Consider the following 52,060-nt stretch of genomic DNA (forward strand, 5'->3'; position numbering starts at 1 on the left):
CGCTTTTCGGGATAGCAGGCATGGGCACTACTCCTTTATCGCGAATAGCCAAGCTTCAGTTGCCTCGGGACAGTAGGGCTTGGGAAAACGTCGTAGACTGGGGCGGCACCGAGGGTTCGGGATGCCGCCCTTTTTTTCGCCCAGGCATGAAAAAGGCGCCTCGCGGGCGCCGGATCGGTCGAGCTTGGATTGTTGTCGCGGGGTCAGGCCGGGAGCGCGACAGGCTCCGCCGGGTGGTTCAGCGCATAGTGCTGTTGCGGGGTCAGCCGCCGGAGAGCGCACCGACGCCACGGGTCGTATCCGCCTTCCTGACAGGCCCGGCCGACGAACTCACTGCACCACCAATCCCGCTCGTCGCCGGACCAATCCCGATGCAGCCCGAGGCCGATCACGCCGAGCCAGTCATAGGGCTTGCCGAGCTGCGTCCGCGCCCACGCCTCCGCCTTCCGTCCATCGCCGGGATAGCTGACCACCTCTGCCGCACTGGCGTGGCCCAGCCGCTCAGCCATGGCGCAGGCGGTGACGCCAGCCGGGGCCGCAGCGCCGATCAGCGAGCCGTCGGCGCACACAAGGTCGCAGTGGCTCCACTCGCCCCAAGTCGCGGCCCGGATCAGCCAGGAGCCGGGATGGGAGCGCCTGGTGTAAAGGACACGGATCATGCGGCTTCCTCCCCATAGATGACCGGCCAGCCGGCGGAGAAGTCGTAGGCGGCAGGGTCCGGGCTTTCGAGCATGGCGGCCTTGTGCGCCTCGGCCGCCCCGAAGATGGCTTGGTCGCTGGCCGCCGCCGCGTAGAAGACCGCCGTCGCGATGGCCGGGGTCATCTCGACAAAGGCGCCCGACATCGTCTTCCACATGATCCCGGCCGGCAGCGAGGCGCCCATCAGGAACATGCCCATGTGCTGGGACCGGCTCAGCGTGTCGGAGTGGAACCAGCAGGGGGAGCCGTCCACCATGACGCGGAAGCCGCCGCCGGAGGTGCGCCGGTCGCGCTCTGCCTTGATGCGCTCCCAGGTGGCGGCTTTCGCCGCTTCGACCTCGGCTTGCGGAAGATCGACCATCCGATAGGTGACGGTCACGGCATCGGCGCCGATGGTCCATTCCTCCATCGGCAGGCGCTCGGCGCGCTTGCCGGCGACGGTCGGGGGCTCGTCGATCAGCGGGAGGACGGTCCAGTCCGGGCACATGGCGGCCCAGTCGGCAGGCGTCCAGTGATCCCAGATCAGCGCCGGCCATTGGATGGCGGCGTCTTCTGCTCCATAGACGATGCCAACCGGCGCAACGACTTCTTGGATGACTACGCCGCCCATCACGATGGCGGCGGGGCGTTGGATAGGCATTGTACGCTCCATCAGCAGGGCGGGGCCGAAGGCGCCGTGAAGCCGCCCGCGTATCGCGGGTCACTCCAAAAGCGCACGTCGTTCGCAAGAAAGTTGAAGTCCAGCGCCGTGTTCGTCGAGTTGCCGAAGATGTAGAATGGCGCTGCGGTAATTGCGCTCCAAGTAGGCGTCCCCGACGCCACTACAGATCCGTTGATTGTGACCGCGCAGAAGCCGGTAAGGCCGTTTCTTCCGGCGCCCAGATAAACCCATGTATTGTACGGCACATTGCCCGCAGCGGTTATTCCCACGGCTGGCGTTGCGGTGCCCCATTGTTGCAATTGGAGGTTTGGCCCAATCGACAGCAGTGGACACCCGGCACTTAGCCCACCGCCAAGGCCCATGATGTTATTGTACGCCTGACTTCCGCTCTGTACGAACTTGTACCACCCACCTATCGAAAAGTGACCTTGCGGGCTCGACATCTGAACATTTGACGTCGTTCTGACGTAGTTGACCACACCGGAGCCGGCGGCAAAGACCACGGAAGCATTGTAGTTGGACCACCTGAAGTCGGGAGCGTAGCGGTAGGCCACCCCTGCCCATGTGAGCGCATTGCCCATGTCGTCGGTCGCCGGCTGCGTGCCGGTGGCGCCGCCGGTGCCGCGCAGGAAAAACTGACGCTGCGCCGGAGCGCTCTCCAGCTCGCACGTCGGCCCAGCCCCCGCCATCATGCCGCCGCCGAAGAGGTCGCATAGGCGCGGGTCTTGCCACTCCGGCGATCCAGGCAGGATCAGGCCGGGCTTGCGATGGATGATCCCAGCCATGATCAGTACCCCACGATGCCAGTGACGTGGATTTCGGTGGTCGATACCACGATGCCGACCAGATGGTCCGTCTTGCTGGCTGTCGTGGACCACGTTGGCGTGGTCGAGAGCGGGAACTTGAAGTAGCTGCCGAGACCAATGGTCCGGCCGCCAGTAGCGTCCTGCTTGGCGATGATATGCACCTCCATGCCGATCATGGCGGAGGTGATGGTGGGGTTTGCGAAGGTCGTTGCGCCGCCGAGAGTGACGGCGAAGACATTGCCGGCCGTCAGGTCAATGGTGATCGTGCTGTTCCAGTTCACGGACACGTACTTGCCCGTGACTGGCACCACCAAGGCATTGCCTACCGCCGGCAGAGCAACACCACTCGCCCGGCTGTACGCCACGCACCTCCAGTTGCTGCCGCCCAGGCTCTCGAACTCTGCCGTATCGCCCGCCGCCGTGGTGATGTTGGCCGCGCCGGGCAGGATCAGGCTGGTGGCGTTGTGGGTCAGGGTCAGCGCGCCAGAGAAGGTGACGTGGCGACGCGCGCCGGACTGCGCCGTGCCGAGCGCCGTGATGGTCGTGGTGCCGGTTACCCTGACCGCGTTGCCTGCTGCCGCGCCAATGTCCGTGGTGGACGCAGACGCCACCGTCACGGCGGTTTCGTTGATTGCGCCGGTAGCGTCTCCGCCGCTGATGCCGCCAGCCGGGCCGGTTAGCCCCCGCGTCCCCGTTAGAGACACTGTCCAGGCGGCGAACGTCCCGCTTCCAAAGGCGTCCGATACCGAAACCGCCAGAGCGCCGGTGGTCGCATCATAGGAGGTGACCGAGCCGACCATGTACTTGGTCACGTCCGCCGTCACAGCGATGGTGACCGGTTGGCCGGCGGCGAACGCCTTATTGGCTGCGACCGTTAGGCTCTTCGCCCCGGTCCCGATGGCGAGCGAGGTCGTGGAGGCGGACGTGACCGCCTGCCCTGCCGTCGACAGGATGCCGGCGTTGTCGGCCAGCAGCTGCGTCATGAAGGCGGAGAACTCGTTGAAATAGTCCTGCCCCTTCTTCGCCAGCAGGGCGTTGAGAAGATCGGTCGTGCTCATGCAACAAGCTCCCTCACCGCGACCGAGGTCGCGAAGCGTTGGAAATAGGGGTTGGAGGTCGGGCCGTTCTCGATGGGGATCCCGTAGATGCTGGTCCGGTACAGCGTCGGCAGATCGGCCGCCGGGAACAGCACCACCAGCACGTCACGGCTCTTGCCGACGATGCGCTTCAGGTCGTCCAGGGCAGACAGAGCTTCCGCCTGCGGGATGTTCTCCAGCGACAGCCGCAGCACCCGGTACTTCTGCCGGCGGATGACGAAGAACGAGGCTTCCGTCTCCACCAACTCCGACGGGTCGGCCCATTCATTCGACCAGCCGTAGCTGAAGTTCACCTCGGGCTGGTAGCCGATCCCGGTGAAGATGCGCCCGACCTGGATGTTTCCGGCCTCGGCCGAGGAGGTGAAGGTGTAGCGGACATACCGGGCGGTCAGCGTGCCGCCGAAGTCGAACAAGCTGAACGGGCGGTAATCGGCGAACCCGGTCAGGATCGGATAGCCGCCGAGCGATGTTCCGAACCGGTCGGATCCGAAGCCCGCGACTGGCGGCCATGCCTCCACCGCACTGTCGTAGAGGTGGGTGGAGAAATCGGCGGCATTGCTCACCTCGCATCGGATCGTGCCGTTGGCGTCCTGGTTATGGTTGACCACCGCCCCATGCGTCATGTCTTCAGCCGAGCCGTGGTCGAAAGTCAGGCTCTCCGATGCGTAGCCGGTCGCCCGCCACACCCGGCCGGGGCGCGGGTCCTGCACCCGGTTTGCCGGCAGAGCCGCGGACGACGCCGTCACCGTGGCCGTGTCAGCCTTGTTCCAATAGAGGAAGATCGCGTTGTCGGATGCCATGTCACCCCCACAAGGTCAGGGTCACGCGACCGGTGTCGCGCGTGTTCTCTTCAATGCCGATGACGCGGTAGGCTTGGTCGATGACGTGCAGGTCAGACGAAATCCACACCTGATCCCCAAGCTCGATGCTGAACGGCTGCGTCTCGATCCGGAGCGTCAGAACCTCGCGCCGCGTGCTGTAGAGGCCGGAGAGGCGGGTTGCCTCTGTCTGCGCGTCGGCTACGGTCAGCAAGCAGGTTTCCACCTCCAGCGGCTTGCTGAGGGGGTGGAGCGTCTGGACCGCCGCAACGTCCACCGGAGCGGTGGAGCGGTATTCCTCCGCGAAGAATGCCCGCATTGCCGCTGTGGCCGCGCCGGCAAGGTCGCTCTCCTGCAACACCCCCACCCAGGACCGGGCGGCCTTGACGATCAGCCGGTAGGGCGGGATTGCCTCCGGATTGACCGTCAGTGCCCCCTTTTCCAGATCGGCGTCCTCCAGGTAGAGGGCGAGCGCGCTATCGCCGGCGGATGTCGCCGTCGGAGCCTCCAGCCGGCCCACCACCACCTTGCCGTTGGACCCGGTGTAGAAGCCGCCGACGCTGCCGAGCAGCGCGTCCAGCACCTCCGCCCCGGTTGTCCGGTCGGCGGCGTAATAGCCGACGGTCGCGCCGTTCTTGGTGTTGAGCGCCGTGAAGGACGCCGCGTCGATCTGGCCGGAGGTGAACCCAAGCCGGCCGGTCAGCAGCGCCTTGCAGATGTCCGCCGCCGTGGTGGCGTTGGAGCCGAAGGCGCCCCGGCAGTCCACCGTGATCTGCCGCGCCGGGGTGGAGCCCAATCGGATCCGACCGTTGGCGAGGTCGGCATAGTAGTTCCCGGCCGGCGGTGGGTTGCTGGCGGACGCCGTCAGCGGCACGCCGCCGTCATAGACTGCCTGGACCGAGTGCAGGCCGGTCACCGGCGACAGGTCGTACCAGAGGTTTGCCGGATCGACCGGCACCGGAGCGGCGCGCAGAACCTGCCCGAGGACGGTCGGCTTGACCTTACCCTTGAGGTCGGCCCCGCCGTTGAAGCCACCAGCCCCGCTGTAGGTCGCGCTCTCGATGTCCTTGTCGATCTGCGCCTGCAGGTCGGACAGCGGGATCTGAACCGAGCCCAGCCCGAAGGCATTCTCCCCGGTGCATTGGCCGTCCCACAGCACGCTGTAGGCGGCATAGGAGGTTGAGCCGCGGGGGCCTTGCAGGACGCGGGCTTGCGCCCCATCCCACCCCCATGCCTTCCACAGCGGGTAGTTCGCCGCCTTCCAGTCGCTGTCGACGGCGATCTCGATCCCGTTGCCGTAGGCCGGTAGGGACTTCCCCCCGATCCGGCCATCGGCGAACATCTCCCGCTTCACCGCCAAGGCGACCTGAACCCGGCCGTCGTATTCCCTGTTGGGGGCGGTCGGGTCGTTGGCGGCCAAGGCGATGTCACGGGTGGAGAGGTATTGAGGATGGAGCGCCCCCGTGCTGTCGCGCGGGAACAACTCCACCAGGTACTGCAGGTCCTGGGAGACGCTGAGGGTCGTGGCCATGGCTTATTGTCCGTAGGTGCCGGTTCGGCGCGGGCGCGCGTCACGGTCTGCCGCTTCCGTCCGGAGCTTGGACAGTTCGGCCGCTTGCTTCTTGTTCACGGTTTTCAGTTCGCTGTTCTCGTAGACGAGCGCCTTCAGCAGGTCGACGGCATCATCCAGGCGGCGCTCCATGCCCCTGAAGTCGACCGTCACCCCGCCGGAGCCGCCGGACTGTCCGCGGAACGGCACGACGTTGCCGCCCCACCGGTCGTTCGCAGCCCAGGATCGGGCGATGTCCATGCTGACGGAGTGCGGATAGACCCGCTCGCCGCCCGCCATCTGGACAAGCTCCCTGCCCTGCTCGCCCACCCAGGCCATGCCCGGAGGAGCGCTGTCCGTGCCCACCGCATAGCCGGGGATGCCGTGGCTCTTGGCATACCCGCGCATGGCGTTCTCGTATGCGTCCTTCTTTCCGTACGCAGCGATCCAGCTATTCACCTCGTTCGGATCGCCGTTGCCGCCGTACCCCACCGAGCGCAGCACCCCCATCCAGTCGGCGGCGGGGATGTTGAGGTTGGCGATGTCGCTGGAGGCCGAGTAGCGCAGCGGGTTGTTCTGCCAGCCCAGCTTGTAGTCCGCAGCCGACAAGATTTGCTGCATGACCGCAGGGCCTTGGCTCTGCGCCCATTGAGCGATGGCCGGGAAGTTGGACGAGTTCAGACCGGAGATGACCGAGTTGATGTCGGCCTGCGCCGGCTGCTGGGTCGCCTTCAGCATGTCCTGCTGGAGGGTGATCAGCGTGTCCAGCCGGTTGACCTGCTGCGCCGCAAGCGTCACCTGTCGCGACGCCACGCTCTCCACGCCCGTCAAGCCTTCGCTGACGTGGTTGAAGATGCTGACGTAGCCTTCGGACGAGGCGTGGAAGCCACGGGCCAGACCAAGCACCGTGTCCTTCATCGCCACGGCCTGAGTGCCAGCATCGACATCCCCGGCGGCCGCCTTGGCCGTCAGGTCGTCAAACTGGCGCATCGCCTCCTTCAGCTTGGCTTCCGGCGACAGGGTCGAGTAGTCGCTCACAAGGAGAGACGACACGGCGTTGCCGGCGGACTTCTGGAGGTTTTCCCATGCCGTTTTGGTGGACTGCGCTGCGCTCCGCTGCTCGTTGAGCCCGGCGATGCTCTCGCTGATGTTCGACTGCAGGATTTGGCCCCACAGCGTCTGGAACTGCGTCGCCTGCTCTGTCGCCGCCGCCGCCGCCGTGATGGAGCCCGCCATGGTGGCGATGTTGCCGCCGAAGGTCTGCACCACGTCCGTCAGCTGGTCCGCGGTCAGCGTCTTCAGCAGCCCCACCAGCGAGGCGTTGAAGAGTTGCTGCGCCCGCGTTGCCGGCTCACCAACCGCCGCCAGCGACTTGCTGTTGGCGGTCAGGGCGTCGAGGAAGCCGGTGATCTGGTTGACGTAGCCACGACCGGACGCCTCGGCGATCTGCTGGTCGAGGGACTTGTTCAGGTTGGCCGCGAGACGAGCCTTGGTCTCCTTCTCGATCTGGTCCACATAGGTGACCATCGCGGGGTTGAGTTGGGCATAGGCCTCCCGCGCTGCCTGGAACTGCCCGGTGAGAGCGGCCACGTCCGTCTGAACCTGGGTGAAGTCCGGCGGGTTGCGAAGCTGGTCCAGGTAGGCCTTGAGTTGGTCAGTGGCGAGCGCCTTATAGGCCCCGTCGATGCCCAGCTTCTGCGCCCTCGCCAGTTCCTCGAACATCGGGGCGAAGCTCTCGGCCGTGGCCTTCTTCGCCGCGTCCGTCACCCCGCCCAGCGTCTTGACCATCTCCCGCAACGCCGTGTTGCCGGCGTCGATGGAGGCGCCCAAGCCGATGTCCTTGGCAGCCTCTTCCCAGTCCTTCGCCTTGGACGCCTTCAGCGCGGCGAGGGTGTTGGTCCCGCCGTCCTTCAGGCCGCCTTGGTCAAGCAGCGTGTACCGCAGCAGCCCGGCGATGTCCTCGCCGAACTCCTTGTAAGGCACGCTGCCACCGACGTAGAGGCCGTTCTTGGCCGTGCTGCCGATGCCGAAGTCCTTCACCAGCGAGCCGCCGCCCATGGCCGCGATGGAGTAGATACCGGACAGGGCAGTGCCCAGCGCCTGGCCGGCGGCCGGATCGCCGTCGTTGTCGGTCAGGATGTTGCCGTAAGTCGCCGTTTTGCCGTTGCTGGCAATCGTCACGTCAGCCGAGGCCGTCTTGCCGACGGTAGCCTTCTGCGTGCCGATCATGCCCATGATCGCGCCGGCAATGGCGCCGATGGCCGTCCCGATGCCGGGGACGATGGAGCCTGCCAGGGCCATCGAGGCGACCGCGCCGGCCGCAGCGCCGGAGATGCCGCCCACCGCCTTGCTGTTCGTCTGCGTGCCGAGATAGCCGCCAACGAGGCCGCCCGCGCCCGCGCCTGCGCCTGCAGCCCCGAGGTAGGCGGAGAGGCCCGTGCCGGCCGGGACGTAGCCCGCCGCCCCGGACAGCGTCGGACCTTGAGCAACCGACCCGATGCCAAGGCTTTCCGCCCCCCACAGGTCGATGGACGACATGATGCTGCTGGTCCACGAGTTCGGCACCAGCTTCGAGCCCAGCGACAGGGCTTGGCCGCCCATCCCGCCCATGCCGCCGTTCTGGTTGGCGGCTGTGTAGGTCTGGCCGTTCAGGGTGATGGTCTGGCCGCCAGACGTTGGGGCCTGGATGCCGAACAGCGAGGGCACCGCCCCGACGATCTGCTGAGTGATCGGCAGGACGATGTTCGCCTTGATCGCCTCGATGGCGATCCGCTTGAACAGGTCTCGGAAGCTGTCAACGATGCTGGTCTGCTTGTCCCGAAGGACAATCGCGTCGTAGAGCGTTTCGCTCCAGTCCTTCGCGATGTCCTCGGCAACGCGAGTGATTTCCTCCTGGTACGCCTTGATGGCCTGCGTGTCGGCGATCTGCTCCTGAAGCCCGATCCACTTCCGGGCGGCGTCCGAGGTCGTGTCGCCCCACTCCTTCACGGCGTCGCGCTGGATCTGAATGGACTTCAGCGCCCTGTCCCGCACGCTGGCCGACTGCCCCATGAGGGACAGTTCCTGCTTAGCGTAGGCAAGCTGCTCCTCCGCCCCCTTGATCATCTTCTCGTCGGCCGCGACACGCTTCCACCGCTCGGCTTCCTTGACCTTCGCCGCGATGGCCTTCCCCTCTTCCGTCGAGGCGGTTGTGTGGGCTTTCGCCAGTTCGGCGGCGACGCGGGTTTGGGTGTTGGCCTCAGCCTGCTTGGAAGCGCTCATGCCGGCTATTTCGGCAAGGCGCTTCTGGGCCGCAACATCGCGGTCCAGTTCGTCTACGACCTTCTTCCGCGTCTTTTCGAGGGTCTCCGCGGCGCTCGCCGCCTTCTTGGAGGCCTTTTCGTCCTCCTCCATGGCGTCGATGCGCTTCTGCTCCGCGACCCACTCGTTGATCAATGCCTTGGTGCCGGCGTCGATCTCGGTTTGACCGGCCTTCCTTGCGCGGGTCAGCGCCTCGGTCTCCAGGCGAGCGCGCAGCTTGCCGGCATTGCTCAGATCCTCATTGTCAGCGAGGAGTTTGGTCGCGGCGATCTGCTGGCGAAGGCTTTCCCGACTGTCTTCAAGCGCGTCGCGGTTCCGCTTCAGCGCGCCCGATCCCTGCTCGGTCGCTACGCGCACCTCTCGCGCACCGTCGTTGTATTGCCCGAGAGTGCCGCGCAGCACCTCAATTTCCTGCCGAAGCTCCTTCACCTTTCCGGAGTTCCACAGGTAGTTGATGGCTATGCCGGCCGCTGCCGCCGCATCGGTCGTCCCCATCATGCCGGCTTCGAGCGCCTTCAGTTCGGCGTCGGCCTTCGTGAGCCTCTTCTGGGCGGCATCGACCGCAGCTCTGCCCTCAGCCTCAAGGGCCGCGCGAACGCCCTCCGAGGCGCCTTTCATCTCCTCGCTGGCGCGCTTTGCGAATTCCAAGGCCTTCGCGTAGTTGGTGAAGGACGTTGAGGTGAGTTCGGCCTCGTCGCCGCTGCTGGACAGCACGCCGGCCAAGATGCCGCCGACATTGACGACGGCACCGATAGCCGCGCCCATCGGCCCAAGCGACCCGAGCAGCTGGCCGAGTTGCATGCCGGCCGCCGTTGCCACGTTGCCGCCATAGGCGACTTGGTTGGCGAAGTCCTGCACCTGGAAGCCAACCTGACCGATGGTCGCGTTGAAGTTGCGGCCAGATGCCGCAGCCGCTTCCTGGGCGCGGGCCGCCCGCACTGTGGCCGCGGTGCCGGCGGCCATGGCCTGGCCTTGCTGTTGCGCAGCCTGGGCCGCAGCCTTCTGCTGCTCCGTCAGCGCAGCGAGGAGGCGCTGGGCGCGCTCCATCTGCGGGCCGCCTCGCTCGATGACCCCGTTGAGATACTCCTTGGTCTGTGCCAGCCGGTTCTCGGCAGCAATGGCCGGGGCGTACTTCGCCTCGATGGCGGCCAAGCGCCGCTCTTGATTGCTCAGCCCGGCGGCCATCCGTTCCGTCGAGGCGACGGCAGCGTCTTGCGCCTTCGACAGCCGATCCTGTGCGCGCGATGCCGTTTCAGTCGCCTGAGCAACTCGCTCCGCCGCCTTCGCGGCCTGCTCGCTCTGCGCGCCGAACTTCTCGGCGGCCTTTGCCGCGCTCTCCTGGGCCTTCTGGACGCGCTCCGCCGCCCGGTTCACCGCGTCCTGCGCCTTCTGGAGGCGCTCGGAGGCAGCCGTGAGCACGTCGGATGCCGCCGCGGCGTTCTTGTTGGCGGCCTTCACCTTCTCCGACGCAGCTTCGAACTCCTTGGCCCCGGCGACCGCGCCGCGGGCGTCGTAGACAAGGGCCGTGGTTGCGGTTTCTTGGGTCATGCGGCGCTCCAATGCGAAAAGGCGCCGCGGACTGGCCGGGCGCCTTCTGTTTTTCCGTAGCTACGTTTAATGTGGACAGCGCCATTTTATGGCGTTACATTAATTCGCATGAAGATCGTCTACGACCCTCCCAAGCGCGCCTCCAACCTCGACAAGCACGGGTTGGACTTCGCCGACCTGGAGGACGGGGCCTTCTTTGAAGACGCCGTGGTGATCCCATCCCGCGATGGCCGCTTCAAGGCCGTTGGCTGGCTTGGCGCCATCATGGTGGTCGTCGTGGTGTTCAAGCCGCTGGGAACGCAAGCGCTCTCCGTCATCAGCATGCGCCCCGCGAACCGCAAGGAAAGGACGCTCCTGCCATGACCGACGACCGGAAGCCCTCGCCCGAGTTCCAGCCCGGCCGTGGATACAGCAAGGAGGACTGGGACGAGGTGTCCGACAACCCGGAACTGACGGAGGAGGAGATGCGGCAAGCCCGGCCCTTCGCCGAAGTGTTTCCGGAGTTGGCCGCCAGCATCAAGCGGCGCCCAGGTCGCCCGCCCGCCGAGAACCCGAAGCTGCAGGTCACCATACGGCTGGACGCCGAGGTGGTGGAGCACTTCAAAGCTGGCGGGCCGGGCTGGCAGTCCAGGATCAACGAAGTGCTGCGAAAGTCGGCGGGGCTCTGACCGCCATCAGCGCTTACCCTTCGCCGCCTCCTGCCGCAGGAACCCGAACAGCAGCTTCGCCGTGGAGGCCGGTTCCGCCTTCTTGGGCGCCTCCTCCACCGCCGGTTCCTCTTCCGGCGCGACGCCGTTCAGCATGTTCTGCAACTCGATCATGCCATCAAGGGCCAGTTCGATCTGGGGAATGGAGGCCCCGAGCACCACGTCGGGCGGCCATTTCAGCCACCCGCAGCCGCGCCGAAACAGCAGCTCGTGGTACTCGTCCTGGGTCATTCGTCGTCCGGGTCGTTTCCCTTCGACTTTCCCTCGTCCTCCGCGGTCGCCTCCTCGATGGGCCGGCCGCCGTTGGCGAGGATCGAGACGAACTCGACCAGGGGCAGCATCAGGCTGCTGATGCCGGCGGACCACACCTTATCGCGCAGGCCCTTGGTCTCGGCCTCGGTCTTGAGGCCCAGGCCGTGCTGGATGACGGTGACGAAGGCGTCCAGATCGGAGGCCAGGAGCTTCTGGTGCGCCGCCTGGAAGCCACCGAAGGCGCGGGAAATGCGCGTCGCGGCGCCCAGCGTCGGCACCAGGGTCTTTTCGTCGTCGCCGAAGGTGATGGTGACTTCGCCGGTCGTGATCTTGGACATGTCGGGATCCTTGCGTGTTGGGGTGTCGGGGTGTCGGGAAATGAGCGGCGCCGCCCCGACAGCAGCGCCGCTCGCCCACGCGCGTGGGATGGGGTTACGGCGTGCCCGCGACGGCTTCGCCGACGAAGACTTCCGAGTTGATTTCCAGGCCGATGGTGGTCTTCACCGTGTCGGCCGAACCGCCGGGGGCGATGGTCGCGGAGGTGACCAGGGCGCGGAAGAACGCGCGGGTCGGCTTCGAGCCGGTGTTGCCGGTGTCGTCGCCCAACACGACCTTGATCGGGTAGTCGCCCTGCTTGTCGGCGGCGGCGAGCTGCGCCGCGATCTGGCCGTCATCACTGCCGTCGCGGGCGCAGGTGATGGACAGGCTGCCGTTGTCCAGGGTGGTCTTGTATTTCCGACGCAGGCCGTCGCCAACCGGCGTGAAGTTGCCGGTCTCCCAGCGGGTGCCGAACTCGGGGATGCTCTCGGCGAGGCCGATCTCTTCCCAGTCGGTCAGGGCGTCCCAGGCCGCCAGGGTGGCCGCCGTCGCGGTCTTGGGGCCGATGTAGATCTTCGCGCCGATGGCGGCGGTCAGCTCGCTCATGATGATGCTCCTCAGACGGTGTAGTGACAGGTGAAGGGGATGGAGACCGACACGCGCCAGAACAGGCCGTCGTCGTCGCCCTTTTCGCCGCCCCCGAGTTCGGGAGCGCCGGTTTCGACCCCGCCGAAGCGGGTGACGCGGAAGAGTTCGCCCAGGGACCGGGCCAGACGCCGCGCCTCGTCGTCTCCGGTGCCGACCGGCACGAAGACGTGAGCGAAGATCACGCCATCGTCGCGCGCGGCCCGCTTGCCCACGGAGCCGATGACCGAGCAGTCGGAGCCGGCGGCCAGGATCTCCAGATGCACCCACGTGTCTTCCGGCGCGGGGTCGTACCGGTCGCGGTTGCCGGGCTCGGCAGGACGGAAGACGCCGCCGTTCTGGTAGGTCACAGGCGTGTCGGTCCATTCCGCCTCCAGCTTTCGCCGGATGGCGGTGTGCGCGTCTGGCGCTGCCATGGGGGCCTCTTATTCGGATCGAAGGATCAGGGCCGGATAGGTCATCTGCTGGCCGGCGGCGGTGTCCTTGCGCGTCGCCAGATGCTTCCGGCCGGCGCGATAGGCCGAACTTTGCCGGTTCTGCTTCGCCAGCCTCAGTTGCGACCGGCCCTTGAGCACATAGCCGCCCTGGAGCGTGATGAAGTCGACAGAGGCGTAGACGCCAGGGAACTGGCGGAAAACCTCCTGCCTTAGGCGCTCAACGATGCCGGCCGGAAGTCTCGCCATCGCCTTGCCCGTGCGCCAATGGTTGGCGTTGACGGTCATCTCCAGCTTGCGGTGGTAGGGCTTGTCGTTGGTGACGACGATCTCGCCCGTGTTCGGCACGCCCTCGGCCGGGACCTGCTTGCCGCCGGCCATGACGAACCACGCATCCTTGTAGGCTCCGCTGTCGACCGGCGAGAGTTCCTGCGCCCGCCGGAGCGCGAAGGCCGCCACCTCCGCCAGCCGGTGGAATTCGTAGCGGATCACGCCGCCGAACTTCACGCTGTCCTCGGAAGCCCCCTTCCGGCCGTCCACGAAGGTGACGACCTGCGGCGGCGTCTTGGATTGCGCCAAGTGCTCGACCAAGCCCTTGCGGGCGATCTCTGCGTGCCGCTTCTGAGCCTCGGGGGGCTTCAGCCGCGCGACGGCCACGTTGATGACGCGCTCGAATGCGGCGGTCGACCGTGCCATGATCCCGCTCCAATTTTCGAGAGGTAACGATGTACGAAAAGATGCTTCAACCAGCCGCCCACGCACGCCTATCGGTTGACATCTTTGTCATGAGCGCCAGCGAGATCGCGGCTGTGAAAGCGGCGGCCTTCAAGGTTGCCACTGCCGAAAACTGCAATGTGCAGGTGGACGAAAGCGACCGGGACAAGGTGCGCGTCATCTTCACCTCTCACCCCTCGCAGTGGCCCTGAGCCTACCCCCTCACCCACACCACGAAGCCAACCAGCGTCTCGGCGTCATACAGCGGCTCCGCCCCCTGCACTGCCCCGCCGTCGAGGAAGTCGCCCTTCTTCGGAGGCCCCGGCCAGCCGGCGGCGGCGATGTCGCGCTGTGCGATCCGCACCTTGCGATCCCCCTGCACCACCAACCCGACCAGTTCGGTGGGCTGGTAGAAGCGCGCCTTGCCGTAGACGGTGCATTCCGCGAAAGCGACGGTCGTGCCGATGCGGCGTTTCAGCGACATTTGCCGGCCGGCCCGGCGGAGGCTGTCGGCGAAGCGGTCGGCGGCGGTCATCCGATCACCATCGTGCGGTAGGCGTCCAGGCGGTCAGCGATGTCCGCCGGCAGTCCGCCGCGCATCACGACCTTGTCCGGATCGGTCCAGCTCATGCGCTCGACGTCCGGGTTCTCGTAGGACCGCAGCATCGGATCCCGGCACCGGGCAAAGTAGCCCAGCTTGACGACGTCGATACAGCAGCGCTCGACATCGGGCGGGGTGGCGCTGTAGCCCGCGGTATAGGTGACCGCCACCCGCCCCGCCGGCCAGCCGATGGAGCAGCCGGAGCCGTCCAGGCGTAGCAGGAAGCCGGCGCCGGGGCTCTCCACCTCATAGGCGGCCGGGTCCAGCGTCTCGCCGTTCAGCAGGACGGACGCGACCGACACGACCGGCGTGCGCTCCAGGATCAGCCGCTCCCGCCATCGGGCGATGCGATAGGTCTCCGTCGCGGCTGCGGCGGCGAAGGATCGGCCGCAGAACGTCTCGATGGTCGCGCTCGCCTGCTCGATCAGCGTCGTCAGGAGCGTGTCGTCCGCGTCCGGGCTCTGCAGCTCGGCTTTCACCTTGGCGAGCGTGGTCAGCATGTCGGGAACTCCGAAATGGGGCGGCGCAGAGCCGCCCCGTCAGGGTCAGGCGACCGGATAGACCGCCGGATGGCCCTTCACGACCACGGCGGAGATGCCGGTGCCGGTGCCGTGGGTGCCGGAGAAGTCGGCCAGCAGCTTCAGGTACCGCTTGCCGCCGACGTAGCCGATCTTCGTCACGTCCGAGGCGGCCTTGGCCGCCGTCAGCGCCTTGACGATGCCGTTACTGACCGACGCCACGCCCAGCAGGTCCGACGCAGCGACGGCGGCGTAGGTCGTGTCGTCGTCGCTGTGGGTCAGCACGAACTCGATCTTGTTCGAGGTCGTGAAGGTGATGCCGCCGGCGCCGATCGACAGGATGATGGCGGCGGCATTGAAGCCGGCGAGGTCGATGGCGGCGGGGGTGTTGTCCGCCGTGTAGACGTTCGGCGCGATCGCTTCCACGACCGCGACGTTGCTGTGCATATCGCGCATGGGTGGCCCTCCTAGGCCGGGAAGAAGGAGCGCGGCGAGGGCTGGCCTCGCCGCAGCAGGATCAGGCGACCTTCAGGAACTTGATGGCCTCGTAGTTCTGCACGCCGCCAGCCACACGCTTGGTCGTGTAGAACAGGACGTTCGGCTTGCTGGTGTACGGGTCGCGCAGCACGCGGACGCCAACCCGATCCAGGATCAGGTAGCCGCGCTTGAAGTCGCCGAACGCGATCGGGAACTTGTTGGCGGCGATCGCCGGCATGTTGTCGTCGGTCTGCACCGGCTTGCCCAGGATCGTCGGCAGTTCGGCGGCGGCGGTCGGGGCCGCCCACAGGTAGTTGCCGTCGGCGTCCTTGAACTTGCGGACCGTGCCCATGACCGCGTCGGACATCAGCCACGCCGCGCCGTTCCGGTAGCCGGCCTTCAGCGCGTAGTAGAGGTCGATCAGGGCGTCGGCGCCGTTGTGGGTGGCGTCCGTCAGGCCGCCGGACACGCCCGACGCGATGAAGCCGATCTTGCCCCAGGCATAGTTGGCGTTCGCCACCGTGTCGTAGGCCAGCAGGCCCTTGGGCTTCTTGTTGCCATCACCGGCAACGAAGGCCGCGCCCTCCTGCTCGGAGAAGGCGATCGACACCTCGTCGGCCAGCCAGGCCTCGATATCCATGTCGCCGTCGTCCAGCATGGTCTGGGTCGCCACCGGCTGGGCATACAGCTCCATGGCGTTGAATTCCAGGCCACCCAGGCGCGGCGTGCTGGTCTCGGGGCGGGCGTCGTTCTCGCCGACCCAGCCTGCGGAGGCGCCGCCCATGTTCACCAGCTTCTTGTAGGTCGGCGCGCCCATCCGGCGGACGGTCGCCAGCGAGCGCATCGCCGACATGGTGCCGAGCACGCGATCGATGCCGGCTTCCATCTCCTCCGGCACCACATAGCCGCCGTCCGGATCGCTCTGGGTGGTGAGCTTGGCCTTCACCTCCAGCTCGCGCAGGTTGGCTTCGGTGCCCTTGCGGAAGAAGCGGCCGAAGGCGTCCTTGTGCTCGGCCTTGGCCGGGTCGGCCTTGCCGGCGCCGCCGAGCTGGCCGGCGGCCATCTTGATGTTCAGGTCGTCCAGCGCCTTCTGCAGGCCGGTGATCTCGGTGTTGATGCGGTCGACCTTTTCGGCCTGCACGACATCGCCCATGCCCTTGCGGATGTCGGCGATCTGCTTGTCATTCTCGGCCTTGAACGCCTCGAAGGCGGTCTTGATGCCGGCGACCAGGGCGACGGGATCGTTGGCGTCCGCGCGCACGGCCGCGATGCCGCGGAACCGCGACATGGAAACGTGGTTCATTTGGGCCTCTCAGGGCTTGATGGTGGAAAGAAGGTCCGCCAGGGAGGCGGTCAGCAAGCCAGCGCGCGGCGTGGCAGAACCGGCAGCGTCGTGCGTACCGGAGGCTTCGCGCAGCATGGAACGCCGCTCGGACCGCGGCACCCCCTGCTTGGCGAGAAGAGCGTCAATGCGGCGCCGGGCCGCGATCTCGGGCCGGAGCGAGGCGGACGCGGCGGGCTCCGGCATGTCGTCCACGCCGTCGGCGAAGCCTTTGGCGACCGCGTCACCGGCGCCCAGCCACGTCTCGGCGTCCATCATGGCCGCCACATCCTCGCGCTTCTGGCCGGTCCTGGCGGCGTAGATGTCGGCCATGGCCGCATCGAAGGGCTCCAGAACGTCCGCCGACGCCCGCATGTCGTGACGGTTGCCGATCGCGACCGCCCAGGCGTTGTGGATCATCAGGAACGACCCGGCGCCCATGCGGATCTCGTCGCCGGCCATGGCGATCACGGAGGCAGCCGAGGCGGCGTAGCCCATGACCTTCACCGTCACCTTCGCGGGGTGCTCGCGGAGCAGGTTGAAGATCGCCAGCCCCTCGAAGAAGTCGCCGCCGGGCGAATTGACGTTGACCGTCACGTCATGCTTGCCGATCGCCCGCAGGGCGCCGGCCATCCGCTTCGCCGTCCAGCCGCCGCCGGTCCAGGCATCCTCGCCGATCACGTCGTAGAGGCTAATTGTCGACGGGTCATCAGCCTCCGCCGCCATCGGGCCACCTGACCAGCGGGCGAGCGCGTCGCTTGGTGCATCCCAGGACAGGCCGTCCGGCCGGTCGAATGCCTTCACCTCAGGCAGGCTGCGCAGGCTCATTGCCCGATCCTCCTTCGCTTGCCGGGGGCGTCTTGCGGCCATATCCGGGCTGCAGTTTCGATGCGTCGCCGCTCTGGCGTGGCAGCTCGGACAGGCCGCGGACCTCGTCCACCATCATCCAGGGGTCATGCCCGCCGGCGCCGAGGGCCTTGGCGAAGAACTCGGCCTGATCCTTCGGCGTGCCGCGGAGCAGGGCCTTCTCGTTGAACTTGGCGTAGTAGCCGTCGCGCTCGCCCTCGGTGAGCAGCACGCGGCTAACCTCCTCCTCCCAGGCCTTGAACCAGGGGGCGAGGCCGTACTGGATGAAGAAGAGGCCAAGCTGCGCGATACCGCTGCCCCAGGACGTCTCGTCCATCATCAGCAGCGGGCGGGGCACGTCGAACGCCCGGGCCACCTCCTCGATCTGATGGCGGCGGTTCTCCAAGTGCTGGCTCTCGACGGAGGTCTGGGCCAGCTTCTCAGCTTTCAGCCCCTCCTCGAAGACCGGCCACCCCTGCGCACTCTCGGCGCCCCGGTATTCCTCCATCTGCTCCTTGAGCCGGTCGATCGCGTCCTTCGACAGCCGGCCGGTGGTCGTCAGATAGCCGCCCAGCATCATGCCGTTCTTGAACAGCTTGGACGCCGCCTGCTCGGCCCGGAGCGCGAGGCCGATCGCTTCGCGCGCCAGCTTCACCCGGCTGACGCCCTCCAGGCCGTCCAGGGACACGTCGCGCAGATGGAACATCTCCGCCGCCGGGATGGTCATCACGCCGCCGTCGCGCCGGGTGTAGCGGTATTCCACCGACCAATCGTCGTTCTGCCTCACCTCCACGCGGGACGGCTCCAGGGGGAACAGCCGGACGATCCGGCCGCGGGAGCGGACCGGGTAGGCGTAGGCGCTGCCGTGGAGGAGCGCCCGCGCCTGCATGGTCGACTTGAAGGTGAACGGCGTCTGCCAGTCGTTCGGCGCCTGCATCAGGATCCGATAGAGCGGATGGTCTGTCGCCTTCTCCACCGCCTCGCCGGCCTTGAAGAGCTGCAGCGGCAGCATCCCGATCGTCTTGGAGATGACCGAGACACAGCGCAGCACCGCGGCGTTCCGCAAGGCCGTGTCGGCGTTCACCACCGCACCGGATTGCGTTTCGCCGCCGGCGCCGCGCATGAAGTCCTTCAACGCCGGATCATCCAGGCTGTCAAAGACCTGCGCCATCACCCCCATCGCGTGGGCGACAGCATCGGCGTCGCGGGCTTTCTGCCCACGCCCGAACAAGCCGAAGAGTGCCATGTCGCCTCACACAAAAAGGATGCCGCGCGCCTCGTAGACCGAAGGCCCTTTGGCCTCCGGGTTCCGCTCCATCAGCTTCGCCGCGTCGAAGGTCGCCATCAGCGGGTCGATCTTCGCGTAGCCGCTCGCCTGCTTCGTCACGAGGAAGGCGTTCTTGGTCGGCTCCACCCGGGCGTTGCCGACGCACCAGTTCATGAGCGGCTGCCCGCCATGGACGAAGGAGCCGTCGATCAGCTTGCGCTCCAGGCCCTTGATGGCGCCGGTCAGGACGTATCCCTGCCCGATGCCGGCGACCTGCTTGCTGTCCTCGGTCACGCCGATCTCTGCGAGCGCGTCCACGATGCCGGCAAGGCCGATGGTGTCGACGCCGACGCAGGCCAGCAGCCCGGCCTCGTTGATCCGGGCGACCACCTCCACCACCCCGTCAAGATCCTCGGGATAGTCGCGGATAACCGTCATGTCGCCGCTGGCCTTGAACCCCTCGTAGGTCGTGACGTTCTCCTTGCGCCGCTCCAGCGCCTTGGGGTGAGCCCAGGCGTGCGCCCAATGGAGCCAGCGGCGGGTTTCCTTCTCGCGACCGATCACGGCCAAGCCGAGCAGGTCGTCCGCGCCGCCGCCGTCGATGCCCACCGTCACCACCTCGGATCGCTCCAGGAGGCGGTCCAGGGTCAAGCCCGGCTCGGCCGCACCTTCCCAATAGTCCGCGCCGGCCCACCGGTCGGACCGGAGGTTCAGGCCGATCTCGACGTTCAGGTGCTTGGCGAGGAAGCCCCGCAGCGACTCCTCGCCGGAGTTCTCGGCCTTGCCGAACTCTCGCTCCAGGAACTCCTCATCCACCGACGCGCCGATGTTCGGGTTCGTGATGTAGAAGTTGGCCCGTTGCAGATAGGCCTTCCCCTCGACCATGCTCCCCGGGAACTCGTAGAGCACCGGGAGGAACTGCGGGTCGATGACCTTCCCGTCGCGCACGTCCCGGGCGTAGTTCAGCTTCTGCCGGAACACGCCGGCCGGGGGTTCGTCCGACTGCGTGGTCAGGTAGATCACCAGCCCCTCGGGCCGCGACGCCAAGCCGCCCATGGCCTCCCGGAACATGTTCTCGGCATTCGGCCGCTTGCCGAACAGCCATAGTTCATCCACCAGGACGATGATCGCCTTCTTGCCGCCCACGGTGTCGCTGTCGGCGGCCACGACCTTCAGCGTGGCGCCGGTCGTCTTGTGGGTGATGGTCCGGATGTGATCCTGGACGTGCAGCAGTTCCGACAGTTCCTCTGACGCCCGGACCATGTCAGCGGCGGGGCCGAAGGAGTTCTTCGCGATCTCGACCGTGGGCGCGAGGATGATGAACTCGCCCGACATCCGCCAATTGCGGATCAGGGCCGTCAGCATGATCCCCGCGGCGATGGTCGACTTCGAGTTCTTCTTGCTGACCAGCAGCAGCGTCTCACGGATGAGGCGCCGGCCGGTCGAATGGTCGTAGGCGCCGAACAGGGCGGACGCATAGTCCATCACCCAGGGGCGGCAGCAGTCGGCGATGGCTGGGCTGCCGGGCGCGTCCACGATCCTAAGGTCGCGGAACACATCCAGCGCGGCCTCGGCCTCCGCCGGGAACAGCGGGGCGAACGGGATCAGGCTCTCGCCCGCCAGGATGCGCCGCTCCCAGTCCGGGCAAGCAGTCGACCACTCCATGTCAGTTCAGCGCCGGACGGCCGCCGGGGGGCGGAGGCGGGGCGAACTTGCCGGTGGCGCGGCTCTTGGCGGCCTCGGCCTTCTGCTCCTTCTTGCCCATGCCCTGCTCCCCCATCTTCGGCTTCTGGTAGGGCAGCACGGCGACCGCCGCCGTCAGCCGCTCTTTGATTTCGACGTCGGGGCTGTTGACCACCGCCATCAGGAACTCTTCGGCGTTCTGGAACTCGGCGGACGCAGGGTCGAACCGCTCCAGAACGGCGGAAACCTCACGGATTTCCTTGCTTTTCGGTGCCTCAGTGCCGGCCGTCTTCTTCCGACCGGCGCCCGGGCGGAAGCCGCCGCGCGCCATCGCTCAGGCCCTCTCGTTTGATTTCAGCGAATTCATACGGGGGAGGATTATCCGCAAATGAGCCCGTACCGGTGTCAGCCCCCGGTTCGGCCCAGACTTTCGATCCCCCCTCCCCCATCAGGCAATCGCGCCGGGTCAAGGGGAAAATCGCGCCCCGATGTCGATTTCTGCGCCTCAGCCCCTTAGCCTGCGCGCCCTCACCTGGGCGGTCTTGGCGTTGTGGCAGGCGAGGCACATCAGCTCCACGTTGGCCGGGTCCAACTCGGCGCCGCCGTCCTTGCGCTCGCGCTTGTGGTCGCCGATCAGCCTGACGGGCGCGCCATCGTCCTCATGCGTCTTGCCGCACCGCTCGCACCGGCGGCCACGCTGACGGATCAGGGAGGACCGCAGCGCCCGCCACTCGGGGCTGGCGTAGAACCGTTCGGCCACTTTTGGCGCAGGCTTGGCCGTCCGCATGTCGAGCGAGCCGACCAGCGGCGGCAGGGAGCGGAGCTTGCCCATCGTCACCCCACCGGCTGCGGCACGTCGACCGTCCAGCCATCCATCGCACCCACGGCGATGCGCCCATCAGGCACGTCACCCATCAGAGGCCGGACGAAGCGGGAGGCGTCGGCGTAGCCCATGGCGATGGCGATCTCCTCGGCAGCGTCGGCAGCATCGGCGATGGCCTGGGAGAGGGGCTTATCGGTCATCATCACCACCACTCTCCAGCAATCAGGAGGGCAAGAGCGAGAGAGGCGCAGGCCCCCAAGGTGAGCAGTTCGGCCGTCATGGTCAGCCCTGCCCCGTCAGCTTGCCGCCGCGCCACGCCAGCAGCGTCTTGAGGATCTCCGAGCCAGCGTAGCCAGCACAGGTGCCGATGCCCGTGGCGGTGAGCGTGTCGGCGTTCATCTGCTGCGCGACAGCACCAGCAGCGATGGTGATGGCGCCCATGGTCGGCAGGTCCAGCACGACCATACGCACCAGCCCCTTCCATCCGCTGTGGCGGGCTTCACGAGACCAGCGCGCTACCATGCCGGCAGCAACGCCGATGGCGGTTGGAGCCAGGGACCGCGCCATCTGGGCGAGGTCGTGGGCAGTGGGATCGGCCATGGCGTGACTCCTCACAGGCCAGCAGCGCGGAGGACGGTCAGCACGTTGACCGGGTGTCCGTCGAGGAAGAAGCCGAGCGGCCCGCGCAGGGTGACGCGCGATCCGAGGATCTTCCGGGCTTGGTCGAGCTTGGTCGGGCAGCCGGCCTCGCCCTCGTCTTTCTTGGGTTTGGTCATCGGCAGCTCCAGAAACGCGGAAACCCCGCGCGGCGGGTGCCGGCGGGGTCCAACTGGGCGCGCTTCGCGCCTCTCCTCTGTCAAGTACACCGAGATTACTAACAAATCGTAAACGAATAGGGGGTAGAGCGTGAAAATCGCCTGACACATGGCGACCATGAGGGGTCATATGACGCCCGTCACCCCCCATGACGTGAGCGATGCGCGCTTGAGTTGCTCAGCCACAGCTTCCATCGCGGCGTCGAACCGGTCGGCTATCGCGTGCCCATGCTCCCACAGGCCAATGCTGGGCCAGTATTCCAGCGGGCAGTACAGCACCTCCACGCTCTCGGCCTTGTGTCCCACCACCTCGCGCCGTCCGCGCCCGCGGAACTCCTTCACCGGCACCATCTCGGCGACGCGCTCGGCCACCACCATGCGATAGGTGACCCGCTCGCCAGCGAACACCGCCTTGCCGTGGCGGTTGGCTTCCTCGAAGTCCTCGGGGCGGGGCGGCTCGGGGAAGGGCGTTGGCTGCACGACCGGCCGATCCGGCGGGCAGCCAAGCCGCGCATGCTCGATGACCAGCAGCCGGTCGGCCTCGGCCAGCGTCCACAGGGCGGCGATGACGGGCCCGACATCGCTGTGCCGCTCCCTGCCCAGCCCCTTGTGCTGGCCGCCGTCGACCCAGCAGCCGATTTCCGCATAGCGGAGCATGTCCGCGACACCATCGGTGCTCCAGGCGCAGGGCTCGTCGTCCCAGCCGGCGGCCTCGCCGATGACCCGCTGGTCCCGGATGGCCCACACGACCATGTCCCAGGCGCTCCCGCTGCGGGTGCGGGCGGTCACGGGCACCGGCGGACGGGTGGCGAAGGTGGCGGGTGCGGGCATTGCGGTCATTGTGCGGTCTCCCGGATGGCGAGTTCGCTGAACGCTTCCCAGGCGGCGTCCAAGACGATGAACCCCTCTTCGGTGTTGGGGGCAATCATGCCGGCGGAGAACAGGAGCCACTCGGCGATGCCCTGTCGGATCGTGTCGATGAGGCGCTTCACGCTTCGGCTCCTTCAGCTTGCAGGGCCGGAGCCCGGTCGAGATAGCGGCGGACGGTCGCGAAGCTGACCTTCACCCCCTCCGCCGTGAGAGTGTCGGCGATCTGCCGGAGCGAAAGCCCGGACGCCTTCAGGTCGGCCATCCGGGCGACGAGGCGGCGCTGCTGGTCCTGGCCGGTCAGCTCCTTCCGCTCGCGGTCCAGCGTCATGCCCAGCGGGGTCCGACCGCCGGTGCGCTTGCCGTCCCGCTTCATCTTCGCGGCGACGGCGGCGGTCCGCTCGGAGACCGCCTCCCCTTCCCGGTGCGCGAAGGCGGCCAGCACGGTGAACAGCAGCCGGCCGACCCCGGTGGAGGGATCCTCCGGCACGTCGGCGAACCGGATGGCCACACCCGCCTTGGCCAGCCGGGAGACGGCGGCCAGGGCGTCGGCGCTGTCGCGAAACATGCGGTCGACTTTGCTTGCGAATACTTGATCGCCCGCTTCGATGGCGGCCAGCAGGCGGCGACCCTCCGGCCGGTCGGCGAGGGGCGTCTTGCCCGACACGCCGGCTTCGGTGAACCAGTCGGTGACCTCCAGACCGGCCCGCCCGGCCATGGCCTCGATGACGGCCTTTTGCTGAGAAAGGCTATGCCCTTCAGAGGCTTGCTCGTCGGTCGAGACCCGGATGTATCCGTATGCAGCCATGCTGTATCAGCCCTGTTGTGTCATTGTGTCATTCGCCGCGTGTCGGCTGCGAAGATGAAACAAAACCGTTCGCAAAGTTTACGGCGTTTTTCTTTGAAGCAACGCCCAAGTATTCCCGCCACATCTTATGCCCCGCAATCCTTAACCACCTTTCCACTGCTCCGGAATAGTCACACTCCAGAACTCGCCACCCCTCCCCCGCTCGCGGATGCTTTGGAAACTTCTGCGGCGAGGATCGCGCGAGCAGGCTGTGTTGCACCGGCATTGTCTCAATGCGGTCCCTGAAGGCGGCAGCCTCGCGCCAGTCGTTGGCGTTCCGCCCCTGCTTCCTGGCGGCGAAGCTCCAGGCCATGCTATCGGCGGTCGCCAGCAGGTCGCGGACCAAGCCGGATTGCAGAGCCGTCGTCTTGATGCCGAAGCCATGCAGCTGAAGGTCCGGCCGCGCGCGTTTCACGGCCAGCAGCACCTCCTCGATGGCAACCGGATCGCCGTTGCGCTTGCAGACGCTGCCGACACCCACCCACATGCCGCGGGACAGGCGGTCGCCGTACATCTCGATGTGGCGGACGTAATCCTCCGGCGCGTAGCCCTGGAGCACCGGCATGATGTAGACCCCGCCCGTGTCGCAGGCGGTCAGCGCGTCGTAGCGCTCAACGGTGAGCTGCTGGTGCTCCTCGATGGTCTTGCCGGTGATCGCCAGCATGTGCGCCTCGCACATGTAGTCCTGCGCCACCGCGGCCAGCAGGTTGCCGTTGTGCGCCCACCGGCGGATTTCCGCGGCGTAAGCCTCGGGCGGATCGGGATAGCCGCCATGGGTCAGGATCGTCGAGAAAGCCCCGCTGTCCATGATCCAGTCGTTGACCGGGAACCGGCCCTTGCGCTTGCGCAGCCGGTTCACACTGACGAAAGCGGCCTGGACCTTGCCGGCATCGCACGGCTGGTGCATCCCGACGAAGAACCGCATTTCCTCCCCCATCACGCCACCTCCCCTTCGCGCCGCTCGCCGGGCATCCCCTTCAGCGCGATCCCGGCGTTCCGGAGCAGTTCCTGTACCGACGCCTGAGCCTCGGGTGTCGCGACATACGGCGCCTCCTCCGCCGGCTTCCCGGCCGGTCCGGTCAGGCGCGCATAGGCGATGGCCTGCAAGCGGTCGCGCTTCTGGCGCAGCGCCTTCTCCTCGTCGTCGAGGAACGGCGCCAGCTCCTCGAAACCGGGGAAGAACCGGAACCGGCGGGCAGCGCGCTTCAGGCTGGCCTTCGTGAAGACGCCGGCCGGGTATTCGTCCATCAGGGTCAGCAGGATGGAGACCTTGGCTTCGACATCAGCGGCGGTCAGCTTTGTGGACGAGGCGTTGGCGTTGCCGAGCGCCAGCAGCCAGCCCTTCATGGCGCCGGTCGACGCCTCGGAAAGCTGCACGGTCTCGACCCACACCAGCTGCTCGCGGGCCTCCTGCGCCATGTCCGGGGTGACGGTCGCCGGCAGCTTCCAGGCGCCGGGCTTCAGGTCGAAGCCGTGTTCTCCCATCACGCTGACCATCGGGGTCTCAGTGGCGGCTTTCAGCGAAGCGCTGAGCGGCCTCGGCCCATCCGTTGCCGTGGCGAGGGCGGGCGTCTGCGCGGTCGGTCGGTCGATGTGTCCCATTGGCGGCGGTTCCTTCGGGCAGGGGCTTGGTTCGGTTGGCGTGGGCTTCGGCGATGGCGCCTTCGAAGTAATCCAGGCCGCGTGGCGGTCCCTGGCCTCGGCGCCGGCGATTGCCCATCAGCCGTTCGACGGTGGGGAGAATGTCCAGATCGGGGGACCAGCCGGCCTTCAGCCAGACGATCACCCGGCCGTAGTCGCCGAACCAGCTGGGGCTTTGGTCCCATCCGGTGGAGGCGGCGATGCGCTCGCCAACGGCGACATGCTCGGCCTTCGGATCGACAGCCGCGGGTGCGGTGGCAGCAGCAGGATCCTTGATAGGTTCTATGGTAGGTTTGGGTGCAGATTTCGCACCCCTCACTGTCGTTTTCTGCACCAGTGCAGATTTCGCACCGGTGCAGATTTCGCACCCCTCATCAGAGCTATCGGGGGCAGACAGGGACGCGAGAGTAGGGACATCGATCCTATACTCGCGAGGCTTTCGCGCCCCTGCATCCGCTTCCCGAACCAGCACCAGCACCCCCGCCGACTCCAGACGGCGTAGGGCGTCCTGGGTGGTGCGCTCACTGATCCCGCAATCGGCGGCCACGCGCTTGACGGTCGGGAACACGCGGCTCCCGTCGTCGTCGGCGAAGTCGCACAGCCGCAGCAGCACCAGCTTCGCGGTGCCGTCGAGCCGAGCCGGCCAGACCATGGATTGCAGGGAGAAGCTCACGAACGGTTACTCCGCGGCCAGCAGATCGGACTGCGCATCCCGCGCCTCAGCGCGCCGGGCCATGCGCGCCAGCTTGTCGGCCATGTCGATCAGCGCCAGCGGCCGAGCCTTGCAGGACGGCTGCTCGATGACGGCCCGGTCCGCCTCCTGCAGGAGGATCTCGGCGGCAAGGCGCAGGCCGGGGGCGGTGTCGGTGGTCAAGTTCGTCTCCATGGAGGGAAGCCCCGGCCGAAGCTGGGGCGCGCCGTCGATCAGCGGATGGTTCCCATGAAGGGCTTGACCCCGGTGTCCGTCCCGATCCAGGCGACGGCTTCGGAGAAGGCCTGCAGTTCGATGTCGTCGGGCTGGTGCAGATCGAACCACATCAGCAGCTTGCCGCCGTCGATGCGGTACCGCAGAAACGCGGTGACCGGCCAAGCCTGCGTCTCCCCCTGGTACACCGGCAGGCCGAGCACGAACTCTTCGGGCACCACGAGGTTGCCCTTGCTGGTCACGCCCTGCGTCGTCTCGTTGTAGGTGAACTGCCGGGATCCGTCGCTGAGACGGGTCGCCGACACGAAGTCGACGGTGCGCTTCGCCTCCAGATGCTTCGCGATCTCCAGGATGTCGGCGCCGCTTGGCTGCCGGATGTCGAGCCGGTTTTCCTCCATGAACCGGACGAAATCGGCCTGCGCCATGGCCCGACCGTCGGCTTCACGCCACCGGCGCCACTGGAGCGACTTCGGCATGGAGTAGATCACGCGCCAGTCGGCCCAAGCCGGCTGCATGGTGGCGCTCTCGGTCGCCGGTCCGTGGTAGTTCAGCACGCCGACGATGGTGGCGGACTGCTGGTCGGCGAACACGACCGAGGCGTCCGTCTTGAAGCGGTTGAAGTAGGTCGCGAAGCTGGCGGCATCGTGAACCGTGACGGAGCCCTTGGCGCGCGAAGGGGCCGGCAGCAGAGCCTCCAGGCTCTCCAGCTTGGCGCCCTGCGGGATGATCGCGTAGGCGGTGCCGTTGTGCTCGGCGCGAGCGCCGCCCAGGCAGATGCCGGCGTCGATGACGGATTGCAGACCGGTGGTTTCGGTGGCGGCCATGGATCAGGCTCCCTTGTTCATGGTGGTGACGTTGGTCATGTCACGGAGCGGGAGCTTTTCCTGCCGCGGGTCGTCGCGGAGCAGGGAGCCGCCGGAGGTGACGAAGAAGACGCTATCCAGCATCGGCGCCGCCGGGATCTTGCTGGTGACCTTCGCCTGCATCAGGACGCTGCCGGCCCCGTTGGGCTTCATGCTGATGGTGATGGTGACGCTCCCGGCCTTGAGCGTTTCGGCAACGGCCATGCCGAGTTCGGTCAGGGCATCGGACGCGCGACCAAGGGCTTCGCCGCCGCCGATCTGCTCGAACACCTCGTTGAATGCCTTACTCATGTTCGGTATGCTCCTGTGGTTGATGTGAATTTCGGCCTTCTGGCCGTTCAGCCCCGCCGCGCCACGGCGGGGTTTTTCTTTGTGCGGTTCACGCCACCCCAGCCATGGCGGCCAGTTGATGCCCCGCACGGGCGGCGCGGGACCGGATGGTGTTGCGCGGGATGCCGGTGCGAGCGGAGATGGCGTCGCTGTCCTCGCCCTCGATCCGCAGCAGAACCAGCGCCTGCCGGAAGTCGGCGGGCAGCCGGTCGATCAGCGACAGCGCCTCGCGCAGTTCGGCGGCGACGGCCTGGACGGCGGGCGCAACGGGCTCGTGGCGGTCGGCGTCGAAGGCGACGTGCGGGACGATGGCCTCGCGCCGCACCTCGTTGATCCGCAGGCGCCGCATCATGACCGATGCCCAGGCGATGAGGTTGGTGCCGGGCTCGAAGCGGTCGCGGTTCTCCAGGCAGCGCACCAGGGTGTCCTGTAGGAGGTCGGCGGCGTCATCGGCGGAGCGGGCGAAGCGGCGGGCGATGGGGCGGAGCTGCGGCAGGAGGTCGATCAGGTCGGCTTCAAAAGTGGCGTCCATGGTCAGCCTCCCATGCAGAGGCTGGACGGCGCCGACATCATCACCGGCAGGCCGTAGATGCGGCCTTCCCGGTCGCTCGTCTCGGCGCGGCGGGAATTGGTCGGGAGCGCGACCCGAACGGCGGCGAAGGCGGACAGGAACAGGTCGTCACCGACGATGGTCGGCGTCGGCTCGTCGTCCTCTTCGACCTCTTCCGGCTCGGCCATGACGCTCTTGGCGGCGCGGCCATCCTTCAGCCTGATTTCCCACAGCTTGCGGGAGATCGTCATGGGAGAGGCGCCGCACCGCTCGGCCATCTCCTTCCTGGTGAGGCCGGCAGCGACCCACTCGCGGAGTTGGCTCACCGTCGCGAGCACCTGCCTCCCGCCGGGCGCAACAGCCGGCAAGCCCATCGCCTTTCGGTCGAGGCGCGCGAGCGACTTCGAAATGCCCAGCCGAACGCCGATCTGAGCGTCGTTCAGGCCTTCGGCGTGAAGATTGCGGGCTATCTCCCGGCGCTCTTCCCTGGTCATCACGCAGCCCTCCGCCATGCGAACCGGCGCTTGCGCGGCTTTTCCGTCCGACCGTCCGCCCCATGGAACGCCGCCTCGGCGAAGCCCTTGCCGAAGTGGACGGCCAGGGCGACCAGATCGGTCAGCGTCCAGCGGGCGGTGCCGTTCAGCTTGTCCATGCACTGGCGCGGGCTGAGGCGCAGGATGCCGGCCAAATGATGGGCGGGCTTCACCGGCGGCAGGCGGCGCCGCACGGCGCGGGTGATGTTGCAGAGGACGATCTTGAGCCCGGAGATACCGCGCAGCAGTGCGGCCTTCCCGCGCTGCCTACGGGTACCACTATTGCTCGTGTTGGGTTCAGAATGATCCCCATGAGAGACGCTTTCGAACAGCATCGGTCAGCCCTCCGCCCGGATATTCTGATGCTGGTGGCGACCGTCACCGCGACGCTGGAACTGCTGGGCCAGATGACGGCAAAAGAGCCGGAGGCTGAGGGGCTGATCCGTGTTGTCCGCGAAACCTGGGGCTGACCGATGATCACCGAACGATGCCCGCCGAATGGTCTCGCCCGAGCCGCTTGGTTCGTCCGAGAGGCTGCCGAGTGGGAGGATGCGGGAAATCTTGACCGTGCTGCCCACTGCCGCCGGGTCGCGGCCGATATCGAACAGACCGAATTCAGCAGCCGGCCGCTGCTCGCCCTGATGGGCAAGCCCGGTTGATGCGCGAAGGTGGAGGGCGTCCGTGCCGATTGCGCCATGGACGTGGGCGCAACTGGTGGGGTAGCAATGTCCTTGGGAAACGATCATATTCGTAACCTCTTGATGAAATCACGGACGCCGGCTGCCGATGGGGATTGGGGCCGGCGTTCGTTTGTCTGGGGGTTAGGTCTTCGCCCGCTCGCGGCGGACGGGGGAAAGGGCCGGCGCGGTGTTCGCCTCGGCGAGCATGCGGGCTGCAGCGCTGATGCTCCGGCTGGAGACGACCGTCTGGCGCAGGCTGTCGCGCAGGGCGGCCGCGCAGGCGTCCAGGCAGTTGTCGCAGGCCGACCAGTAGGTACCGGGCGCAGCAACCGCGCGCAGTTCCACGGCCAAGCCGCACGGGCAGCGGCAGGGCTTCACGACGCCCTCGCTTCGGCGGGGGCGCGGCGGGGCGCCGGCCGGCTGGCACGCTTCGCCTTGGCGATCTGCGCCAGAGCATCGAGCGAAAGCTTGATCCTCCGCCGCTTCGCAGCCGAAACGAGGTCCGCCCAATGATCGGCGGGAATGGAATTGCGATGCCGCCACACGGCGACATGCGTCGGGGGCACATCAAGGTCGGCGGCGAACTCGCGGACGGATGGCCACAGGTCGATGATGGCGGCGAATGTGTTCATGCTGATGAAATTACGCTACGTAATTTCGCTGGTCAACGTCGAAAATCACACGGCGTAATTCCTAGCGTGTTGAGCGATTTGTCGCAGTGCATTACACATCGTAATATGGATGAGACCCCTGCGGATCGGCTGAAAGAGGCGCGAGTTGCCCGAGGTTTCCGGACTGCAAAGCAGTTTTCGGACACCCACGGCATTCCTCAGCCGACCTATTCCACCCATGAGAGCGGGTCGCGGAAGCTCACCAGAGATGCAGCTTTAAGGTATGCATCCCTCCTCAACATCAGCGTAGAGTGGCTGCTGACCGGGAACGGTGAAGGGCCGCATATCCAGCCTGATGAGGCGGAGAACAAGGTCCATGTCGCCAGCATCCCGGTCTTGGGAGCGGTACAGGCAGGGCATTGGGTGGAAGCTGTGGAGTGGGATCGAGACGAGTGGTACGAGGTCGCAGTCCCTCCAGACCCGCGCTACCCTGACCAGCGGCGATATGGTCTCGCCGTCCGCGGCCCCTCGATGAACGAACTGTATCCCGACGGCAGTGTCGTAATCTGCATCAGCTTGTTCGAACTTGATCGGGAGCCCCGCAATGGGGAGCGCGTCGTCGTTCAGCGCCGCCGCTACGATGGATGCGTCGAAGCGACCGTGAAGGAATACCGGCAGTCCGACGACGGCAGCATCTGGCTATGGCCCAGGTCGACGCACCCCGCGTTCCAGCAGCCCGTGCCCTTCCCCGATCCCGGCGATGAGGAAGTCACGATCACCGGTTTGGTGGTGGGCAGCTACCGGGCTGAATAGGCCCAGGCAAAGGAATGCCCGCCACGGCAGGCCGGGCGGGCAGTTGGTGGGCAGAGAGGAAACGCTTCCCTCTCGGCAACAGGATAGAAGCTGAACCGTTCCGGGCAAAAAGAAGCCCGCCTCGGGGGCGAGGCGGGCTGAGGTGGTGCATTACCTTGGAGAGCGCGGATTAGGCGCCTCGATTGCCTCACGAAGCAACAAGTGCCTGGGACTGAGTCGTGTGGCACGTTGACGCTGCATCGACAAAAGAAAACCCGCTCCGCCAGGAGCGGGGCGGGCCAAGGCTTCGTACTCAAGGAGCAAAACCTTGAACGTGGCATTGGTCCCTTTGTTCCACAAGAAAGCCCGCCCGCCACCCGGCCGGCGGGCTTTCGTGCTATCGCGGACCGGTCAGGGCTGCGTATTGCTGATATAAAGCCGGTCGATCTCGCCATCTTTCAGCGTGGCCTTCGCCCGCACGGAAATATCCCTGCGGGCGGCCATGGCGGTGGCATAGACGTTGTTGGGAAGGGCGAAAGCCGGGTCGGTGATCCTGCCTGGATACCGGGAGTTCGGCTCGTCCAAGAACGCGACCTTGCACCCACCCGTCTCCATATCGAGTTCGGTGATGAGAACGTGATAGGTTCGCTCATCTCCGACTTCCAAGGGCTCATCAGCCATGATGGCGGCCTTCTCGGCGACCCCTACAGTAGCCATGCGGCGCCCGGCAGCGTCGCCAATCGTCAAGGTGGCGGCGGTTTCCCCGACAGGCGCGACCGCCTGTTTTACGGCAGGCTTCAGCGCATCCGCCATCTTATCGATGGTGGTGAGCAGGCGGTCGACAACGGGCTGGTCGCGATGCCCCAGCTCCTTGATTGCCGCCTCCAGCGCTCCCCTCAGATGACGCATCTCTTCTCGGTTGTTAACAGCCTTGGAGACAATATAGGTTATCAGAGACGCGAGGAGAGTGGCTAGGGTGGCCGAAATGAGCGGCTGCTCGGCCGCCCATTTGACCCAGGCCATAATCTCAAAGCACTTTGCCTCAGGCGCTCTGGTAATAACCCTGATAGCTAGCGCGTCTTTATGCTGAACGTACTTTTCGGTAACGGCGAAGTTAGCGGTTACGCCGACAATCCTTGATATGCCCTTCAAAGACTCGGCCAGTGCCGATAATTCAATCTCGTGGCGATCCGCGTCCATTCCATCGAAGCGGATTACAATCGGCTCGCCGATTGTATCTCGAAGCACGACCAATTCCTCACCCCTCCCCCGGTCTATTCATCACCCGCGCCTACTCCTTGGCCGTGAGCCTCAGGATCACCGCCGCCAGGATGTCGGCCGCCGCACCCACAGCTTCGGATGGCATGTCTGATCGCCCACTGGCCGCCTGTGTGACGCGCCCCATCATCGCCCGCACCTCTGCCTTCGGCCTGGCGCGCTTCTTTGCCCGGTCCAGGATCAACTGCTCGACCAGCAGTTCCAGGGCGGCAACGCGGGCGGGGAGGTTGTCAGTCATGATGAACTGAACTCCACAGGATACAGCGCACTTACAGCTTCGACAGGGTTCCCAAAGCGACCGGCGTCGGCTTCTCGCGGCCATCAAAGATCACATGAGCATCGGCCGCGGTGACTGCGTAGACGGTGCCGACCCCGAACGTCGCATGACGCACCCGCTCGCCAGCAACGAACGGCGAAATCGATGCGTATTGCACTTTGCTTGGGGGTGGCGCGCCGACTGACGCGGACCTGACAGCGGAGGCGTTCGCGATGGCAGGAATGCGGCCAATGGCGGCAACCAGCCTGTTGATTGCTTCAGATCGCAGCGCGTCCGGAGACGACGGAGACCCGCCTCCTCCGCAGATGGTTTGCATGTGGTCATTTGCCACGAAGTCAGCTCGCTGAACTCCGCCGAAGACGTTTTGAACTCGCGCGTTTGAGCACGATCTCCACTCCCTGGAGGCCCGGTCACGAACCACCTCATCAAAGGCTGGAGCGCCTTTGCTGGCGGCCTTGATCTCGAATGCGTAGGATAGCTGAACTCCTCCGCTAGAAACCTCGTATGCGTAAGACGCGTTTCGCGGCATCAAGAGGGCCGCAGCCAACAAGTTCACATCAGTCTGACTGTATGTAACAGTCTGTGTTTGCTGCTGGGCGGCCCTCTCATCCCATTGGAGTTTCTTAACAGTAATGTTAACAGGCGCTTGCCCTTCCTTAACGAAGGTCAGGCTCTGCGACAGTTCCCGCAGTTTTGGCATGACGTCTTCTTCAACAAGCCTATCGTCAAAGGTAATCTTTACAATCACCTCTCGGCCCGCGGCTTCTTTGGACGCAAACTGAGGAAATAGCTTGGCGACGGTCGTTTTAAGTTCGCCCGTCGAGAACTCAAGGTTCGGCAGCTCGGCTTGCAATGCCTTGAACTCTCGCGACCCTGGGCCGGCTGCTTCAGCGCGATCAAAAACTGCCTGGGCGAGATTGTGTGGCCTTGACCGAGAGCCGGGCGGCAGCTGCTTCCGCAGCAGTGCAATTGAGTGGTCATAGATGGCCCGCTGCTGATCAGGCTCCTTAAGCGATGGGAACTGCTCAATAGCATCGGTCACTACCCACTGTAGGCGCCCGCTCCTGTTTCCGTCTGCCGCGACGGCATCCGCCTCGTTGCGGAGCGCTACGAGTGCTTCCGGCGTCAGGACGGATGCGAAGCCTTCATAATCCAGCCTTTTGACAGCCTGGATCAGTTGCTCCGGTGACAATGGGTCTCGCATTTCGGCGCTTAGCAGGCGCGGCAGCTCGGCCTTGAATTGTGGGTTCTCATTGACCACTTCCGCGGCCCGTTTGGCCCCTGGGCCATAACCAGAGATTTCAGTTTGGATTGCCCGGTAGGCGCGTTGGTAGTCGCCCTTCGCAGCTAGCGTCCGCGCCTCCTCGCGCCTCTGCGCTTCGTATTTATCGGTGGCCGTAGCGCATCCGCTCAGCATAGCCACCAGCGCCGCAGAAGCGGCGACACCTTTTAACGTAAGCACTCTCACCCCCATCAGCGACGCGCGAGCGCTACCACTTTAGCGCAACCGTAGTATGCCAGGGCTCTGCTGCGGGGTCGCGTCATCTAAAATTACGCAACGTAATTTTCCTATTGACGGTCTTCAATTACGCAGCGTAATTTATCCCTCACCAGCCCAGCCATTCCCCGCGGCTGGCACCACTGCCGCCGGGCCTGCCCCCATGGGTCCGGCGGGTTTTCTCCCGACAGCGAGGACGCGCGACAGATGGACGAACTGGCCTACCTCAACCGCCACCGCGAAGTGACCGAGATGTACATCGGCCTCGCTCGCTTGAGCTTGCGCGAAGGCTTCCCGTCTGAGGCGGAGCGACGACTGGACGAATGCTGCCGGAAGCCTGACGCGCTGCGTGAAGAACGCATGGGGCCGGAACTGACCGCCAAAGCCAAGGCCGCTGGTCTGATCGCCTAACCCCGCCGCCCGGAGCAGTCCGGGCCGGCTTTCCCAAGGGCGTCTGAGCGCCCTTCGGCAAGCTGATGGAGAGACGCATGAGCAAGCACACTCCCGGTCCTTTCCGCTTCACCCCGTTTGTTGGGGGTGACGGCCGCACCGGCTACGCGATCCTTTCCGACAACCCCGAAGTTGGGCGCGGCTACGGCGTCATGTGGGTGGAAGAGGGCGAGTTCCCGAACGCGAAGCATGATGGGCCGCTGTTCGCCGCCGCGCCGGACCTGCTGTCCGCCCTGGTCACCTACCACAACGCGGCCATGGCGGGGCGCGACCCGGACAAGACGATGATGGACCGGGCCGCCGCCGCCCTCGCCAAGGCGGAGGCCTGACCGATGGACGCTCTGACCGAACAGCAAGCCAGCCTTATGGCAAGCATCCCCGGCGCGCTGGGCATGGATCCGACGCAGAAGGATTGGGCGCCCGTGATGTCGCGCCGCGTGTGGGATGTCGTGATCACGATCCCTGACGGGCTGGTCGAGACCCACCGCCGCTTTCTGCCGATCCTGCCGATTGGACCCGGCCTCATTGGCGTCGGCTTCGCCCGCCTGACCGAAGCTGGTCGCGCCGCCGTTGCGGCCCGCGGGGAGGCTTGACCGATGCGCCACTCCCGCACCCACCTGGAGCGCGCCGTCGAGGCCTTCAACGCCGACACCCCGCCCGGCAGCCCCGTCACCGTCCGGACCTTTTTCGGCCGCCGCGTCGAGACCGTCACCGCCAGCAAGGCGTCGCTGGTCGGCGATGCGGCCGGCGTCTGGCTCATGGGCGTCCGTGAGCGCTGCGACCTCACCCGCGTGGTGCCGGCATGAGCCGCTTTCTCCTCGTCACCGCCGCTGTCCTGACCGCCGAAGGTGCGCTGTGGGCCGCCGGCCGCATCATAGGAGCGCTGATATGAAATGGATCAACACCAGCCTGCCCCTGTCCTTCGGCGGGGAACACGACGGCGAAGACCTCGCCGTGCGGTTCAGCGGCATCTACCACGGGCCCTGCCGCGGTCGCCGTGAGGGTGGGCTGCAACTGGAGCCGGACGAGGCCGAGACCTTCGAGGTCTACATGGTCCAGATCGAGATCGGCGGACCGTCCGGCAGCGGCTGGATCAGCTTCCCGAACGCGCTGCTGACCGACCGGCTGATGGAGCAGCTGAAGCGCATCGGCATCGAGGAGGAGCGGGCCGCCCGTGAGCATGCGGCGGAGATGCGCGCCGAGATGGCGGCGGAGGATCGGCGGGAGCGGATGGCCGGCTTCGGCATGGCCGCGGAGTGAGCGATGCCGATCACACTCACCCCGGAGGAAGAGGCCGCCCTTGAAGCTCTTGAGGACGGCTGGAGGAAGGAGCTCGACGCATGAATGCCCTGCACACCGTCCCCGCCGAAATCGCCCCAGGCGTCTATGAGATCGACGCCGAGGCCTACCACGCCGGCCCCGGCGCATCGGTCTCCATGCTCCGCGCCTTCGCCGACAATCCGGCCCGGATGCGGTTCGGGATCCGAAAGGAGACCGCCGCCCAGCGCTTCGGCACCCTGATCCACTGCGCCGTGCTGGAGCCCGACACGCTGGACATCCGGTTCTGCGCCACCGACCTGGAGCGCTTCGACAGCCGCACCGCCGCCTACAAGGCCGAAGTGGAGCGCGCCGATGGCCGGGAACTGGTGAAGCGCGCCGAGCTCGACGAGGCCTGCCGCATCCGCGACGCCGCCCATGCTCACCCCATTGCCGGCGAACTACTGGCTCCGGCCGGGCTGCTGGTCGAGCGGTCGTTCTACTGGACCTGCCCGGAAACCGGCCTGCTGCTTCGCGGTCGCGCCGACGGGCTGCGCCCGGATATGCGGGTGATCGTCGACCTGAAGTCCACCACCGACGCCGGCCCGCGCGAGTTCAGCCGGTCCGCCGCCGAATACCGCTACCACTGGCAGGCCGCCCATTACTGCGATGGCGTGACCGCTGCCGCCGGGTGGGAGCCCGAGGCCTTCATCTTCATCGCCGTCGAGAAGACGGCTCCCTTTCTGGTCGGCGTCTACGAACTGGACGCCATCGACATGGACAAGGCGCGCGAACGCCTCTCCGACACCAAGGCCGCCTTTGCCGAGAGCCTGCGCAACGACGTCTGGCCCGGCCATTCCGCGAGCCTGGAACGCCTTGAACTGCCCGAGTGGGCGCACCGCTAAGGATCCCGCATCATGACCACCACGAACACCGCGGCCGCCCCCGGCCGCTCGCTGGCGGAGCTGCGCCAGGCCGGTCGCCAAGTCGCCAAGCAGGCCGGCGGCAGCACCGTCGCCGCCTTCTTCGACGCCAACAAGGAGACGCTGAAAGCCCTCCTCCCGGCGCACATGACGCCCGACCGCATGATGAAGATCGCGCTCGGCGCCCTGCGCACCACGCCGAAGCTGATGGACTGCACCATCGAGAGCCTGTTCGGCGCCGTCGTCGTCTGCGCCCAGATGGGCTTGGAGCCGAACACGCCGCAGGGGCACATCTACCTGATCCCGTTCGAGAACCGGCGGAAGGGCGCGACGGAAGTCCAGATCATCGTCGGGTACAAGGGCCTGATCGACCTCGCCCGCCGGTCCGGCCAGATCGAGAGCCTGTCGGCCCGCGTGGTCCATGAGCGCGACGCCTTCGACATCGACTACGGCACCGCCGACAGCATCACCCACAAGCCGTTCCTGGCCGGCGACCGCGGCAAGATCACCGGCTTCTATGCCGTGGCGAAGCTGAAGGGCGGCGGGGTGCAGTTCGAGTTCATGTCGGTGGCCGAGGTGAACGCGGTCCGCGACGGCTCGCAGGGCTACCAGACGGCCAAGCGCTTCAACAAGTCCAACACCCCCTGGATGACCAACTACGAGGAGATGGGCAAGAAGACGGTGATCCGCCGGCTGGCGAAGTACCTGCCCATGTCGATTGAGATGGCGAACGCGGTGGTGCTGGACGGTCGGGCCGAAGCCGGCGAGACGCAGGGCCTGGACCGCGTGCTGGACGGCGACTTTACGGTGGTCGGCAGCGACGAGGTGGCGCCCGAGCAGGAGCCGCAGGCCGAGCAGGCGGAGACGCCACACGACCCTGAGACCGGCGAGGTGGTCGAGGTCCAGCAGGCGGCGACGCAGACCGACAGCCTGCCGGCCGAGACGACCGACTGGCCGGCCAAGGTGGCGGAACTGAAGGCCGGCGCCAACGCCTGCGCCGACGTCCAGGCGTTCGTCGCCTTCAAGAAGGCCAACAAGGCGACCATCGATGCCATGCCCGACGACGTGCACGCCGATTGGTGCGACTTCGCCGAGGCGCGCGCGGGCGAACTGCGGGGGCCGAAGTGATGCGCCCCTCCCCCGCCGACGACACGCCCGCCATGCCCGCGCTGGAACTCGCCCTGATGCGGGCCGAGGCCGATGCGCACCGGGCTGGATTGGGCGCCTGACCCCACACAAGCGCGCATAGCGCAGGAGACCCGACATGGACCTTTCCACCATCCGCATCGACGCATCGCCGCTGACCAACACCATCCGCATCGGTCGCGTCGGAGCCAAGCCGGGCGTCTATTTGGACAAGCGTGACGCCACCGGGGAGTGCATCGGCGCGGTCATCGAGCATGTCATGCACGGTTGCCCCGACGGCGCCACGCTGAGTGTCACGGCCCCGGATGGCCGGCATTACGATCTGACCGTCAAGCCCGTCCAGTCCGCCACCCCCTCCGCCTGAGAGGCCGACACCATGGCAAAGTCCGATTACATTTGCTGCGACCGCTGCGACTGCAAGATCGTCTACGACCACGACGACAGGATCATGGAGGGGCTGGTCGCGCTTGGCCTGGATAAGGCGCCCGCCCTGTGCGAGACGTGCCGCGCCGCCACGGCTCCGGCCCCTGCGGCAGTGCCGATCTGGCAGCCGATTGAGACGGCGCCGGAGGATGGGACGCGCATCGATGTGTGGTCCAAGCTGGATGAGCGCGTCACGGGCGCAAAGTGGCACAAGGATGCGTGGCGCTATTGGGGCATCGACGGCTTCGAAAGCTGGGCCTGGGTGAAGGTCGATGGGGAGGTTACCCACTGGATGCCGCTCCCTCCCGCCCCCTCCGCCTCCCCTGCGGCCAGCACGGAGGCGCTGACTACCTGCGTCACCTGCCAGGGTTTCGGCTCGCGCGCCCATCCTGACGATCCGCACCCGCTGCCGTGCCCGGACTGTGATGGTTCCGGTTCTGTCGGCACGGAGGCGCTGACCGAGACGGCCAAGCGGATCGCGTGGGAGATGCGCTACCGGTTCTGCGTCAACTACGGCCATTGCGGCGATGCGGAGAGCATGTGGGGCGACATGATTTCGCCTGACCGCGACGCCTGCCTCGCAGCAGCCCGCGCCGCGCCCCCTGCGGCCGAGAGCGTGGACGAAGGCCGGCGCATCCTCGAAGAGATGACCGCGCTGTTCGAAATGGGCGACGAAGCGAACACCCCCGGCACGGACAGCTACACCATCCTGTGGCAGGCCCGTGAGTTCCTGCGCGGGCGCGGGCGCGGGGAGGGTTGAGGCGATGGCTGACCACAAGCGCCGCTTCCGCATCTTCCTGCAGCTGGTCTGCCGCCCGCACCCCTGGAGCTACGGCGGCTCCGCTTGGACGCGCTGGACCCGCCATTTCGTCGGCCCGCGTGAAGCATGGCACATCGCTGGCGTGCTGGCCGCCTGCCCTGATTATGAGGAGCCCACGCGATGACCGACACCCACACCACCGCCCTGTCGCCGGAGGAACTGGCGGAAGCCTGCATCGCCGACATGGACGGCTGCACCTACCGTGGTCGCGTTGACGCTATCGCCGCAGCGATCCGCCAGCACTCGGCAGACAAGGACCGGCAGATCGAGGTGCTGACGGCTGATAACGAATGGCTGCGCTCTGCCCACAAGGCTTCCTCGACCGGCCAGTTTTCCGCCACCGAACGGGCTGAAACCGCAGAGGCCGCGCTGTCCGCCTCGCTGGAGCGTGAGCGGGCGATGCGGGAGGCGCTGAGAAAGTGCATATCGCCGTACGCCGGGTACGCCATCCAGAACGATAGCCAAGCCGTGGACGTGATGAAGGGCTTCTACGCCCACATCCGCGAAGTTGACGGTATCGCCCGCGCCGCCCTCCAGCCCCAGGAGGCGACCGACTGGCGACCCGATGCAAGGCAAGCAATCATCGACGATGCCCGCGCTGCCGGGCTGCTTGATGGGGGAGCGACCGATGAGCGCTGAATACCGGGCCGAACAGCGCGACGACGGATGGATGATCGTCGTGCCGGATGGAGGTCCCGCGCTCTACAGGACCATCCAGTGCAGCGACAAGGACGCCGCAGCCGTCGCGCACGCCATGAACCGAGCCTTCGCCGCCGGCAAGCGCCGCCGGTCGGACGAAATCAACGCGCTACTGAGGGGTGACCATGACCGCTGACCTGTTGGAGCGCGCCCGCTCCGCCGTGACGGTGGAGGAGGAGTGCGACGCGCCGCGCATCCACGAACTGAAGGCCGACCCCACCCCGTTCAGCGACCTTGTGTCCGGTCGCAAGCGCGCTGAAGTCCGCCGGGACGACCGGGGATTTCAGGTCGGGGACAAGCTGTTCCTCTGTGAGTTCGACCGGAAGGCGCAGACCTACAGCGGCCGGCAGTGCTGCGCCAGGGTGACGCATATCCAGCGGGGCTACGGGCTACCGGAAGGGCTGGTCGTGCTGTCGGTGGACGTGCTTTCGACGCTCAACGTGGTTCCGGACGCCGCCAGCCCGGACGGCGGAGAGGTGGGGGAGAAGGCGAATGGGTGACAAGCTGCTTACCCTGGAGGAGTGGGCGGAGGCGGTCTATGGGAAGCACCGCCCCAACCTCGATACCCTGCGGCGCTGGGCGCGACAGGCTCGCATCTACCCGCTGCCTGAGAAGCACGGCCGGACCTACTTCGTCATTCCGACCGCTCGTCACATCGACCCGAACAAGCCAATCGTCAACCCGAAGAAGAGACCGCCGAGCGGTCCGTTGGTGGAGAGGATCCGTGGGAAGACGGCGTAGCACGAAAACCAAGGGGCTCCCGCCGAACCTCTACGAGCGCGCCGGCTACTTCGCATGGCGCGACCCGCGGGACGGCAAGGAGTACGGGCTAGGCCGCGACCGGCGCGCGGCCATCAGCCAAGCGATCGAGGCAAACCACGAGGTGGAAGGCACGCGCGGCAAGCGCTCGCTGGTTGACCGGTTGGTCACCGGCAAGGACAACAGCATGGGCGCGTGGTGCGACAACTACCTGAAGGTTCTTGAGGCCCGCGGATTGGCCGCCAACAGCATGAAGGTGTTTCGCTCGCGCCTGAGCACCGTCCGCGCCCGTTGGGCAGATCACCGGATCGACGCCATCACCACCCGCGACGTGGCGGAGTTCATCGACCAGTGGGACGGGCAGGGGAAAAAGAGCATGGCGGCGGCGATGCGCTCGTTTCTGCTCGACGTGTTCAAGGCGGCGCAGGCAAAGGGGTGGGTTCTGAGCAACCCGGTCGCCCCGACCCGCGCGCCAACGGTTGAAGTGATGCGCGCCCGCCTGACGCTTGAGGACTTCCGCAAAATCCACGCCGCCGCCTTGGCGCATCACCCCGCATGGGTGGCCCGAGCGATGGAGCTGGCGCTGGTTACCGGACAGCGCCGCGAGGACATCGGCCGATTGGGGCCGAAGGACGTGCGCGACGGAAAGCTGTGGGTAGAGCAGGGGAAGACGAAAGCCAAGGTCTGTATCCCGCTCGCACTGCGGCTGGAAGCGGTCGGCTGGACGGTCGGCGAAGTCATCGCCCGGTGTCAGGACAATGTGCTCAGCCGCCATTTCATCCACCACGCCACGACATGGGGAGCCGGGCGCGCCGGGGCGAAGGTGCCGCTGAACGCAATCACCAACGCCTTTGCTGACGCGCGCGAGCAATCCGGCATCACCTGGGAGAAGGGTAAGACCCCGCCGACCTTCCATGAACTGCGCTCGCTGGCCGCCCGACTGTACGCCGAGCAGGGCGCGGATGCGCAGGCCCTTCTCGGACACAAATCGCCAGAAATGACAGCGACGTACCGCGACAGCCGGGGAACGGAGTGGGTCGAGGTGAGGGCCGGATAGGGAACGCGCTGTCGGACGAATTTCGGGAATTTTCTGGATCGTGCCGAATTTCCCTTGATTTTCAATGCCGTTTTGCTCCGCCATATACGCCCCATATATTTTCGGGCACCGCCGCCCCCCATCGAATCTATACGCGGCTCCGGATCATCCTTGCAGGGTCGGACCACCCGCCAGCCGGCATCACGGCGGACGGGCGGTCCGGCCCTTTTCCGTTCGACCGGAGCCTTGACCCCATGCTCGACCTTCTGTTCCTGGCGCTCACCGTCGGCTTCTTCGCCGCGGCGGTTGCCTATGTCCACGCCTGCGACCGGCTTTAGGGGAGGCGGCGATGATCCTCGACTATGCGCTGGCCGGCCTCGTGACCGGCGGGCTGCTGGCCTATCTGGTCTATGCCCTGATCCACCCCGAACGGTTCTGAGGAGTCCCATCCCATGACCGTCAACGGCTGGATTCAAATCCTGGTCTTCCTCGCCCTGGTCGTCGTGGTGACGCGGCCCCTGGGCGGCTTCATGACGCGCGTCTTCACCGGCGAGCGCACGCTGCTCTCCCCCATCGTCGGACCCGTCGAGCGCGGGCTCTACCGGCTTGCCGGCGTCGATGAGCGCACCGAGCAGCATTGGGTCACCTACGCCGTGTCGATGCTGCTGTTCAGCGCCGCCGGCATGCTGCTGCTCTACGTCCTGCAACGGCTTCAGGCTGTCCTGCCGCTGAACCCGCAGGGCATGGCGGCGGTGCCGGCCGATCTTGCCTTCAACACGGCGGCCAGCTTCACCACCAACACCAACTGGCAGAATTACGGCGGCGAGACCACCATGGGCCATCTGGTCCAGATGGCCGGGCTGACCTTCCACAACTACGTCTCCGCCGCCACCGGCATCGCGCTGGCCGTGGCGCTGGTCCGCGGCTTCGCCCGCGCCTCCTCCCGCACCATCGGCAATTTCTGGGTCGATCTGACCCGCGCGACGCTCTACGTCCTGCTGCCGATCTGCCTCGTCTACGCCGTCTTCCTGGTGTGGCAGGGGGTGCCGCAGACGCTGGCAGGCTCCGTCGACGCCACCACGCTGGAGGGGGCGAAGCAGACCATCGCGCTCGGCCCCGTCGCCTCGCAGGAGGCGGTCAAGATGCTGGGCACCAACGGCGGCGGCTTCTTCAACGCCAACTCCGCCCACCCCTTCGAGAATCCCAACGCCCTGACCAACCTCGTCCAGATGCTGTCGATCTTCGCGCTGGGCGCCGGCCTGACCAACCTGTTCGGCCGCTTGGTCGGCGACGAGCGGCAGGGCTGGGCGATCCTGGCCGCCATGGGCCTGCTCTTCGTCGCCGGCGTCACGATCGCCTATTGGGCGGAGGCGCAGGGCAACCCGGCCTTCGCCGCGCTCGGCATCGACACCGCCGCCGGTAACATGGAGGGGAAGGAGACCCGCTTCGGCATCGCCGCCTCCGCCCTGTTCGCCGCCGTCACCACCGCCGCCTCCTGCGGTGCGGTGAACGCCATGCATGACAGCTTCATGCCCTTGGGCGGCATGGTGCCGATGATCAACATGATGCTGGGCGAGATCATCGTCGGCGGCGTCGGGGCCGGTCTCTACGGCATGCTGCTGTTCGCCATCGTGGCGCTGTTCGTCGCCGGGCTGATGGTCGGCCGCACGCCGGAATACCTGGGCAAGAAGCTGGAGGCGAAGGAGGTCAAGATGACCATGCTCGCCATCCTTTGCCTGCCGCTGATGATGCTGGGCTTCACCGCCGCCGCCGTGGTTCTCGACACCGGCACCGCGTCGATGGCGAATGCCGGCCCGCACGGCTTCTCGGAAGCGCTCTACGCCTATGTGTCGGGTGCCGCCAACAACGGCAGCGCCTTCGGCGGGCTCAGCGGCAACACGCCCTGGTACAACGTCACCATCGCCATCGCCATGCTGGTCGGCCGTTTCCTGGTCAACGTGCCGATGATGGCGATCGCCGGCTCGCTGGCCGCCAAGACGCGGGCCACGGCATCGGCCGGCACCTTCCCCACCCATGACGGGCTGTTCGTCGGGCTGCTGGTCGGCGTCATCCTGATCGTCGGCGGCCTCACCTTCTTCCCGGCTCTCGCCCTCGGCCCGGTGGTCGAACATCTGGCGATGAGCGCCGGCACCCTCTTCTGATCGGGAACGATCCCATGCAAGCCAAGAGCAAACGGTCCGGCCGCACACCTGCCAAAACGGCGGCAAGCACCCTGCTGGACCCCGCCATCCTGCTGCCGGCCATCGGCGGTTCCTTCGCCAAGCTCGCCCCGCGCCAGATGATCCGCAACCCGGTGATGTTCTGCGTGGAGGTGGTGGCCGCGCTGACCACCCTGCTGGTCCTGCGCGATGCGATGACCGGTGCCGGGGTGAGCGGCTTCGCCATCCAGATCGTCGTCTGGCTGTGGTTCACCCTGGTCTTCGCCAACTTCGCCGAAGCGGTGGCGGAGGGCCGCGGCAAGGCCCAGGCCGCCAGCCTGCGCAAGGCCCGCACCGAAACCAGCGCGAAGAAGCTGGAAAACGGCACCATCCGCAGCGTCCCCGCCACCGCTCTCAAGACCGGCGACCTCGTGCTGGTCGAGGCCGGCGACATCATCCCGTCCGACGGCGAGGTGGTGGAGGGCGTCGCCTCCGTCAACGAGGCCGCCATCACCGGTGAATCCGCCCCCGTCATCCGTGAAAGCGGCGGCGACCGTTCCGCCGTCACCGGCGGCACCCAGGTGATCTCCGACCACATCAAGGTCCGGATCACCGCCGCCCCCGGCTCCACCTTCCTCGACCGCATGATCTCGCTGGTGGAAGGCGCCCAGCGCCAGAAGACCCCCAACGAGATCGCGCTGAACATCCTGCTGGCCGGGCTGACCATCGTCTTCGTCATCGCGGTGGCGACGATCCCCAGCTTCGCCGCCTATGCCGGCGGGTCGGTCGGCGTGCTGGTTCTGGTTGCTCTGTTCGTCACGCTGATCCCCACCACCATCGGCGCGCTGCTGTCGGCCATCGGTATCGCCGGCATGGACCGTCTGGTCCGTTTCAACGTGCTCGCCATGTCCGGCCGCGCGGTGGAGGCGGCGGGCGACGTCGACACGCTGCTGCTCGACAAGACCGGCACCATCACGCTCGGCAACCGTCAGGCCGCGGAGTTCCTGCCGGTCGCCGGCGTCGGCGAGGAGGAGTTGGCCGACGCCGCCCAGCTTGCCTCGCTGGCCGACGAGACGCCGGAAGGCCGCTCCATCGTCGTGCTCGCCAAGCAGGAATACGGCATCCGCGCCCGCGCCATGGAGGAGATGCAGGCCACCTTCGTCCCCTTCACCGCCCAGACCCGCATCAGCGGCATCGATACCGGCGGCACAGTGATCCGCAAGGGCGCGGTGGACGCGGTGCTCGCCCATGTGAACGGGGCGCAGCGCGTGGCGGTCTCCGGCGGACGCGGCGTGACGACCCTGCATCCGGGGGCCGGCGCCGCCGAGCGCGAGATCCTCGCCCTTGCCGAGCGGGTCGCCAAGTCCGGCGGCACGCCGCTGGCGGTGGCGCGCGACGGCCGGCTGCTCGGCATCATCCACCTGAAGGACATCGTGAAGGGCGGCATCCGCGAACGCTTCGCCGCGCTGCGCCAGATGGGCATCCGCACGGTGATGATCACCGGCGACAATCCGATGACCGCCGCCGCCATCGCCGCGGAGGCAGGGGTGGACGATTTCCTCGCCCAGGCCACTCCCGAAGCGAAGCTGCAGCTGATCCGCGACGAGCAGGCGAAGGGCAAGCTGGTCGCCATGTGCGGCGACGGCACCAACGACGCCCCGGCGCTGGCCCAGGCCGATGTCGGCGTGGCGATGAACACCGGCACGGTGGCGGCGCGCGAAGCCGGCAACATGGTCGATCTCGACAGCGACCCGACCAAGCTGATCGAGATCGTGGAGATCGGCAAGCAGCTGCTGATGACCCGCGGCGCGCTGACCACCTTTTCCATCGCCAACGACGTGGCGAAGTATTTCGCCATCATCCCCGCCATGTTCCTCGCCTTCTACCCGCAGTTGCAGGCGCTGAACGTGATGGGGCTGCACAGCCCGGAAAGCGCCATCCTGTCGGCGATCATCTTCAACGCCCTCATCATCGTCGCGCTGATCCCGCTGGCCCTGCGCGGCGTGCGCTACCGCGCGGTGGGCGCCGCCGCGCTGCTCCGCCGCAACCTGCTGATCTACGGGCTGGGCGGGCTGGTGGTGCCCTTCGCCGGCATCAAGGCCATCGACCTGACCGTCACCGCCCTCGGGCTCGTGTGAGAGGACCCCACCCATGTTGAAGGACCTGCGTCCCGCCCTGGTCATGACCGCCGCCCTGGCGGTCGTCACCGGCATCGCCTACCCGCTGGCCGTCACCGGCATCGCGCAAAGCCTCTTCCCGCATCAGGCCAACGGCAGCCTGATCGAGCGGAACGGCACGGTGACCGGCTCCGAACTGATCGGCCAGAGTTTCGCCGCCGACCGCTATTTCCACCCTCGCCCCTCCGCCACTGCCGAGACGCCCTACAACGCCGCAAGCTCCGGCGGCTCCAACCTCGGCCCGACCAGCAAGGCGCTGGTCGAGCGCGTCCAGGCCGAGGCCGAGAGGCTGAAGGCGGAGAACCCCGACGTACCGGTCCCGGTGGAGCTGGTGACGACCTCCGGCAGCGGCCTCGACCCTGCCCTGTCGCCGGCCGCCGCCGATTTCCAGGTGCCGCGCGTCGCCAAGGCGCGCGGGATGTCGGAAGACGCCGTGCGCAAGCTGGTCGCCGACACCACCGCGCCGCGCCAACTGGGCATCATTGGCGAGCCGACCGTCAATGTGCTGGCGCTCAATCTAGCCTTGGACAGGGCCGCGGCGGCCCGTTAGAGATCCGGCGGAGCGGGGGAGACGGAACCGGATGACCGACGACCAGGGCGGGCGCGACCAGCGGCCATCGCCGGATGCACTGCTGCGGCAGGCGGAGCGGGAGGGGCGCGGGCGGCTGAAGATCTTCCTCGGCGCCGCCCCCGGCGTGGGAAAGACCTTCGCCATGCTGCTGACCGCCCAGGCCAAGCGGCGCGACGGCGCCGACCTCGTCGTCGGCGTGGTGGAGACGCACGGCCGCGCCGAGACCGAGGGTCTGGTCGCCGGTCTGGAGGTCGTCCCCCGCCGCACCGTCCGCCACAAGGGCCATGCGCTGGCCGAAATGGATCTGGACGCCATCCTCGCCCGCCGGCCGAAGATCGTGCTGGTGGACGAGCTGGCCCACACCAACGCCCCCGGCAGCCGCCACGCCAAGCGGTACCTCGACGTTCAGGAACTTCTGGACGCAGGCATCGACGTCTACAGCACGCTGAACATCCAGCATGTCGAAAGCCTGAACGACGTCGTCGCCAAGATCACGCGGGTCCGCGTGCGCGAGACGGTGCCCGATTCCGTCATCGACCGCGCCGACGACATCGAGGTCATCGACATCACGCCGGAGGACCTGATCCAGCGCCTGAAGGAAGGCAAGGTCTATGTCCCCCGCACGGCGGAACAGGCGATCCGCCATTACTTCTCCCCCGGCAACCTGACGGCGCTGCGCGAACTGGCGCTGCGCCGCACCGCCGACCGGGTGGACGACCAGCTTCTCACCCACATGCAGGCCCACGCCATCGCCGGTCCCTGGGCGGCGGGGGAGCGGCTGCTGGTCTGCATCGACCAGGACGCCGGCGGCGGCGCGCTGGTCCGCTACGCCCGCCGGCAAGCGGAACGTCTGCGTGCCCGCTGGGGCGCCATCCATGTCGAGACCAGCCGCGACCTCCGCCTGAGTGAGGCGGAGCGCGACCGCATCGCCGACACCCTGCGCCTCGTCGAACGCTTGGGGGGAGAGGCGATGACGATTCCCGGCCGCGATGTCGCCGACGCGGTGGTGGAGTATGCCCGCGCCAACAACATCACCCATCTCGTCATCGCCAAGTCCGGCCGTCCGCGCTGGTCGGAGTTGCTGCACGGATCGGTGGCGCACAGCCTGATCCGCCGGGCCGGCGACATCAGCGTCCACGTCATTGCCGCCGCAAAATCCGGCGACGCGGTGCCGCCCAAGACGGTGCGGACCGAAACGGACGGCCGATGGACCTTCGACGGCCTGCCCTATCTGGCGGCCACCGGCTATGTCGCGGCGGCGCTGGGGCTGGGCCATTTGCTGCATCTGGCGCTGGGGCTCAGCAACATCGCGCTGGTCTTCCTGACCGCCGTCCTCGCCAGCGCCGTCACCGGCGGGCTGGGTCCGTCGCTCTATGCCTGCGTCGCCAGCGTGCTGGCCTTCAACTATTTCTTCCTGCCGCCGCTCTACACCTTCACGATTTCCGATCCCGAGAACATCGTCGCCTTGCTGGTCTTCGCCGTCGTCGCGGCAATCGCCAGCAACCTGACCGCCCGCGTCCGCGCCCAGGCGCTGACCGCGCGCCAGCGTGCCAAGACCACCGAGGATCTCTACCGGTTCAGCCGCAAGCTGGCCGGCGTCGTCACCATGGACGATCTGCTGTGGGCCACCGCCTATCAGATCGCGGCGATGCTGAAGGCGCATGTCGTCCTGCTGATGCCCGACGGCGACAAACCGGGAGACCGCCTGACCGTCCGCGCCGGCTACCCGCCCGAGGATGTGCTGGAGGAGGCCGACCTCGCCGCCGCGATGTGGAGTTGGCAGAACAACAAGCCCGCCGGACGCGGCGCCGACACGCTGCCGGGCGCCCGCTGGCTGTTCCTGCCGATGCGGACCGGCCGCGGCCCGGTGGCACTGGTGGGAGTCGATACCGGCGGCGGCGAGCGTGGCCGGAAAAGCGGCCTGCTCTCTCCCGACCAGCGCCGGCTGCTCGACGCGCTCGGCGATCAGGCGGCGCTCGCCATCGAACGGGTGACGCTGGCCGAGGATGTCGACCGCGCCAAACTCGCGGCGGAGACCGAACGGCTGCGCTCCGCCCTGCTCACCTCGATCTCGCACGACCTGCGCACGCCGCTCGCCTCCATTCTGGGATCCGCCACCAGCCTGACCCGTTACGGCACCACGCTGGACGAGGCGGGAAGGCTCGATCTGGCGACCAACATCCAGGAGGAGGCGGAACGGCTGAACCGCTTCATCGCCAATCTGCTGGACATGACCCGCCTGGAATCGGGCGCCGTCCGTCCGCGCAGCGGCCCGGTCGACCTGTCGGAGATGGTCGGCAGCGCGCTGGAACGCACCGGCCGGATCCTTGCCGGGCACAGCGTGGAGGTCAACCTCGCCCCCGACCTGCCGATGGTGGAACTCGATCCTGTGCTGTTCGAACAGGTGCTGTTCAACCTGCTGGACAATGCCGCCAAATACGCCCCCGCCGGCAGCCGGGTGACGGTGCGGGCGAAGCGGAGCGGCGATGCGGTCGAGGTCCAATTGATGGATGAGGGCGACGGCATCCCGCCCGCCGATGTGGACCGCATCTTCGACAAGTTCTACCGTGTCCATGCCCAGGACCGGCAGCGCGCCGGCACCGGGCTGGGGCTGGCGATCTGCCGCGGCTTCGTGGAGGCGATGGGGGGCGCCATCGCCGCCGGCAACCGCAGCGACCGCTCCGGCGCCGTCTTCACCCTGACCATCCCCGCCGCGGCCGACCTGCCGGCCCTGGAGGACAGCAGCTCATGACCCAGCCCTCCGCCCCCCTGCGCGTCCTGGTCGTCGACGACGAGCCGCCGATCCGCCGTTTCCTGCGCACCAGCCTGTCGGCCCAGGGCTACGACATCGTGGAGGCGGAGGACGGCGACGCCGCGCTGAAGGAAATCCGCCGCCGCGCGCCCGACCTGCTGGTGCTCGACCTCGGCCTGCCGGGCATCGACGGTCTGGAGGTGATCCGCCGCCTGCGCGGCACCGAGCCGGCCGGTCCCGCCGCCAGCCTGCCGATCGTCGTTCTGTCCAGCCGGGTGGACGAGGCCGGCAAGGTGGAGGCGCTCGACCTCGGCGCCGACGATTACGTCACCAAGCCCTTCGGCATGGACGAGCTGCTGGCCCGCATCCGCGCCGCCCTGCGCCACCGGCTGCAGCGCCAGGGCGAACGCCCGGTCTTCCGCGGCGGCGACCTGACCGTCGATCTCGTCCGCCGCATCGTCACCGTCCGCGGCGCGGAGGTGAAGCTGTCGCCGCGCGAATACGACCTGCTGCGCCTGCTGGTCGCCCATGCCGGCAAGGTGCTGACCCACCGCATGATCCTGACCGAGGTCTGGGGCGGCGAGACCGACATCCAGTACCTGCGCATCTACATCCGCCAGCTGCGCCAGAAGATCGAGGCCGAACCCGACCGCCCGCAGCACATCCTGACCGAAACCGGCGTCGGCTACCGGCTACGGGCCGGGGAGTGATCCCCTCGAAGCCCCTCTCCCCAACCGCCAGAATCCCCTCTCCCCCCTGGGGAGAGGGGGATTGCCATCACCCCCTCAAGCCGCCTCCCCCACCGGGGTCGGCTTGGCGGCACGTAGGATCATGCCGAACAGGTCGCGCGGCTCGTCCGGGTCGGCCAGCATGTCCAGGTTCTCGTACAGCCCGGTCCCCGCCACCTTGTCGCGGACATAGCGCAGGGCGGAGAAGTCCTCCGTCGCGAAGCCGACCGAATCGAACAGCGTGATCTGCCGGGCATCGCGCCGGCCGACCGCCTGTCCGGTCATCACCGTCCAAAGCTCCGTCACCGGATGGTCGGGGGCCAGCTGCTGGATCTCGCCCTCGATCCGCGTCTGCGGCGGATACTCCACGAAGATGTCCGACCGCAGCAGGATGTCGCGGTGCAGTTCCGTCTTGCCGGGGCAGTCGCCGCCGACGGCGTTGATGTGCACGCCGGCCCCGACCATGTTGTCGGTCAGGATGGTCGCATACTGCTTGTCCGCCGTGACGGTCGTGATGATCTGCGCCCCCTCGACCGCTTCCTCGGTGGAAGAACAGGCGGTGATCTCGAAACCCTGGTCATGCAGGTTGCGCACGCATTTCTGCGTGGCGGTCGGGTCGATGTCGTAGAGCCGCAATTTGCGGATCCCCAGCAGCGCCTTGAAGGCCAGCGCCTGGAACTCCGCCTGCGCGCCGTTGCCGATGATCGCCATGCAGGTGGCATCCTTCGGCGCCAGATGCTTCGCCGCAACGGCGGAGGTCGCGGCGGTGCGCAGCGCCGTCAGGATGGTCATCTCCGTCATCAGCACGGGATAGCCGTTGCCGACATCGGCCAGCACGCCGAAGGCGGTGACGGTCTGCCGCCCCTCCCGCGTGTTCTTCGGATGGCCGTTGACGTATTTGAAGCCATAGGTGCGGCCGTCGCTGGTCGGCATCAGCTCGATCACGCCCTCCGCGCTGTGCGAGGCGACCCGCGGCGTCTTGTCGAAGCTTTCCCAGCGGCGGAAATCCTCCTCCACATAGGCCGACAGCTCGGTCAGGAAGCGCTCCACGCCGATGTGCAGCACCAGCTTCATCATGTGGTCGACGCTGACGAAGGGAACGAGGTTCAGGTTCGGGATCATGGGTCTAACGCTCCAATCGGTCAGAAGCTGCGGGTCGGGTAGTCGAGAACGCGGCGCCCCATCAGGCTGGCCAGCAGTTCCACCATCAGGGTCGCGGTGCGCCCGCGCTCGTCCAGGAAGGGGTTCAGCTCCACCAGATCGACGCTGCTGACCATGCCGGTGTCGTGCAGCATCTCCATGATCAGATGCGCCTCGCGGAAGGTGGCGCCGCCGGGAACCGTGGTGCCGACGCCGGGCGCGATGCCGGGATCGAGGAAATCGACATCCAGGCTGACATGCAGCAGCCCGTCCGCCTCCACCACCCGCTCCAGGAACGGACGCAGGAGGGAGACGATGCCGTGCTCGTCGATCTTGCGCATGTCGTGGACAATGATGCCCGAGGTCTCCAGCGCCCGCCGTTCGGCCGGATCGACGCTGCGGATGCCCATCATGCAGACATTGTGCGGGTCGAGCCGGGCCGGCGGCGGCGGGAAATAGCCGTCGAAGCCAGCGCGGCCGGTGGCATAGGCCATCGGCACGCCATGCAGGTTGCCGCTTTCCGTCGTCTCCAGCGTGTGGAAATCCGGGTGCGCGTCCAGCCACAGCACGAACAGCGGGCGCCGCATCTCGGCGGCACGCTGCGCCAGCCCGGTCAGCGTGCCGGCGGCAAGGCTGTGGTCGCCGCCCATGAAGATCGGCATGGCGTCCTGCCCGGCGCTCGCCTCATACGCTACCTTGGACAGCGCGGCGGTCCAGCCCGCCACCTCCGGCAGCAGCTTCAGCGCCGCATTGCCATGCGCCATCGGCCGCTGCGGCAGCGGCGCCACGTTGCCGAGGTCGGTGACGCTGTGCCCCAGGTCGGACAGCGCCCGCGCGATGCCCGCCGTCCGATAGGCGCTCGGCCCCATCTCGCAGCCGAGGCGCCCCGCCCCATCCTGCACCGGCACGCCGACCAGCCGGCACTGCTTCGTCTTTGTCTTCTGGTAGGACATTGTTCGGTCTCTTGCCTGTTCCTCTCACCAGCAAATCACAGGCGCGTGGCGGAACGGACAGGGCAATTTGACAAACGCGGTCACGCGGCCTACCAAACTGAACAGCCAAGCTTACCAAATTGGCGGAGGCCGCCGAAAATGACCCTGGACCAGCTGGACGAGAAGTTGATCACCCTGCTGCGCCATGACGGCCGCCGCAGCATTTCCGACCTCGCCATCGAACTGGGCGTGTCGCGGGCGACGGTGCGCGGGCGGATGGAGCGGCTGGAGGCCTCCGGCATCATCATCGGCTACACCGTCATCCTGCGCGCCGACACGGTGGAGGCGCCGGTGCGCGGCATCATGCTGATCGAGGTGGAGGGGCAGGCCACCGACCGGGTCGTGCGCACGCTCAGCGGCTTCCCCGAGATCATGGAGATCCACAGCACCAACGGACGCTGGGACCTGATCGTGGAGCTGTCGGCCGCAAGCCTGCC

71 protein-coding genes (2 of these 71 cut by a window edge) are annotated in these 52,060 nt (G+C 67.1%); 27 read left to right on the forward strand and 44 right to left on the reverse strand.

The window, feature by feature from the left end; all coding sequences use genetic code 11:
- The 8 genes from VD964_RS21395 to VD964_RS21430 form a co-directional block, all read right to left on the reverse strand.
- Positions 1-22, reverse strand: the start of a protein-coding gene (locus VD964_RS21395) for a glycoside hydrolase family 108 protein (protein ID WP_324870514.1). 539 nt of this gene lie to the left of the window's left edge; the window shows 22 of its 561 coding nt (coding positions 1-22); the start codon lies at positions 20-22; the stop codon falls past the left edge of the window.
- Positions 23-203: 181 nt separating this feature from the next.
- The gene (locus tag VD964_RS21400; RefSeq protein ID WP_324870515.1) at positions 204-659 is read right to left on the reverse strand and encodes a hypothetical protein; all 456 of its coding nucleotides are present in this window, start codon (positions 657-659) and stop codon (positions 204-206) included.
- The gene (locus VD964_RS21405) at positions 656-1,339 is read right to left on the reverse strand and encodes a DUF4376 domain-containing protein (protein WP_324870516.1); all 684 of its coding nucleotides are present in this window, start codon (positions 1,337-1,339) and stop codon (positions 656-658) included. Before VD964_RS21405 ends, VD964_RS21400 begins: the two co-directional genes overlap by 4 nt.
- 11 nt (positions 1,340-1,350) lie before the next feature.
- The gene (locus tag VD964_RS21410; RefSeq protein ID WP_324870517.1) at positions 1,351-2,145 is read right to left on the reverse strand and encodes a hypothetical protein; all 795 of its coding nucleotides are present in this window, start codon (positions 2,143-2,145) and stop codon (positions 1,351-1,353) included.
- A gap of 2 nt (positions 2,146-2,147) precedes the next feature.
- Positions 2,148-3,224: a hypothetical protein gene (locus VD964_RS21415; protein ID WP_324870518.1), complete on the reverse strand. Its 1,077-nt coding sequence runs from the start codon at positions 3,222-3,224 to the stop codon at positions 2,148-2,150.
- A complete protein-coding gene (locus tag VD964_RS21420; protein ID WP_324870519.1) occupies positions 3,221-4,063 on the reverse strand; it encodes a hypothetical protein in 843 nt (280 codons plus the stop codon). Before VD964_RS21420 ends, VD964_RS21415 begins: the two co-directional genes overlap by 4 nt.
- Position 4,064: 1 nt before the next feature.
- The gene (locus VD964_RS21425) at positions 4,065-5,612 is read right to left on the reverse strand and encodes a hypothetical protein (RefSeq protein ID WP_324870520.1); all 1,548 of its coding nucleotides are present in this window, start codon (positions 5,610-5,612) and stop codon (positions 4,065-4,067) included.
- A 3-nt stretch (positions 5,613-5,615) separates the two neighbouring features.
- Entirely contained in the window at positions 5,616-10,478 is a 4,863-nt protein-coding gene (locus VD964_RS21430) for a hypothetical protein (protein ID WP_324870521.1), read from the reverse strand.
- Positions 10,479-10,586: 108 nt separating this feature from the next.
- Between VD964_RS21430 and VD964_RS21435 the strand changes: the two genes are divergently transcribed.
- Together VD964_RS21435 and VD964_RS21440 are read left to right on the forward strand one after the other, a co-directional pair.
- Entirely contained in the window at positions 10,587-10,841 is a 255-nt protein-coding gene (locus tag VD964_RS21435; protein WP_324870522.1) for a BrnT family toxin, read from the forward strand.
- Positions 10,838-11,146, forward strand: a complete 309-nt coding sequence (locus tag VD964_RS21440) for a BrnA antitoxin family protein (protein ID WP_324870523.1) — start codon at positions 10,838-10,840, stop codon at positions 11,144-11,146. The genes VD964_RS21435 and VD964_RS21440 overlap by 4 nt, the downstream gene beginning before the upstream one ends.
- 6 nt (positions 11,147-11,152) lie before the next feature.
- Here VD964_RS21440 and VD964_RS21445 read toward each other — a convergent pair whose 3' ends face one another.
- The 5 genes from VD964_RS21445 to VD964_RS21465 all read right to left on the reverse strand — a co-directional run bounded on the left by VD964_RS21445 (position 11,153) and on the right by VD964_RS21465 (position 13,530).
- The gene (locus tag VD964_RS21445) at positions 11,153-11,416 is read right to left on the reverse strand and encodes a hypothetical protein (protein WP_324870524.1); all 264 of its coding nucleotides are present in this window, start codon (positions 11,414-11,416) and stop codon (positions 11,153-11,155) included.
- Positions 11,413-11,775: a hypothetical protein gene (locus VD964_RS21450; RefSeq protein ID WP_324870526.1), complete on the reverse strand. Its 363-nt coding sequence runs from the start codon at positions 11,773-11,775 to the stop codon at positions 11,413-11,415. The genes VD964_RS21445 and VD964_RS21450 overlap by 4 nt, the downstream gene beginning before the upstream one ends.
- Positions 11,776-11,869: 94 nt before the next feature.
- A complete protein-coding gene (locus VD964_RS21455; protein ID WP_324870527.1) occupies positions 11,870-12,361 on the reverse strand; it encodes a hypothetical protein in 492 nt (163 codons plus the stop codon).
- Positions 12,362-12,372: 11 nt separating this feature from the next.
- A complete protein-coding gene (locus VD964_RS21460) occupies positions 12,373-12,816 on the reverse strand; it encodes a hypothetical protein (protein ID WP_324870528.1) in 444 nt (147 codons plus the stop codon).
- A 9-nt stretch (positions 12,817-12,825) separates the two neighbouring features.
- Positions 12,826-13,530, reverse strand: coding sequence for a hypothetical protein (locus VD964_RS21465; protein WP_324870529.1), 705 nt, complete (start codon positions 13,528-13,530; stop codon positions 12,826-12,828).
- Positions 13,531-13,559: 29 nt separating this feature from the next.
- Here VD964_RS21465 and VD964_RS21470 point away from each other — a divergent pair, with 29 nt between their 5' ends.
- The gene (locus VD964_RS21470) at positions 13,560-13,760 is read left to right on the forward strand and encodes a hypothetical protein (protein ID WP_324870530.1); all 201 of its coding nucleotides are present in this window, start codon (positions 13,560-13,562) and stop codon (positions 13,758-13,760) included.
- 2 nt (positions 13,761-13,762) lie between these two features.
- Here VD964_RS21470 and VD964_RS21475 read toward each other — a convergent pair whose 3' ends face one another.
- The 24 genes from VD964_RS21475 to VD964_RS21590 all read right to left on the reverse strand — a co-directional run bounded on the left by VD964_RS21475 (position 13,763) and on the right by VD964_RS21590 (position 28,790).
- Positions 13,763-14,083, reverse strand: coding sequence for a hypothetical protein (locus VD964_RS21475; protein ID WP_324870531.1), 321 nt, complete (start codon positions 14,081-14,083; stop codon positions 13,763-13,765).
- The gene (locus VD964_RS21480; RefSeq protein ID WP_324870532.1) at positions 14,080-14,649 is read right to left on the reverse strand and encodes a phage head-tail connector protein; all 570 of its coding nucleotides are present in this window, start codon (positions 14,647-14,649) and stop codon (positions 14,080-14,082) included. The genes VD964_RS21475 and VD964_RS21480 overlap by 4 nt, the downstream gene beginning before the upstream one ends.
- Before the next feature lie 45 nt (positions 14,650-14,694).
- The gene (locus VD964_RS21485) at positions 14,695-15,123 is read right to left on the reverse strand and encodes a hypothetical protein (protein WP_324870533.1); all 429 of its coding nucleotides are present in this window, start codon (positions 15,121-15,123) and stop codon (positions 14,695-14,697) included.
- A 61-nt stretch (positions 15,124-15,184) separates the two neighbouring features.
- Entirely contained in the window at positions 15,185-16,447 is a 1,263-nt protein-coding gene (locus VD964_RS21490; RefSeq protein WP_324870534.1) for a phage major capsid protein, read from the reverse strand.
- Between the two features lie 9 nt (positions 16,448-16,456).
- Entirely contained in the window at positions 16,457-17,293 is an 837-nt protein-coding gene (locus VD964_RS21495) for a head maturation protease, ClpP-related (RefSeq protein ID WP_324870535.1), read from the reverse strand.
- Entirely contained in the window at positions 17,271-18,557 is a 1,287-nt protein-coding gene (locus VD964_RS21500; RefSeq protein WP_324870536.1) for a phage portal protein, read from the reverse strand. The genes VD964_RS21495 and VD964_RS21500 overlap by 23 nt, the downstream gene beginning before the upstream one ends.
- Positions 18,558-18,563: 6 nt before the next feature.
- A complete protein-coding gene (locus tag VD964_RS21505; RefSeq protein ID WP_324870537.1) occupies positions 18,564-20,243 on the reverse strand; it encodes a terminase large subunit in 1,680 nt (559 codons plus the stop codon).
- A 1-nt stretch (position 20,244) separates the two neighbouring features.
- Positions 20,245-20,592 carry a hypothetical protein gene (locus VD964_RS21510; RefSeq protein ID WP_324870538.1) on the reverse strand — a complete coding sequence of 116 codons (348 nt, stop codon included), beginning with the start codon at positions 20,590-20,592 and terminating at the stop codon, positions 20,245-20,247.
- Positions 20,593-20,766: 174 nt separating this feature from the next.
- Positions 20,767-21,093 (reverse strand): HNH endonuclease signature motif containing protein, encoded by a 327-nt coding sequence (locus VD964_RS21515; RefSeq protein ID WP_324870539.1) that lies wholly within the window; start codon positions 21,091-21,093, stop codon positions 20,767-20,769.
- A 2-nt stretch (positions 21,094-21,095) separates the two neighbouring features.
- Positions 21,096-21,287 (reverse strand): hypothetical protein, encoded by a 192-nt coding sequence (locus tag VD964_RS21520; protein ID WP_324870540.1) that lies wholly within the window; start codon positions 21,285-21,287, stop codon positions 21,096-21,098.
- A gap of 79 nt (positions 21,288-21,366) precedes the next feature.
- Positions 21,367-21,684, reverse strand: coding sequence for a hypothetical protein (locus VD964_RS21525; RefSeq protein WP_324870541.1), 318 nt, complete (start codon positions 21,682-21,684; stop codon positions 21,367-21,369).
- An 11-nt stretch (positions 21,685-21,695) separates the two neighbouring features.
- A complete protein-coding gene (locus VD964_RS21530; protein WP_324870542.1) occupies positions 21,696-21,860 on the reverse strand; it encodes a hypothetical protein in 165 nt (54 codons plus the stop codon).
- Between the two features lie 165 nt (positions 21,861-22,025).
- A complete protein-coding gene (locus VD964_RS21535; protein WP_324870543.1) occupies positions 22,026-22,739 on the reverse strand; it encodes a hypothetical protein in 714 nt (237 codons plus the stop codon).
- The gene (locus VD964_RS21540) at positions 22,736-22,891 is read right to left on the reverse strand and encodes a hypothetical protein (protein ID WP_324870544.1); all 156 of its coding nucleotides are present in this window, start codon (positions 22,889-22,891) and stop codon (positions 22,736-22,738) included. Before VD964_RS21540 ends, VD964_RS21535 begins: the two co-directional genes overlap by 4 nt.
- Positions 22,888-23,574 carry a recombinase family protein gene (locus VD964_RS21545; protein ID WP_324870545.1) on the reverse strand — a complete coding sequence of 229 codons (687 nt, stop codon included), beginning with the start codon at positions 23,572-23,574 and terminating at the stop codon, positions 22,888-22,890. Before VD964_RS21545 ends, VD964_RS21540 begins: the two co-directional genes overlap by 4 nt.
- A 28-nt stretch (positions 23,575-23,602) precedes the next feature.
- Entirely contained in the window at positions 23,603-24,550 is a 948-nt protein-coding gene (locus tag VD964_RS21550) for a DUF7221 family queuine tRNA-ribosyltransferase-like protein (RefSeq protein ID WP_324870546.1), read from the reverse strand.
- Positions 24,550-25,110, reverse strand: a complete 561-nt coding sequence (locus tag VD964_RS21555; protein ID WP_324870547.1) for a hypothetical protein — start codon at positions 25,108-25,110, stop codon at positions 24,550-24,552. The genes VD964_RS21550 and VD964_RS21555 overlap by 1 nt, the downstream gene beginning before the upstream one ends.
- 7 nt (positions 25,111-25,117) lie before the next feature.
- The gene (locus VD964_RS21560; RefSeq protein WP_324870549.1) at positions 25,118-25,927 is read right to left on the reverse strand and encodes a helix-turn-helix domain-containing protein; all 810 of its coding nucleotides are present in this window, start codon (positions 25,925-25,927) and stop codon (positions 25,118-25,120) included.
- A 6-nt stretch (positions 25,928-25,933) separates the two neighbouring features.
- Complete coding sequence (locus tag VD964_RS21565) at positions 25,934-26,128, reverse strand: hypothetical protein (RefSeq protein WP_324870550.1); 195 nt, start codon at positions 26,126-26,128, stop codon at positions 25,934-25,936.
- 50 nt (positions 26,129-26,178) lie between these two features.
- Positions 26,179-27,003, reverse strand: coding sequence for a DUF2303 family protein (locus VD964_RS21570; protein WP_324870551.1), 825 nt, complete (start codon positions 27,001-27,003; stop codon positions 26,179-26,181).
- A 3-nt stretch (positions 27,004-27,006) separates the two neighbouring features.
- Complete coding sequence (locus tag VD964_RS21575; RefSeq protein ID WP_324870552.1) at positions 27,007-27,333, reverse strand: hypothetical protein; 327 nt, start codon at positions 27,331-27,333, stop codon at positions 27,007-27,009.
- Positions 27,334-27,421: 88 nt separating this feature from the next.
- Positions 27,422-27,904 (reverse strand): RNA polymerase sigma factor, encoded by a 483-nt coding sequence (locus VD964_RS21580; RefSeq protein ID WP_324870553.1) that lies wholly within the window; start codon positions 27,902-27,904, stop codon positions 27,422-27,424.
- A 2-nt stretch (positions 27,905-27,906) separates the two neighbouring features.
- On the reverse strand, positions 27,907-28,416 hold the full coding sequence (locus VD964_RS21585) for a hypothetical protein (protein WP_324870554.1): 510 nt from the start codon (positions 28,414-28,416) through the stop codon (positions 27,907-27,909).
- Positions 28,416-28,790 carry a hypothetical protein gene (locus VD964_RS21590; RefSeq protein WP_324870555.1) on the reverse strand — a complete coding sequence of 125 codons (375 nt, stop codon included), beginning with the start codon at positions 28,788-28,790 and terminating at the stop codon, positions 28,416-28,418. Before VD964_RS21590 ends, VD964_RS21585 begins: the two co-directional genes overlap by 1 nt.
- Positions 28,791-28,928: 138 nt before the next feature.
- On the opposite strand from VD964_RS21590, the gene VD964_RS21595 reads away from it, so the two are divergent.
- Complete coding sequence (locus VD964_RS21595; RefSeq protein ID WP_324870556.1) at positions 28,929-29,114, forward strand: hypothetical protein; 186 nt, start codon at positions 28,929-28,931, stop codon at positions 29,112-29,114.
- A 162-nt stretch (positions 29,115-29,276) separates the two neighbouring features.
- Here the strand turns inward: VD964_RS21595 and VD964_RS21600 are convergent, their stop codons facing one another.
- The gene (locus VD964_RS21600; protein ID WP_324870557.1) at positions 29,277-29,513 is read right to left on the reverse strand and encodes a hypothetical protein; all 237 of its coding nucleotides are present in this window, start codon (positions 29,511-29,513) and stop codon (positions 29,277-29,279) included.
- A complete protein-coding gene (locus VD964_RS29925; RefSeq protein ID WP_414637227.1) occupies positions 29,510-29,701 on the reverse strand; it encodes a hypothetical protein in 192 nt (63 codons plus the stop codon). The genes VD964_RS21600 and VD964_RS29925 overlap by 4 nt, the downstream gene beginning before the upstream one ends.
- On the opposite strand from VD964_RS29925, the gene VD964_RS21605 reads away from it, so the two are divergent.
- The gene (locus tag VD964_RS21605) at positions 29,645-30,559 is read left to right on the forward strand and encodes an XRE family transcriptional regulator (protein ID WP_324870558.1); all 915 of its coding nucleotides are present in this window, start codon (positions 29,645-29,647) and stop codon (positions 30,557-30,559) included. The genes VD964_RS29925 and VD964_RS21605 overlap by 57 nt on opposite strands.
- Before the next feature lie 390 nt (positions 30,560-30,949).
- Here VD964_RS21605 and VD964_RS21610 read toward each other — a convergent pair whose 3' ends face one another.
- The 3 genes from VD964_RS21610 to VD964_RS21620 are packed head-to-tail and all read right to left on the reverse strand — an operon-like array spanning position 30,950 to position 33,555.
- Positions 30,950-31,792, reverse strand: a complete 843-nt coding sequence (locus VD964_RS21610; RefSeq protein WP_324870559.1) for a hypothetical protein — start codon at positions 31,790-31,792, stop codon at positions 30,950-30,952.
- 37 nt (positions 31,793-31,829) lie between these two features.
- On the reverse strand, positions 31,830-32,054 hold the full coding sequence (locus VD964_RS21615; RefSeq protein ID WP_324870560.1) for a hypothetical protein: 225 nt from the start codon (positions 32,052-32,054) through the stop codon (positions 31,830-31,832).
- Between the two features lie 31 nt (positions 32,055-32,085).
- The gene (locus VD964_RS21620) at positions 32,086-33,555 is read right to left on the reverse strand and encodes a hypothetical protein (protein WP_324870561.1); all 1,470 of its coding nucleotides are present in this window, start codon (positions 33,553-33,555) and stop codon (positions 32,086-32,088) included.
- A gap of 243 nt (positions 33,556-33,798) precedes the next feature.
- On the opposite strand from VD964_RS21620, the gene VD964_RS21625 reads away from it, so the two are divergent.
- From VD964_RS21625 to VD964_RS21725, 21 genes are all read left to right on the forward strand, one after another.
- Positions 33,799-34,002: a hypothetical protein gene (locus VD964_RS21625; protein WP_324870562.1), complete on the forward strand. Its 204-nt coding sequence runs from the start codon at positions 33,799-33,801 to the stop codon at positions 34,000-34,002.
- Positions 34,003-34,079: 77 nt separating this feature from the next.
- Entirely contained in the window at positions 34,080-34,370 is a 291-nt protein-coding gene (locus tag VD964_RS21630; RefSeq protein WP_324870563.1) for a hypothetical protein, read from the forward strand.
- 3 nt (positions 34,371-34,373) lie between these two features.
- Complete coding sequence (locus tag VD964_RS21635; protein ID WP_324870564.1) at positions 34,374-34,634, forward strand: hypothetical protein; 261 nt, start codon at positions 34,374-34,376, stop codon at positions 34,632-34,634.
- A gap of 3 nt (positions 34,635-34,637) precedes the next feature.
- Positions 34,638-34,847 (forward strand): hypothetical protein, encoded by a 210-nt coding sequence (locus tag VD964_RS21640; RefSeq protein WP_324870565.1) that lies wholly within the window; start codon positions 34,638-34,640, stop codon positions 34,845-34,847.
- Between the two features lie 82 nt (positions 34,848-34,929).
- The gene (locus tag VD964_RS21645; protein ID WP_324870566.1) at positions 34,930-35,301 is read left to right on the forward strand and encodes a hypothetical protein; all 372 of its coding nucleotides are present in this window, start codon (positions 34,930-34,932) and stop codon (positions 35,299-35,301) included.
- Positions 35,302-35,381: 80 nt separating this feature from the next.
- Entirely contained in the window at positions 35,382-36,203 is an 822-nt protein-coding gene (locus VD964_RS21650) for a PD-(D/E)XK nuclease-like domain-containing protein (RefSeq protein ID WP_324870567.1), read from the forward strand.
- 12 nt (positions 36,204-36,215) lie between these two features.
- Entirely contained in the window at positions 36,216-37,349 is a 1,134-nt protein-coding gene (gene recT / locus VD964_RS21655) for a recombination protein RecT (protein ID WP_324870568.1), read from the forward strand.
- Between the two features lie 136 nt (positions 37,350-37,485).
- A complete protein-coding gene (locus VD964_RS21660) occupies positions 37,486-37,731 on the forward strand; it encodes a DUF7446 family protein (protein ID WP_324870569.1) in 246 nt (81 codons plus the stop codon).
- A gap of 12 nt (positions 37,732-37,743) precedes the next feature.
- Entirely contained in the window at positions 37,744-38,550 is an 807-nt protein-coding gene (locus VD964_RS21665; RefSeq protein ID WP_324870570.1) for a DUF551 domain-containing protein, read from the forward strand.
- A 4-nt stretch (positions 38,551-38,554) separates the two neighbouring features.
- Positions 38,555-38,734, forward strand: a complete 180-nt coding sequence (locus VD964_RS21670) for a hypothetical protein (protein ID WP_324870571.1) — start codon at positions 38,555-38,557, stop codon at positions 38,732-38,734.
- Positions 38,731-39,249: a hypothetical protein gene (locus tag VD964_RS21675; RefSeq protein WP_324870572.1), complete on the forward strand. Its 519-nt coding sequence runs from the start codon at positions 38,731-38,733 to the stop codon at positions 39,247-39,249. Before VD964_RS21670 ends, VD964_RS21675 begins: the two co-directional genes overlap by 4 nt.
- Entirely contained in the window at positions 39,239-39,445 is a 207-nt protein-coding gene (locus VD964_RS21680; RefSeq protein WP_324870573.1) for a hypothetical protein, read from the forward strand. Before VD964_RS21675 ends, VD964_RS21680 begins: the two co-directional genes overlap by 11 nt.
- A complete protein-coding gene (locus tag VD964_RS21685; protein ID WP_324870574.1) occupies positions 39,435-39,809 on the forward strand; it encodes a DUF3850 domain-containing protein in 375 nt (124 codons plus the stop codon). Before VD964_RS21680 ends, VD964_RS21685 begins: the two co-directional genes overlap by 11 nt.
- Positions 39,802-40,050, forward strand: a complete 249-nt coding sequence (locus tag VD964_RS21690; RefSeq protein ID WP_324870575.1) for an excisionase — start codon at positions 39,802-39,804, stop codon at positions 40,048-40,050. The genes VD964_RS21685 and VD964_RS21690 overlap by 8 nt, the downstream gene beginning before the upstream one ends.
- A complete protein-coding gene (locus tag VD964_RS21695; RefSeq protein ID WP_324870576.1) occupies positions 40,034-41,125 on the forward strand; it encodes a tyrosine-type recombinase/integrase in 1,092 nt (363 codons plus the stop codon). Before VD964_RS21690 ends, VD964_RS21695 begins: the two co-directional genes overlap by 17 nt.
- A 328-nt stretch (positions 41,126-41,453) precedes the next feature.
- Complete coding sequence (locus VD964_RS21700) at positions 41,454-41,543, forward strand: K(+)-transporting ATPase subunit F (RefSeq protein ID WP_014189053.1); 90 nt, start codon at positions 41,454-41,456, stop codon at positions 41,541-41,543.
- Between the two features lie 13 nt (positions 41,544-41,556).
- The gene (kdpA, locus tag VD964_RS21705; RefSeq protein ID WP_324870577.1) at positions 41,557-43,266 is read left to right on the forward strand and encodes a potassium-transporting ATPase subunit KdpA; all 1,710 of its coding nucleotides are present in this window, start codon (positions 41,557-41,559) and stop codon (positions 43,264-43,266) included.
- A gap of 14 nt (positions 43,267-43,280) precedes the next feature.
- Positions 43,281-45,401 (forward strand): potassium-transporting ATPase subunit KdpB, encoded by a 2,121-nt coding sequence (kdpB, locus tag VD964_RS21710; RefSeq protein WP_324870578.1) that lies wholly within the window; start codon positions 43,281-43,283, stop codon positions 45,399-45,401.
- Between the two features lie 13 nt (positions 45,402-45,414).
- Positions 45,415-45,990: a potassium-transporting ATPase subunit KdpC gene (gene kdpC / locus VD964_RS21715; RefSeq protein ID WP_324870579.1), complete on the forward strand. Its 576-nt coding sequence runs from the start codon at positions 45,415-45,417 to the stop codon at positions 45,988-45,990.
- Between the two features lie 31 nt (positions 45,991-46,021).
- The gene (locus VD964_RS21720) at positions 46,022-48,763 is read left to right on the forward strand and encodes a sensor histidine kinase KdpD (protein WP_324870580.1); all 2,742 of its coding nucleotides are present in this window, start codon (positions 46,022-46,024) and stop codon (positions 48,761-48,763) included.
- On the forward strand, positions 48,760-49,473 hold the full coding sequence (locus VD964_RS21725; protein ID WP_324870581.1) for a response regulator transcription factor: 714 nt from the start codon (positions 48,760-48,762) through the stop codon (positions 49,471-49,473). The genes VD964_RS21720 and VD964_RS21725 overlap by 4 nt, the downstream gene beginning before the upstream one ends.
- 75 nt (positions 49,474-49,548) lie before the next feature.
- Here VD964_RS21725 and VD964_RS21730 read toward each other — a convergent pair whose 3' ends face one another.
- The gene (locus VD964_RS21730; protein WP_324870582.1) at positions 49,549-50,613 is read right to left on the reverse strand and encodes an ornithine cyclodeaminase; all 1,065 of its coding nucleotides are present in this window, start codon (positions 50,611-50,613) and stop codon (positions 49,549-49,551) included.
- A 20-nt stretch (positions 50,614-50,633) separates the two neighbouring features.
- Complete coding sequence (gene rocF, locus VD964_RS21735; protein WP_324870583.1) at positions 50,634-51,584, reverse strand: arginase; 951 nt, start codon at positions 51,582-51,584, stop codon at positions 50,634-50,636.
- Between the two features lie 138 nt (positions 51,585-51,722).
- On the opposite strand from rocF, the gene VD964_RS21740 reads away from it, so the two are divergent.
- Positions 51,723-52,060, forward strand: the 5' portion of a protein-coding gene (locus VD964_RS21740) for an Lrp/AsnC family transcriptional regulator (protein ID WP_014189061.1). 106 nt of this gene lie beyond the right edge of the window; only the first 338 of its 444 coding nucleotides appear in the window; its start codon is at positions 51,723-51,725; its stop codon lies beyond the right edge, outside the window.

Origin of the sequence: Azospirillum sp., from assembly GCF_035628975.1 — a bacterium.
In the GTDB taxonomy this organism is placed as follows: domain Bacteria; phylum Pseudomonadota; class Alphaproteobacteria; order Azospirillales; family Azospirillaceae; genus Azospirillum.

Excerpts from the sequence above, each read along its gene's own strand:
- VD964_RS21425 (WP_324870520.1), bottom strand. The coding sequence starts at position 5,612 with ATGGCCACGACCCTCAGCGTCTCCCAGGACCTGCAGTACCTGGTGGAG.
- VD964_RS21720 (WP_324870580.1), top strand. The coding sequence starts at position 46,022 with ATGACCGACGACCAGGGCGGGCGCGACCAGCGGCCATCGCCGGATGCA.
- VD964_RS21445 (WP_324870524.1), bottom strand. The coding sequence starts at position 11,416 with ATGACCCAGGACGAGTACCACGAGCTGCTGTTTCGGCGCGGCTGCGGG.
- VD964_RS21515 (WP_324870539.1), bottom strand. The coding sequence starts at position 21,093 with ATGGGCAAGCTCCGCTCCCTGCCGCCGCTGGTCGGCTCGCTCGACATG.
- VD964_RS21455 (WP_324870527.1), bottom strand. The coding sequence starts at position 12,361 with ATGAGCGAGCTGACCGCCGCCATCGGCGCGAAGATCTACATCGGCCCC.
- kdpA (WP_324870577.1), top strand. The coding sequence starts at position 41,557 with ATGACCGTCAACGGCTGGATTCAAATCCTGGTCTTCCTCGCCCTGGTC.
- VD964_RS21500 (WP_324870536.1), bottom strand. The coding sequence starts at position 18,557 with ATGGCACTCTTCGGCTTGTTCGGGCGTGGGCAGAAAGCCCGCGACGCC.
- VD964_RS21480 (WP_324870532.1), bottom strand. The coding sequence starts at position 14,649 with ATGCTGACCACGCTCGCCAAGGTGAAAGCCGAGCTGCAGAGCCCGGAC.
- kdpB (WP_324870578.1), top strand. The coding sequence starts at position 43,281 with ATGCAAGCCAAGAGCAAACGGTCCGGCCGCACACCTGCCAAAACGGCG.
- VD964_RS21440 (WP_324870523.1), top strand. The coding sequence starts at position 10,838 with ATGACCGACGACCGGAAGCCCTCGCCCGAGTTCCAGCCCGGCCGTGGA.
- VD964_RS21630 (WP_324870563.1), top strand. The coding sequence starts at position 34,080 with ATGAGCAAGCACACTCCCGGTCCTTTCCGCTTCACCCCGTTTGTTGGG.
- VD964_RS21580 (WP_324870553.1), bottom strand. The coding sequence starts at position 27,904 with ATGGACGCCACTTTTGAAGCCGACCTGATCGACCTCCTGCCGCAGCTC.
- VD964_RS21495 (WP_324870535.1), bottom strand. The coding sequence starts at position 17,293 with ATGAGCCTGCGCAGCCTGCCTGAGGTGAAGGCATTCGACCGGCCGGAC.
- VD964_RS21430 (WP_324870521.1), bottom strand. The coding sequence starts at position 10,478 with ATGACCCAAGAAACCGCAACCACGGCCCTTGTCTACGACGCCCGCGGC.
- VD964_RS21415 (WP_324870518.1), bottom strand. The coding sequence starts at position 3,224 with ATGAGCACGACCGATCTTCTCAACGCCCTGCTGGCGAAGAAGGGGCAG.
- VD964_RS21420 (WP_324870519.1), bottom strand. The coding sequence starts at position 4,063 with ATGGCATCCGACAACGCGATCTTCCTCTATTGGAACAAGGCTGACACG.
- VD964_RS21590 (WP_324870555.1), bottom strand. The coding sequence starts at position 28,790 with ATGCTGTTCGAAAGCGTCTCTCATGGGGATCATTCTGAACCCAACACG.
- VD964_RS21400 (WP_324870515.1), bottom strand. The coding sequence starts at position 659 with ATGATCCGTGTCCTTTACACCAGGCGCTCCCATCCCGGCTCCTGGCTG.
- kdpC (WP_324870579.1), top strand. The coding sequence starts at position 45,415 with ATGTTGAAGGACCTGCGTCCCGCCCTGGTCATGACCGCCGCCCTGGCG.
- VD964_RS21470 (WP_324870530.1), top strand. The coding sequence starts at position 13,560 with ATGTACGAAAAGATGCTTCAACCAGCCGCCCACGCACGCCTATCGGTT.
- VD964_RS21665 (WP_324870570.1), top strand. The coding sequence starts at position 37,744 with ATGGCAAAGTCCGATTACATTTGCTGCGACCGCTGCGACTGCAAGATC.
- VD964_RS21435 (WP_324870522.1), top strand. The coding sequence starts at position 10,587 with ATGAAGATCGTCTACGACCCTCCCAAGCGCGCCTCCAACCTCGACAAG.
- VD964_RS21405 (WP_324870516.1), bottom strand. The coding sequence starts at position 1,339 with ATGCCTATCCAACGCCCCGCCGCCATCGTGATGGGCGGCGTAGTCATC.
- VD964_RS21525 (WP_324870541.1), bottom strand. The coding sequence starts at position 21,684 with ATGGCCGATCCCACTGCCCACGACCTCGCCCAGATGGCGCGGTCCCTG.
- VD964_RS21595 (WP_324870556.1), top strand. The coding sequence starts at position 28,929 with ATGATCACCGAACGATGCCCGCCGAATGGTCTCGCCCGAGCCGCTTGG.
- VD964_RS21640 (WP_324870565.1), top strand. The coding sequence starts at position 34,638 with ATGCGCCACTCCCGCACCCACCTGGAGCGCGCCGTCGAGGCCTTCAAC.
- VD964_RS21730 (WP_324870582.1), bottom strand. The coding sequence starts at position 50,613 with ATGATCCCGAACCTGAACCTCGTTCCCTTCGTCAGCGTCGACCACATG.
- VD964_RS21450 (WP_324870526.1), bottom strand. The coding sequence starts at position 11,775 with ATGTCCAAGATCACGACCGGCGAAGTCACCATCACCTTCGGCGACGAC.
- VD964_RS21660 (WP_324870569.1), top strand. The coding sequence starts at position 37,486 with ATGGACCTTTCCACCATCCGCATCGACGCATCGCCGCTGACCAACACC.
- recT (WP_324870568.1), top strand. The coding sequence starts at position 36,216 with ATGACCACCACGAACACCGCGGCCGCCCCCGGCCGCTCGCTGGCGGAG.
- VD964_RS21700 (WP_014189053.1), top strand. The coding sequence starts at position 41,454 with ATGATCCTCGACTATGCGCTGGCCGGCCTCGTGACCGGCGGGCTGCTG.
- VD964_RS21685 (WP_324870574.1), top strand. The coding sequence starts at position 39,435 with ATGACCGCTGACCTGTTGGAGCGCGCCCGCTCCGCCGTGACGGTGGAG.
- VD964_RS21510 (WP_324870538.1), bottom strand. The coding sequence starts at position 20,592 with ATGGCGCGCGGCGGCTTCCGCCCGGGCGCCGGTCGGAAGAAGACGGCC.
- VD964_RS21410 (WP_324870517.1), bottom strand. The coding sequence starts at position 2,145 with ATGGCTGGGATCATCCATCGCAAGCCCGGCCTGATCCTGCCTGGATCG.
- VD964_RS21475 (WP_324870531.1), bottom strand. The coding sequence starts at position 14,083 with ATGACCGCCGCCGACCGCTTCGCCGACAGCCTCCGCCGGGCCGGCCGG.
- VD964_RS21490 (WP_324870534.1), bottom strand. The coding sequence starts at position 16,447 with ATGAACCACGTTTCCATGTCGCGGTTCCGCGGCATCGCGGCCGTGCGC.
- VD964_RS21485 (WP_324870533.1), bottom strand. The coding sequence starts at position 15,123 with ATGCGCGATATGCACAGCAACGTCGCGGTCGTGGAAGCGATCGCGCCG.
- VD964_RS21625 (WP_324870562.1), top strand. The coding sequence starts at position 33,799 with ATGGACGAACTGGCCTACCTCAACCGCCACCGCGAAGTGACCGAGATG.
- VD964_RS21545 (WP_324870545.1), bottom strand. The coding sequence starts at position 23,574 with ATGGCTGCATACGGATACATCCGGGTCTCGACCGACGAGCAAGCCTCT.
- VD964_RS21645 (WP_324870566.1), top strand. The coding sequence starts at position 34,930 with ATGAAATGGATCAACACCAGCCTGCCCCTGTCCTTCGGCGGGGAACAC.
- VD964_RS21615 (WP_324870560.1), bottom strand. The coding sequence starts at position 32,054 with ATGACTGACAACCTCCCCGCCCGCGTTGCCGCCCTGGAACTGCTGGTC.
- VD964_RS21505 (WP_324870537.1), bottom strand. The coding sequence starts at position 20,243 with ATGGAGTGGTCGACTGCTTGCCCGGACTGGGAGCGGCGCATCCTGGCG.
- VD964_RS21670 (WP_324870571.1), top strand. The coding sequence starts at position 38,555 with ATGGCTGACCACAAGCGCCGCTTCCGCATCTTCCTGCAGCTGGTCTGC.
- VD964_RS21650 (WP_324870567.1), top strand. The coding sequence starts at position 35,382 with ATGAATGCCCTGCACACCGTCCCCGCCGAAATCGCCCCAGGCGTCTAT.
- VD964_RS21690 (WP_324870575.1), top strand. The coding sequence starts at position 39,802 with ATGGGTGACAAGCTGCTTACCCTGGAGGAGTGGGCGGAGGCGGTCTAT.
- VD964_RS21605 (WP_324870558.1), top strand. The coding sequence starts at position 29,645 with ATGATCGGCGGGAATGGAATTGCGATGCCGCCACACGGCGACATGCGT.
- VD964_RS21725 (WP_324870581.1), top strand. The coding sequence starts at position 48,760 with ATGACCCAGCCCTCCGCCCCCCTGCGCGTCCTGGTCGTCGACGACGAG.
- VD964_RS21550 (WP_324870546.1), bottom strand. The coding sequence starts at position 24,550 with ATGGGGGAGGAAATGCGGTTCTTCGTCGGGATGCACCAGCCGTGCGAT.
- VD964_RS21680 (WP_324870573.1), top strand. The coding sequence starts at position 39,239 with ATGAGCGCTGAATACCGGGCCGAACAGCGCGACGACGGATGGATGATC.
- VD964_RS21570 (WP_324870551.1), bottom strand. The coding sequence starts at position 27,003 with ATGGCCGCCACCGAAACCACCGGTCTGCAATCCGTCATCGACGCCGGC.
- rocF (WP_324870583.1), bottom strand. The coding sequence starts at position 51,584 with ATGTCCTACCAGAAGACAAAGACGAAGCAGTGCCGGCTGGTCGGCGTG.
- VD964_RS21575 (WP_324870552.1), bottom strand. The coding sequence starts at position 27,333 with ATGAGTAAGGCATTCAACGAGGTGTTCGAGCAGATCGGCGGCGGCGAA.
- VD964_RS21635 (WP_324870564.1), top strand. The coding sequence starts at position 34,374 with ATGGACGCTCTGACCGAACAGCAAGCCAGCCTTATGGCAAGCATCCCC.
- VD964_RS21465 (WP_324870529.1), bottom strand. The coding sequence starts at position 13,530 with ATGGCACGGTCGACCGCCGCATTCGAGCGCGTCATCAACGTGGCCGTC.
- VD964_RS21460 (WP_324870528.1), bottom strand. The coding sequence starts at position 12,816 with ATGGCAGCGCCAGACGCGCACACCGCCATCCGGCGAAAGCTGGAGGCG.
- VD964_RS21535 (WP_324870543.1), bottom strand. The coding sequence starts at position 22,739 with ATGACCGCAATGCCCGCACCCGCCACCTTCGCCACCCGTCCGCCGGTG.
- VD964_RS21520 (WP_324870540.1), bottom strand. The coding sequence starts at position 21,287 with ATGATGACCGATAAGCCCCTCTCCCAGGCCATCGCCGATGCTGCCGAC.
- VD964_RS21555 (WP_324870547.1), bottom strand. The coding sequence starts at position 25,110 with ATGGTCAGCGTGATGGGAGAACACGGCTTCGACCTGAAGCCCGGCGCC.
- VD964_RS21530 (WP_324870542.1), bottom strand. The coding sequence starts at position 21,860 with ATGACCAAACCCAAGAAAGACGAGGGCGAGGCCGGCTGCCCGACCAAG.
- VD964_RS21675 (WP_324870572.1), top strand. The coding sequence starts at position 38,731 with ATGACCGACACCCACACCACCGCCCTGTCGCCGGAGGAACTGGCGGAA.
- VD964_RS21585 (WP_324870554.1), bottom strand. The coding sequence starts at position 28,416 with ATGACCAGGGAAGAGCGCCGGGAGATAGCCCGCAATCTTCACGCCGAA.